Below are 57,671 nucleotides of genomic sequence, written 5' to 3'. Positions count from 1 at the left end.
TAGCTCTGTGCTAAGAGGACTACCTTGTCCCCTGCTTCATTCTGAGCCATATCTACTACGATAATGGCATGGCCTATAGGATTGCCTGACTGGACTAAGATATCTCCTATCTGTACATCCTCTTTAGAGATAGATTGGAGTTGTTGTTTTAGTGAAGCCGTGTTGGCATAGTTAAAAATGTGTTCAAGGTATTCCCAATATTTTTTAGGGGAATAGTCACCCTTAATATACTCTATGTAATATCTGGGTTTACCATCAGAAACGAAGTTAAAGGCTATTTCGTCATATCGCTTTTGGCTGTAGAGATAATCAGCTCTTAGACGCATAGTCGCATCAGCACATTGGTGTAAGTCTTTCTTCCCTATGGGTAAGTCAATGACAGAGGAATAGACATAAGTGGCATATTTCTCTTTGCCGTTATAGTATTTTACAGTTTCTCCAAAGGGTTTTAGTGGTAAGTGTTGTAAGTGGTATCCAAAGTCAGAGGTGGTGTAAGTAAGACGTGTATATCCCTTAGGTGTGTTGTACCTCTCTCCTATGCTCATACCTGTAGCGTTGATGTAGTTGATCTTTTCTTGTGCTGTTGTAAATTCAACAGATGCGTTAGCCTTGTTGTTTTGACAAGAGATGCACAATATACAAGAGATAAAAGCAAGGAGGTGTTTCATACAGACTTTTAGATTATAACGATATTAAGTAAGTAGATAGTATCCTATGAAACCTAAAAAAGGTTGATTGTGTAAAATCAAGTATGAGCAAAAGGTCAATTGATTAAAAGGTTAAAGTCTATTGGAATGTCATACTAATATGTTTCGATGTATATTTATAGTTCGGTTATTTAATCGTGTTTTTAAAACACTTTAAAGTATTAAATCAATGGAAAGTAAAGAGAGAATATAATTATTAAGACTTATGACTGTGGTTATAGGTCTTTTTTTATTGATATTATCGTTTAAAGAGAATAAAGAATACTGCTACTTGTATGGCTAAGATGGCATAGAATTTAACTTTAAAAGCGTCTTTAGAGATTTTGTGTCTAAGTTTCTTCATCGCAATCCATGCTCCCAATGTTCCTCCAAAAAAACAGAGTGTCAGAAGATTTTTTTCTGCAACTCTTCGCCTGTTCTTTAAGGCCTGTTCTTTGTCATAAGCGAACATTGAAAAGGCTAAGTAATTTATGATAAACAGGTATAAGAATAAAAACTTCATAGGGTTTAATTATTGATACAAAGGTAGTATTTTAGCTATTCTTAAAATAATTAATTATGACGTTGATTGAGTTTATTCAACAAGCTGTAAATGCAAGTGCGAGGAGTATTGAGAACACGTTATCTCTTTTTGGAGAAGGATGTACAATACCTTTTATAGCCAGATATAGAAAAGATAGAACGGGAAACCTCGATGAGGTAGTGATAGAGAAGATTGCTCGCTATAGTGAGTTATATGAAGGGATAGTCAAGAGAAAGGAATCTATATTAGGTGCAATAGAGGAGCAGGGTAAACTGACAGATGAATTAAAGAGTAAGATTACAAATAGCTTTGATTTGACGGAGATTGAAGATCTCTATTTACCTTATAAAAAGACTCGTAAGACCAAAGCTGATACAGCAAGAGAAAATGGTTTAGAGCCATTGGCTAAAGTGATTATGGCTCAGAATGCTCATGATGTAGAGTCTATTGCTGCGAAGTATCTTAATGATAAGGTAGGAAGTGAAGAAGAGGCTATACAAGGAGCCTCTGATATCATCGCAGAGTGGGTGAATGAGAATATGTATATACGAAAATTACTGAGAAGAAAGTTTCAACGCAATGGAGTTATTTCGACAAAGGTTGTGAAGGCTAAGAAAGACGATGAAGCGGCTCAAAAGTTTGATCAATACTTTGATTGGACAGAACCTGTTTATAAAATACCAGCCCATCGCTTACTGGCTATTTTAAGAGCCGAGAAAGAGGGTTTCATTAAGTTTAGTATAGCTATAGATAAAGAGGAAGCGCTGCGTTTTATTGGTGACAATGTAGTTAAAAGCGAGAACGAATGTGGTAGAATAGTAGAAAAGGCTGTAGCAGATAGCTATAAGCGTCTATTAGAACCGGCATTGTCTAATGAAGCATTGGCAGAGGCAAAAGAGAAGGCAGACTTGAATTCAATACAAGTATTTGCTGATAATCTTACTCAATTGTTACTGGGATCTCCTTTGGGAGAGAAGCGCATTTTAGCTATTGATCCTGGTTATAAGACAGGGTGTAAGGTGGTGTGTTTAGATGAACAGGGAGATTTGTTGTACAATGAGACAATATATCCACATGCACCACAGAAAGATACGACTATGGCAATGAAGAAGATTCGCTCTATGGTGAATGCTTACAATATAGAAGCTATTGCGATAGGCAATGGTACAGCCTCAAGAGAGACGGAGTTCTTTATCAAGAAAATTGCTTTTGATAAACCCGTTCAAGTGTTTGTAGTTAGTGAAGCAGGAGCATCAGTTTATTCGGCATCAAAGATTGCCAGAGAGGAGTTTCCTTCGTACGATGTAACAGTTAGGGGAGCAGTCTCCATAGGAAGACGTCTATCAGACCCTTTAGCTGAATTGGTAAAGATAGACCCTAAGTCAATTGGCGTGGGACAGTATCAACATGATGTAGATCAAACCCTATTGAAGAAAGAACTGGATAGTGTGGTAATAAAGTGCGTGAATACAGTAGGGGTGAATTTGAATACTGCAAGTAAATCGCTATTGAGTTATGTATCTGGTATAGGTGAGAAGATGGCTGAGAATATTGTACAATACCGAACAGAGAATGGCCCTTTTGAGAGTAGAACAGCGTTAAAGAAAGTACCTCGTTTAGGTGAAAAGGCATTTCAACAAGCGGCAGCATTTGTTAGAATTAAGAATGCCAAGAATCCATTAGACGATTCTGCTGTACACCCAGAGGCTTATGGTGTAGTAGAGAAAATTGCAAAAGATATGAAAGTATCTATAGGGGATATGATCTCTAATAAAGAGCTAATCGCTAAAGTAGATGCTAACAAATATACTACTGGTGAGGTAGGCGTATTAGCCCTTCAAGATATTTTAAAAGAGTTAGAGAAACCTGGATTAGATCCTCGTAAAGCGGCGAAAGTATTTGAGTTTGATCCCAATGTAAAGCATATGAGTGATTTGAAGATAGGGATGGTGTTGCCAGGAATAGTGAATAATATTACCAATTTTGGATGTTTTGTTGACATTGGTCTAAAGGAAAGTGGTTTGGTTCACATTTCTCAACTTAAAGAAGGATTTGTATCTGATGTGAATGAAGTTGTCAAGCTACATCAGCATGTGGAAGTGAAAGTAACAGATGTGGATGAGGCTAAGAAAAGAATACAATTAAGTATGATTTTATAAAAAAAGCTTTGCAAACATAATTTTGGCACGATACTTGTTTTTATTACTTACAACTGAATTTCAATAGGTTTTGTTTAGATAAACAAACAAATTAAGTTAAGTAGTGTTTTTATTATGTTTTATAAGTGAAGAGCCTTTCTTTTTAGTGTTTAGAAAGGCTCTTTTTTTTATATAAAGTAGTCGTAAACAAAAAAAGCACTATCAACCGGAGTTTATAGTGCGTATAATATTACAATTAAATAGTGTTAACTATTCAGTTTTGCTTTCGTCTTTAGTATCTTTTTTAGTTACTTGTTGAGCATTGTCTTCTTTAGTAGCATCTTTAAATTCTTTGATACCACTTCCTAATCCTCTCATTAATTCAGGTATTTTTTTACCTCCGAATAACAATAGGATTATCGCAACAATAATAATCACTTGCCACGGTCCAACCATTCCTAAAAAAAAGTGTAATGCGTTCATATTAATTTGTTTGAAACATTAAGTTCTCGCAAATATAGGAAGAAAATTATAAAACCACTGAATCTGAATAATTTTATTATATTTTTAAGAGTGTTTTCGATATTAAAAATTACTTTTAAGGGGAATTAAATAAGGAGATAGTAGATTCATAAGTACTATAATTGTTATATTTGTTTATTAAAAGCGCAACTTATGTCAACAAAAGACAAGAAATCAAAGAGATGGAAGAGTAAACTTTTAAATAAGTACCGTGTTGTTATCGTTAATGATAGAACTTTTGAAGATGTAAGGTCTTTTAAATTAAATCTTTTGAATGTCGTTGGTGCAATGACGGCATGGATTTTTCTATTGATTTTATCTACCGTTATTTTAGTTGTATTAACTCCAGTTAAGGAGTATATTCCCGGATATTCTTCTGCCGATTTGAAGCAAAGAGCGATTGAGCTAACCTTAAAAGTTGATTCATTGGAGGTCGAATCTGTAAAGAATAAAGCCTATTTGTTAGCCGTCAAGAAGATCTTACTCGGCGAGGTGGAGTCAACACACAGCAACTTGGATTCTCTTAAAAAATCAGAAGTACCTGTTGATCAAATCGTGCACAAGGAACCAAGTGAAAAGGATTTAAAGCTTAGAGAAATGGTGCGATTAGAAGATAAGTATAACTTGTTTCCTGAGGCTACGCCTAAAGTAAATCAAATTCTTTTTTCGCCTATTGATGGAGAAATCGTCAAGAGGTTTGATCCAAGTATATCTCATTTTGGTTTGGATTTTATGGCTGCTAAAGGAACTCCAGTCAAGGCTATATCAAAGGGTATTGTACTTTTTGTCGATTGGACCTTGAGAGATGGATATACTGCGATAGTGCTACACGAGGATGGAATAATTTCCGTGTATAAGCATCTGAATACAATGGTAAAAGAGGAATATGACAAAGTTAGTTCGGGTGAAGTATTAGGCTTATTTGATGGTAATTTTGAAGATGAGTTAAATAAAAGTAATAAGAAGTATTTTCATTTTGAATTGTGGAAGGATACATATCCTTTAGATGCTTCGGTATTTATAGATATTGAATAATAGAATATGTCATTAAAATCTTTTGGTGCAAAAGTATTTGCATCTATTATACATAAAAAGAATCAGAAATGGATTAATAATCCAGTAGAAACACAACATAAAGTGCTCTTATCTTTGCTCAAAACAGCTGGGCAAACCAGTTTTGGAAAAGATCATCACTTCTCAGAAATAAAAACGCATAGCGATTTTGTAAATCGCGTACCTATTCGAGATTACGAAGGGCTGCGTCCCTATATCGACAGAGTAGTTGAGGGAGAAGCTAATGTACTGTGGAAAGGCAAGCCTCTTTATTTTGCCAAGACTTCAGGAACTACTTCAGGAGCTAAATATATACCATTGACAAAGGAGTCAATGCCTTATCATATCAGTGCTGCAAGAAACGCTATTTTGGCGTATGTGCACGAAACAGGTATTGCGGATTTTGTAGATAGAAAAATGATTTTCTTGCAAGGGAGTCCAATTTTAGAAGAAAAGAATGGAATAAAACTCGGCAGGTTATCTGGTATTGTAGCTCACTTTGTCCCTGCTTATTTGCAGAAGAATAGACTTCCAAGTTTAAAGACAAATTGCATTGAAGATTGGGAAACGAAAGTTGATGCTATAGTCGAAGAAACTGTACATCAGGATATGAGTATTATTTCGGGTATTCCAAGTTGGGTGCAAATGTACTTTGAGCGTTTGGTTGTCCGAGAAGGTAAGTCAGTAGGTGATATTTTCAAGAACTTTAATTTATTCATCTACGGAGGAGTAAATTACGAACCTTATCGCGCTAAATTTGAACAACTAATAGGAAGAAGGGTTCCGTCAATAGAGTTGTTTCCTGCCTCAGAAGGCTTTTTTGCCTATCAGGATTCTCAGAAAGAGAAAGGACTATTGCTCTTGTTAGATGCAGGTATCTTCTATGAGTTTGTGAAAGCAGAGGATTTCTTTAATGAGAATGCCAAAAGATATACCATTGGCGAGGTAGAACTGGGCGTGAATTATGTTTTGATTATTTCTACAAATGCTGGTTTATGGGGATATAATATTGGAGATACAGTTCAGTTTGTCAACTTGAAACCTTACCGTATCGTTGTGTCTGGACGTATTAAGCATTTTATCTCTGCTTTTGGTGAACACGTCATCGGCAAGGAAGTAGAAACGGCTATAGAAGAAGCTATGAGAGGAACGACTATTCAAGTGAACGAGTTCACAGTGGCTCCGCAAATAACACCAAGTGAGGGGTTGCCTTATCACGAGTGGTTTATCGAATTTGGCAGTGAGCCAGAGCACTTGGAAAGTTTTGCTTTGAAAATCGAGCAATCCCTTCGAAAACAAAATAGTTATTATGATGATTTAATTGTCGGAAAGGTTTTGCAAACTTTGAAAATTAGAAAAGTGACTAAAGGAGGATTCCAAAACTACATGAAGAGTATTGGAAAACTGGGTGGGCAAAATAAATTGCCAAGATTGAGCAATGATAGAAACATTGCAAGTGAATTAGAAATTATAAATTAAATATTGACGTAATATGAAAGGTATGAAAGAGATTAAAAATATATCAAGAACGAGAGCACAGGTATCGTCAGCAGCAGTGGAACGCATGTATATTACTATGCGTCACCTGTTTAATAGAGGGTTTTATAAGCCCATGGGAGTGTCAGGAGATACCTTAAGAGAAGCCTTATTGGAGTTGCGTCCAGAAATATATGGTACAATTGCAGAAGAAAAAGTAGAGTTGAATGGGTTGTTATACGTGATTGAGCGTCTTCCTATCGGAATAGAAGAGTGTCGCTATATTAACTTGACTTCGGATGAAGGATATACTTTTTCGCATTTTACTGCTATCGTGCCACCAAAGAGAAGAAGAAATTGTTACCGCATAGATGAAGAACAAATGAATATCGAGATTACCAGAGGTAGATCTGATATCTATGATGTTTTGACTCACTTGACTTTTATTTTTATTGAATCGCATAAAATTAAAGATCGCGTTTTAATTGGTGAAGATGGTAAAGTGACCAGAGATTGGCGAAAAATAGAGACGGCAGCCAAGAAAGAAGAACCTTTAGAGTTAGAGGAGAAAGAGGTAATTATGTCGCACTTATCTAATGTTTTGGGACGTTCTTTCGCTGAGGTATTAGATGTCTATGAGAAATTTGCAATAGAAGAAAACCCAGATCGATTTTTAGATGTTATCTATTGGTTGGGTAAATTAGCGATAGAAGAGGATGTATTTAACGACAAGAGAACGATTACTTTTAGTCCATTGTTAAGAGAGCGTTTAGGACATCATATTTATGGAGAAATTTGGTCTGATCGCATCAAGGAGGTTTTGACTAAGAAAGGTTTGTTAGAGCGTCCTATTCATATCATCAGTGCAAATATGCATAGTGTGATGAACTCAATTTTTGCTCCATCTGTTGTTAAACAAGAGTTAGAAGTTACTTCTGAATTGGGAATCTATGAGGAGTTGAGTAAACCTGAGAACAAGCATCTAAGAGATCTTGTAAATGAAAGGGCAGAGAGAGAAGGAATGGTGTTTCTTAAAGATGAGTCAGGTACAAATATTGATGTTCAAATTTTTGATACTGCTAAGATTAACTTTGCCAATACTAATTTTAAAGGACAGCAAATTGAGGGGGAATACCCTGTAATTATCGTTATGGATTACGCTTTTGGAGAGCAGGCTTATGAGACGATTGACGAGCTTTTGAAACCGTATAAAAAGACAACGATGATTGATGTAGAATCAGTGTCTATTATGGGGAAAGCTGGTATTTTAGTTGGAGGTAAAGGGGATATTATGATCCCATTTGCTCATATTAACGAGGGTACTGGAGATAATTATCCATTTGACAATGAGTTGACAGTCGAGATGTTTAAGAATGATGATATCCCAGTTTTTGGTGGTACTATGGTAACTGTATTGGGAACGTCGCTTCAGAACAAGGATCTATTAAAATTTTTCCACGATTCTACATGGGGAGTAATTGGATTAGAAATGGAAGGAGCACATTACCAAAAAGCAATTCAAAGTGCTTCTAAGATTAGAAAGAGTATTAATCCAGATGTAAAAGTTAGATATGCTTACTACGCTTCTGATAATCCATTGGAAACAGGAAGTACACTTGCCTCTGGTGGTTTAGGAACTACAGGTGTGAAACCGACGTATTTAATTACGATTAAGATATTAGAGCAAATATTTAGTATTAAGTAGAGAATTTAATTATGGGAGATTCGAATAATCACAAGTCGCAGGACTTAGATGAAATAGACTTAAAGTATTTAAAAGAATCTGCAGTATCATTATTTGATACTGTAGGTTTTGGTATATTTAGACTAATAAGATTAGTGTTGAGCTATTGGTATCTTTTTACTCTGGCAATAATCATAGGTGTTGGTTTAGGGTATTACAAAGAGAGTAATATTCCTGAAAAGGCTCTTGAAGAGCAAGTTTCGAATGTACAAAAAGATATTCAAAAGTATAGTATTCTTATTTCTCCTAAAGTTGAAAGTGTTGATTACTTGAAGTATTTGGTTTCGAGTAATTTCAAGAATACTTTTAGCTCTCAAGAATTGTTATCATCTAGATTAATTGGAGTAGATGACATATATAATTGGTTGAGTAAAGATTCCAGTTATGTAAAAACATTAGCTTTGATCGGAACTAATTTGAATAGTCATGAAGACCTAATTCAAAATTATGCTACATCAAAGAATTATCATTATCAAGATTTGAGAATAGAAGTAAATTCAGATTTTGAGATTAATAGATTTGTAGAAGAACTTCAGAATTATTTTGATAGTTTACCGTTGTTTAAGAAAAAGTTAGAGCTTGCTAAGCAAGGACTACTTTTAAAACAAATAGAGTACTGTAAAGACTTGGAAAGAATTAATCATGCTCTTGATATTGTTAAGAACGGGAATAAACTATCTTTAGATAGTGAATCGAGAATATTGAGTTTAGTTAAGTTTAAGCACGAGTTACTTGAGTTGATACAGGATAATGAATTTGAATTGTTGGAGAGTGATCATGTTGTTTATTTGCTTGGAGTAGTAAAAGATGAACGAGAACTCGATAAACACTATGTAGGAAATGTTGTAAAAGAAGCGTCAAAGAATAAGATGATCATGTATTCATTGTTTTTGATTCTGTTAGTTTTTATCGGATTAGGTGTTTATAAATTATATACTCACTACAGTAATCGAAAATGATGGCATAATGAAGATTAAAGCAACAAATATAGAAGGCTGTTTTGAATTGTACCCTACTGTTTTTAATGATGAGAGAGGATATTTTTTTGAGAGCTACAATAAGGTGACCTTTGAGAATTTATCGGGACTTAAGGTTGATTTTGTACAAGACAATCAATCTTTTTCAAAAAGAGGAGTTCTAAGAGGATTGCATTTTCAGAGAGGAATATACCAACAGGCGAAGCTTGTACGTGTAATTAAAGGTGAAATAGAAGACGTTGTAGTAGATATTCGCAAAGATTCTCCAACATTTGGTCAGTACTTTAAAACAGTACTTTCTGCTGAAAATAATAAGCAAATTTTTGTACCAAAAGGATGTGCACATGGTTTCTTAGTATTGAGTGAGGAGGCTTTTTTTAATTATAAATGCGATAATTATTATAATAAAGAGTCAGAGGGGGGAATTTTATATAATGACGTAGATCTTAATATTCCATGGAGTATTAGTGATAGTGAATTGATTATTTCAGATAAAGATCAAGTGTTACCAAGATTTAAAGATATTAGTGCATTATGAAAAAAGTACTTGTAACAGGCTCAAAAGGACAGATGGGGCAAGCATTAAAATCAATCTCAGGAAATTATCCTAAGGTTGATTTTGTTTTTATGGATAGAGATAGCTTAGACATTACGTGTCAATCTGTTGTAGATGAAGTATTCGATAAGATTCTTCCAGATTATTGTTTTAATTTTGCTGCTTATACAGCCGTCGATAAAGCAGAAGAAGATGTAGAATCGGCCTTTAAGATTAATGGAGAAGGAGTATTTAATTTGGCAAAAGCCTGTGTAAAACACAATACTATATTGATTCACCTTTCCACTGATTTTATTTTTGATGGTACAAAATCTAGTCCCTATTTTAAAGATGATATTCCCAATCCGATAAATGTATATGGTGTTTCTAAGTTGAAAGGAGAGGAGTATGTAAAAGAGATTCTTCAAAGTTATTATATAGTTCGTACTTCGTGGTTATATTCTGACTTTGGACATAACTTTAAACAGACAATGTTAAGGTTGTCGAATGCGAACGACGAGATAAATGTGGTAGATGATCAGGTAGGAGCTCCTACTAATGCGTTAGAGTTATGCTGTTTTTTAATGAATTTAATGCAAGAAAAACGAGAGTATGGAGTTTATCATTATAGAGGAGAGAAAGTGTGCTCTTGGTATGAATTTGCAGTATCTATTTTTAGAGAAAATAATATAAATATAAAAGTTAACCCAATAACTACAGAGGAGTATCCTACTAAAGCAAGGAGACCTAAGTATAGTGTGTTGGATCTTGGTTAGTTCTTAGTTATTTTAAAAGATAGAGTTAATATATTATAGAATAATGACAGTTTATTTTTACATTCCTAATAAAGCTATAAATGAGGCGACAATTTATTATACAAAGATTGTTGAGCAAGCCTTTTTGGAAAACAATGTTTCAGTTATTAGGAAAGAAAGCTTAGATTTCTCTTTAAAAAAAGAAGATTTAATTTTTACAATACGTATAATAGATTTTATTAAAGCGCGTGTAAAGTTAAGAACAAAGCGAATTGCTATTTGGTTCCAGGGGATTTTAGGAGAAGAGTATTTGTTGCTTAATAACAATTCTTTGAAAGCCAAAGTTGTAAAAAAAATAGTAGATATCTGTGAAAAGTATACCTTGAAGAATTCGTTTTTCTCTTTTTTTGTATCTGACGCAATGAGAAGGTATTTTGAAAAGAAACACAATTTACTTTTAGATGAGGATTATGCTTTAGTACCTTGTTATAACAAAAAGCTGAATAAAGCTTACTTTGACACTGGTAAAGAAAATTACACTTTCGTTTACGCAGGAACACTTTTTTCATGGCAGTGTTTTGAAACCACAGTGAAACTTTTTAAGGAGATAGAGAAGCTAAATGAGAAAGCAAAGTTTATTGTTCTTACTAAAGAGAAAAATGAAGCAAAGGATATTTTGAATAAATATGATGTGAGAAATTATGAAATTTCCTTTGTAAGTTTAGATCAATTGGATTTAGAATTAAGTAAGTATAAATATGGGTTTTTGTTGAGAGAAGACGATGTAATTAACAATGTTGCAACTCCAACTAAGATGAACTCCTATCTATCTGTTGGTTTAATACCAATCTATACCAATGTTGTTTATGATTTTGAGGAGAAGCTTGATTTAGGCTCTTACTCTATTAAAATTGATATTAATGCTGATTTGAGTTTAAGTGCAGAGCAAATCTTTTTAAAAGATCAAGTTACTGTTGACTACAGTGAATATTATGGTATTTGTGAAAAGAACTTTACTCACTATTACGATGATAGTTATAATGTAGATTTAATTAAAAATACACTAGTAAGAAAAGCTTTAGTATGACTATGAAAGGTTCATTAAATAGAAAAGTTTTTTTGCTTATTTCTTTCATTTCTATTTTAATAGGAATGTTAGGATATTACTTTTTGCCTGAAAAGTTTTTTTATGATTCAATTAATATTGTAAATGATCCACTGAATGAAATTGGTTGGTTTGGAGGTAGTTATCCATTTACTATAAGTATATATCACTACAGTGGATTAGCTTTTTTACCCAATTTTTTAATTGGTTTTATTCAATTGAGTATTGTTTTTATAATACTAAATAAGTTAGGTATACCTAAGGATTTTGGTAAAGTAAGTTATAAGAATTTATTCTTGTACTTTTCTTTTCTATTTGCAGGGGTATTTCTGGGACAGCCTACAAAAGAGTTTATTGCTTTTATCATTATGTTGGTTCTTTTAAAGTTAATATTAGATAATAGATATACTCTTTTTAGTAAAAGCATGATGTGTGTTTTTATATTATTCTTGTTTGGTATCTTGTTTAGGCCATACTATCTTTTGATTCCCTTCATAGTGTTTGGGATGTATATTGTAGTTTATCTGCCTATTCGGAACAAATTATTTTGGGTGATTGTTGCTGGAATATTTGTAGTTTTTAGCATATCTATTGCTGTGTATTTTTTGAAAGGCGATTTTTTAACAGAGTTATATAGGGAGCAAATAAATGACCCTAGAGTTGGTGAAGATTTTGCAAGTTCAATGATTAGTTCACCTGTGAGGCCTACCACTTGGTACAATGAGTTTGTGAGTATTATATATGGTTTTTTTGCTGTTAATATTCCAGTAGATGCAATAAGATTACTTCTAAAGCCTCAAGTTTTAGTTTTCATTTGTTGGCAAATTGTTTTTGTAATTATTTTTTACAAGAAGTTTCGACTTCATATTTTAAACCGATTCACCCACCAAAAGGAGATTCTAGTTTATTTATTTGTGTTAGCAATGTTTATTATACAAGGATGTTTTGAGCCTGATTACGGATCTGTGTTAAGACATAGAATTGGATTTTTCCCTTTTATTTATTTTATAATTATAGATGGAGTTAACAAAAAAGAATAGAATAGATTATATATTTAATTTATTAATTTTAGGAATAGGATGTACTTTTTTTATGCGTAAGATTAGTACAATTCTAATTATACTATTTGTAGTATTTTGTGTAGTGTTTAAGCGAAAACTTGTTATTAATAAGACAAGTTTTCTTATAAGTTTAGTTATTGCTTCTTTGTTTTTAGTAGAGTTGCTTTTTATTTGGAACAGTTCCGATGTAAGTGTCGCCTTGAAAAGTTTGGAGAAGTATTTAAGTCTACTTTTGTTTCCTATTTTTATTATTGGTAATTACAGAGATATTAGATTTAAGTTTATTTTATTAAATTATGCAAGGATTACGCTTGGATTGACTATTTTCTTTTTTATTAGATTTATAATTTTATATCCTGAGAATGTAGACTTATACTTACAAGGAGTTCACCTTTGGGAAGCAGGTTACGTTTTTGTTGATAGTTTTGGTAATCACGCACCGAATGTTAACTTACATTTAGCCTTTGTGACTTCTATCATCTTTTATTATTTTTTGCAGGATTATTATAGAAGTAGTGTGCTTAAAAGAGTTACTAACTTAGTTTGTATCATAGCTTTGATAGTATTAATCTTTGTTATTAATACAAGAGTAGCGTTGTTTTTAGTTTTTATAGATTGTTTTTTAATTGTTTTTTACTTTTTGAAGAAATCAACAAGTTTTAAGTTTGGTTTAAAACAAAGAATATTATTGATATCATTTGTTGTTCTTTCTCTAACAGGAAGTATATACACCATTGCAAAAGTACCTTATTACAAGGATAAGTTTTCTACATTTACTTTTGGTTATATGGATAAAGTAGGGAAGTTGGATGAAATTCAAAATCCTGAATCAAAAGTTTATAATTCACTAGCTTTAAGACTAAGTGTTTGGAAGTCAGTATGGGCAATTTATCAAGAAAGTAATCCCTTGATTGGTATTGGTGTTTCGGATTTTGATCAGGCATTGTATCATCATTATGAAGAAACGGAGCAGTCTTTTCTAAGAAAACATGAATTAGGCCCACATAATCAATATATAGAAAGTTTAGCTAAATTTGGTATTTTAGGTTTACTTTCTACACTTTGTTTTCTCATTTTACCTTTTACGTTAGGTTATAGAATGAAGTTTGTATTAATGATGCTCTTCTCTTTTAATATGTTGTTTGCAAATTTATTTGATGGCTATTTGTACTTATTTATGGGCATTGTTTATAGTGGATGGATGATTAGCTTATTTGGAGCTTATTACCTACAATTTAAAAGTAAGTTAGAGTCTATTTAAGGATTCTGTATAAATTGTCGAGAGGATTGTAAAATTAGTTTCTTTGTTATATTTATTAGTACAATCAATGTATGCATTGGTTCCTAATTTAGCTCTTAGACTCGAATTTTCTAATTCATGTACAAGTGGTACTAGATCTTCAACCTTTTCAAATAGGTATCCATTGATACTATCTTGTACAATATCTTTATTGCCAATTACATTTGTTGCTACGATTGGTTTGTGGAAAGCCATTGCTTCTAAAACAGCAATTGGTAAACCTTCCCAAAGAGAAGTTTGTATGTATACGTCTAAGCTATTCAATGAATCATATAGATCTGTTTGATTGTGAATCCAACCAGTAACAATAATATTGCTAGCCGTTAGTAGTTCTTTTTGATCTCCATCCCCTATCCATATGAATCTATATTTTGGAAAAGTTTCAGCTATTTGATTAAATAGTTGAGGGTTTTTTTGTGGCATGATTCTACCAATTGTTCCAATTGTAATAGTATTAGTATTATTTATTTTGGGTATATAGTACTTTGAAAGTTTGTCAAGGTTAATTCCATTTCTTACTAGCATTGATTTACCTATTTTACGGGCAATATTGTACTCTGTATCCCCACATGCAATTGTAGTTCCTCCAAATAATAGTTGTGTGAATTTCTCTATATTATAGAATATCTTTCTTTTTAGAGGTGAGATGTCAAGTCTTAGAAAAGAATATCCGTGCGGTGTGTAATAAATTGCTTTTCTCTTTACCATAAACGTTGTAGCCCAACGGCCGATGACCCCTGCTTTAGAAGAGTGAAGATGCACTACGTCAGGTTTGATGCTTTTTAAGAGATTGCGCAGTTTTAAAGTAGCTTTTATATCCTTTATAGGTTTTAATTCACGTTGCATTTCAACACAAATCATTGTAATGTTTTTTGGAAAATCATTTTTGATTTGCTCTTCACTGACTTCTTTTCTATTATTACTATAAATAATAATAGTTTCAATATCGTCTACTTTTGAAAAGAAATGAGCTAAGTCTTTGAAATAAGAATAAACACCACCACCGAAAGATTCTACTATATGAACTACTCGCATACTTTTTTATTGACAAAAATAGTATAAATATTGTTACTTAAGTATTGTTATTCTTGAAGGTTAAAAAAACTGAAAAGTTCATTAACTTAGCAATTTAAAACGAATGTTAAATGAAGCGAATACTAATCACTGGTGCTGCTGGTTTTTTGGGATCACATTTGTGTGATCGATTTATTGCTGAGGGATATCATGTAATAGGTATGGATAATCTCATCACAGGCGATTTGAAGAATATTGAACATCTCTTTAAACTAGACCGATTTGAGTTTTACCACCATGACGTAACTAAGTTTGTTCATGTACCTGGTGAATTAGACTATATACTTCATTTCGCATCACCAGCAAGTCCGATAGACTATTTAAAGATACCTATTCAAACATTGAAAGTAGGGTCTTTAGGAACGCATAATCTATTAGGTTTAGCACGTGTTAAAGGTGCGCGAATCTTAATCGCTTCTACTTCTGAGATATATGGTGATCCCCTTGTACATCCACAAACGGAGGAGTATTATGGGAATGTGAATACTATTGGACCGCGTGGGGTGTATGACGAAGCTAAGCGATTCCAAGAATCCATTACCATGGCTTATCATACTTTCCATAATGTTGAAACAAGAATTGTTCGTATCTTTAATACATATGGTCCTCGTATGAGGTTAAATGATGGAAGAGTTATACCAGCTTTTATCGGTCAAGCATTGAGAGGAGAAGATTTAACAGTTTTTGGAGACGGAAGTCAAACAAGATCTTTTTGTTATGTTGATGATCAAGTAGAAGGAATTTATAGATTGTTATTGTCTGATTATCATTTACCTATTAATATTGGTAATCCCGATGAAATTAGCATTCTTGATTTTGCAAGAGAAATAATAAAACTTACTAAAAGTGATCAAGAGATAATATTTAAGGACTTGCCTATAAATGACCCTTTACAACGTTGCCCAGATATTACTAAAGCGCAGACAATATTGGGATGGCAACCAAAAGTTGGTAGGAGTGAAGGTATGATGAAAACTTTTGAATATTTTCAAAAGTTCTCAGATACAGAATTGTTAAAAGAAGAACATAAAGATTTTTCTAAATTTATTTACTAGTGGCTAAAAATTCTGGAAGATATTCTTATTTAATTAGGCCATTAACTATATCATTAGATTTGATATTGATTAATGTGCTCGCTACGCTAACATTTGATATACCAAATGCTTGGCTTTTTCACGTATTCTTGTCAGTTGGTTGGATAATTAGTGCTTGGATTAGTAATTTCTACGATGTATATAGACATACAAGAGTTGTTAGAATATTAGAAAAGGTAGTAAAACAATTCGCACTTCAGTTTGTTGTTGTTACTTCTTTTAATGGTTTTTTTGAGCGTTTTGCCGAACCAATGACTCTAATTACATATGGTGTATTGATTGTTATTACTGTAACTTTTTCAAAGTTCCTGATCTTCTTCTCATTGAAGTATTTTAGAAAAGTTTTAGGTGGTAACTCGAGAAATATCATTTTGATTGGAGAAGGAAAAGAAATAAGCCGTTTGGCAAAAGTATTCCATAAGCGAAAAGATTTAGGTTTTAGAATATTAGGGGTTTATTCTGACTACCTTTCAGATTCAAAATTAGACGAGATTAAAACGTTTATTTTAGCTCATGAGGTTGATGAGATTTACGTTCAATTTTCAATTGTACAAGACGAGGATTACCATGAACTACTTGAGTTTGCTGATAGCAATTTAATAAAGTTACAGTATGTTCCAACTCAAAAACAGGTTCTAACCCATAGTTTAAAGGTTATTTATTATGACATTGTACCTGTTTTGCCACGTCGTGTAATTCCTTTGGATAAACCTTATAACAAGTTGTTTAAACGCCTTTTCGATTTAGTTTTCTCATTAGGTGTTATAGTATTTATTCTTTCTTGGTTAGTTCCGATAATAGCTGTTTTAATAAAAAGAGAATCTAAAGGCCCCGTTTTCTTTAAACAGAAGAGGACAGGAATTAATGATGAAGAATTTTATTGTTATAAGTTTCGTTCAATGGCTGTCAACGATGATAGTGATAAGAAGCAAGCTACCAAGAATGACAGTAGAATAACTAAGATTGGTGCATTCCTAAGAAAATCAAGTTTAGATGAGTTTCCACAATTCCTAAATGTGTTCTTAGGCGACATGTCTATTGTAGGACCACGCCCCCATATGGTAGTTCACACTAAAGTTTACGCCAAACGAGTAAATAAGTTTATGTTGCGTCATTTGGTTAAACCTGGTATCACAGGAATGGCACAGACACATGGATATAGGGGAGAAATTGAGACTGATAGAGATATTATTAACCGCTTCAAGTACGATTTGTTTTACTTGGAGAATTGGTCGATATTCTTAGATCTTAAAATAATTTACCTAACAGTCTATAATGTTTTTAAAGGTGAAGAGAAAGCATATTAAAGGTATTATTATAATACCTTTTTTTATTTATAAGCTCTTTTTATAGTAAGTAAAATAGGTTAATTTTGACCATGTAAATAACAAACAACACAATTAATGAAAATTTTATTATTAGGTTCAGGCGGACGTGAGCACGCACTTGCTTGGAAAATCTTACAGAGTACTCGTTGTGATCAGTTGTATATTGCACCTGGAAATGCTGGTACTTCGCAAATAGCTACAAATTTAGATCTAAGTCCTTTAGATTTTGAGAGTGTAAAACAGAAAGTATTAGAGTTAGGTATTGATATGGTTATTGTCGGACCAGAAGACCCTCTTGTAAAGGGGATTGTGGATTTCTTTAAAAACGATGATGCGATTAAGCATATTGCTGTTATAGGACCATCTCAAAAGGGTGCAGCTTTAGAAGGGAGCAAAGACTTCGCTAAAGAGTTTTTGTTGAAACACAATATTCCAACTGCCGCATACCAGACTTTTACAAAGGATAAAATTAACGAAGGCAAAGCATTTTTGGAAACTTTACAAGCTCCTTATGTTTTAAAGGCTGATGGTTTAGCGGCTGGAAAAGGAGTTGTTATCCTAAACGATATCGCTGAAGCTAAGGTAGAGTTAGAGAATATGTTAGTAGACGCTAAGTTTGGTGATGCAAGCTCTAAAGTAGTTATTGAAGAGTTTTTGTCGGGTATAGAGTTAAGCTGTTTTGTCTTAACTGATGGGAAGTCGTATAAGATTTTGCCTACAGCAAAAGATTATAAGCGTATTGGAGAAGGAGATAAAGGCTTGAATACAGGAGGAATGGGGGCTATTTCGCCAGTTCCTTTTGCGACTGATGAGTTCATGGCTAAAGTTGAAGAACGCGTTGTGAAACCTACAATTAAGGGTATTATCGAAGATAAACTAGACTTCAAGGGGTTTGTGTTTATTGGACTGATTAAAGTAGGAGAGGATCCTTACGTGATTGAGTACAACGTACGTATGGGAGATCCCGAAACAGAAGTGGTAATGCCAAGAATAGAATCTGATATTGTTGATTTATTTGAAGGAGTTGCGAATGGAACTTTAGCCGAGAAAACATTGGTAATTGATCAGCGAAGTGCTACAACCGTTATGTTGGTTTCAGGTGGCTATCCAGAAGCTTATGAAAAAGGATTGGAAATTACAGGTTTAGATCTTGTTTCTGACTCTATCGTATTTCACGCTGGAACTGTTTTAAAAGACGATAAAGTGGTTACAAATGGAGGACGTGTTTTGGCTGTAACTTCTTATGGAAATACTTTCGAAGAAGCATTAAAAAAATCTTATCAAAATATAGATAAACTAAATTTTGATAAGATCTATTATCGTAAAGACATTGGATTTGATCTTTAAGATTATATTATTTTAAAAATGAGTGGGCTGTTGTATCTTGTTCATCTTCATTGTTAGCTTTGAATAATTTTAGTTGTTTTAACCAATAAGCAAAGAAATAACAAGTAATAAGGATGAATACCCAAGTAATAATATTAGCAGTCCACCAGTTTTTAAGTTCTAATTTTGCAAAGAAATCCATTGGCAAGAAAAGAAGCTTTTCGAAAAGGAATCCAATTCCGTTAAAAAATGAAGTCATGGTACTTTATTTTTAAATTAAATTAATTATTTATAATCCGTTTTTATATAAGTTAGTAAAACTAAAAGAGTTCAATTAACCTATAATAGGTACAAAAATATAAAATATATAAATGTTAGCAAGTATTTTTAGTAAAACAAAGCCGATTAATTATATCATACTGACTATATTAGTTGTTGTATGCTATTCTTTATTTATCGGATTTAGTGATGATACTACCGGATTTACACTGTTTGAGGTAGGTAAGAAAACTGTTGTTTTAGGATTGTTATTACTCATGTTCTTCTTATCTCAGTTTATTGTAACAAAGAATAGACTCGTTAACGATAATGCCTATGTTCCGTTATTGTTTGTGTCTTTTTTATTGTTCTTTCCAACTGTATTTGAACACACAAGAGTAGTTATCTCTAACTATTTTATCATGCTGGCATTAAGGCGTATTTTTTCCTTGCATTCAACACAACAATCTAAGGAAAAGATATTTGACGCATCATTGTGGATTCTGGTCGCTTCTCTATTTCACTTTTGGAGTATCTTGTTTTTAGTGCTTTTGTTCTTTGCAATTATCTTTTTTGTGACGAAAGATTATAGAAATTGGGTGATACCTATTTTAGCTTTTTTCACTGTATTCATCGGTTTGTCTATTTATCTTTTAGTAACAGATAATACTTATGTCGATTGGTTGGAAACGAAGTTACAGATAAGCTTTAACTTTATGTATTTTGAGAATACATATCAGAATATTGCCCTTGCAACCTTTGCTTCAATATCTATTTTGTTTTTTGTGGCCGAATTATTTGATCTTAGAAATAAAGCATATAATATGCAGAGCACCTATAAGAAAATGCTACTAAGCTTTCTTATAGGAGTTGCAATTTATGTTATCTCTCCAGACAAGAATAATGGAGTTTTGATTTTCTCATTCTTTCCATTGGCTGTATTAGGAGCTAAATACATCGAGTCAGTTACACAACGCTGGAGAAAAGAAGCAGTTGTCTCTACTGTATTCTTGCTGGGAATCTTTTTTTATATAATGCAATTGGTCTTATAACTTATGGCCATAAGCTAAATCACCTGCATCACCTAACCCTGGCACAATATAATTGTGGTCATCTAACTTTTGATCAAGTGTTGCTACCCATAGATGTATGTGATCTGGCAAGTGTTTCTCCAAGAACTCAATTCCCTCAGGAGCTGCGATTACCACTGCTATATGCATTTCTTTTGGCGTCTCCTCAGCCATCAATTTATTAATCACAGCAACTAAAGATTGTCCTGTAGCAAGCATTGGATCTATTAAGATCATGATTTTGTCTTGAAATGAAGGTGCAGCTTGATATTCAACCAATATCTCACTTGCTTCACCGTGTTTTCCATGACGGCGGTATGCTGATACGAAGCCGTTTTCAGCATTGTCAAAGAAATTCATAAAACCTGTATGTAAGGCTAACCCAGCACGTAGGATTGAACATAAAACAACTGGGTCTTTAATACATGTTGTTTCTTTTATTCCAAGGGGCGTCTGAACAGAAATATCTTTGTATTCTAATGTTTTACTTAACTCATAAGACATGATTTCGCCGATTCTTTCGATGTTTTTTCGAAATCTCATGCTGTCTTTTTGAATATTTACATCACGTAATTGAGCCAAGAAGTGATTTAAAATACTGTTTTCTGCAGAAATATAATGAATTTTCATAGGAGTATAATTAGTACCATAAAAGTATAAAAACTATATTTGTAAATAAAATTATTATTATGTTTTCAGAATTAGCATTTCCAATATTCGAAGAGAGTATTCGTGATTATCATAAATACGACAATGTAGACCAGCCAATTAGCAACCCTTATCCCAAAGATGATATTAAACATTTATTGTATCTAAAAAATTGGATTGATACCGTTCAATGGCATTTTGAAGATATTATTAGAGATCCACAGATTGATCCTATTGCAGCTTTAGCTTTAAAACGTCGTATTGATGCTTCAAATCAAGAGAGAACTGATATGGTTGAATACATTGATAGCTATTTCTTACAGAAGTACAAAGATGTGCAAGTAAAAGACAATGCTAAGATTAATTCTGAAAGTCCTGCTTGGGCAATAGATAGGTTTTCTATTTTAGCCTTAAAGATTTATCACATGAGAGAAGAGGCGACGAGACCTGAAGCAACTCAAGATCACAGAGATAAATGTCAAGCTAAATTAGATGTTTTATTAGAACAGAAGAAAGATTTATCTACGGCAATTGATGATTTATTGCAAGATATTTCTACTGGAGATAAATACATGAAAGTGTATAAACAAATGAAAATGTATAATGATGAGGAGCTTAATCCTGTGTTATATCAAAACAAAAAGTAAATTGTATTATTGAATCTATCATATACAAAAAGCGTGAAATACTACATTCACGCTTTTCTTGTTTGTTAACTAAAACTTGATTCTCGTGGCAAATTTAAAACATATTGTGGTTTTTCGACTTTCTGCAATGGGAGATGTCGCAATGATTGTCCCTGTACTTAAAGCGCTAATAAGCCAACATAAAGATGTAAGAGTAACTGTTGTTTCCAGACCCTTTTTTAAGCCTTTCTTTAAGGGCATAGATAGAGTAGACTTCTTTTCTATTGATGTTAAGAAAAGACATAAAGGTTTCTTGGGCTTGATTCGCTTGTTCAAAGATTTAAAAAAAATGAAAGTGGACTATTTTGCTGACTTTCACAACGTGTTGAGATCTCGTATAGTCAGTTCGCTTTTTAAATTAAGTGGCACCCGTGTTGCTACTTTAGATAAGGGAAGGCAAGCAAAAAAAGAACTAACCAGAAGCGAGAATAAGGTATTTAAGCAGCTTCCGACCATGTTCGAAAATCACTGTATTACTCTTGAAAAATTAGGTTTTAAAGTGGATTTAGCTCATCCGGAGTTTCCTGAAGTACCTGCATTAGCTCCTGAGCTTTTACAATATACAGAAGAAAAGAATGCACCCTGGATTGGGATTGCCCCTTTTGCGCAATATGATTCGAAAGTTTACCCTTTAGATCTTATGCAAAAGGTTGTCGATACTTTAGCGGAACGTGAAAAAGCAGTTATATTTCTATTTGGAGGAGGCGAAAAGGAAATTGCCTTATTGAACCAATTAAAGAGAGATAATTATAACGTTATCGTTATGGCAGGTAAAGTGAAGTTAGATGTTGAAATGAATTTAATTCAACATTTAGATGTAATGCTTTCTATGGACTCAGGTAATGCTCACATTGCAGCAATGTTAGGTAAAAAAGTAGTAACTTTATGGGGAGGCACACACCCTTATACTGGATTTGCTCCTTTTAACCAACCCATGGAGTATTGTATTACGGCTGATAGAGAAAAGTACCCTTTACTTCCTACATCTGTTTTTGGCAATAAAATTGTAGAAGGGTATGAAGATGCAATGCGTACGATTACTCCAGAGAGTGTTTGCAATAAGATTATTGAGATTTTACAAAAAGAGAATTAATAGATTTAATTGAATATAAAATGGCTTTTAATATTAAAGATTATATTAGAGATGTTCAAGACTTTCCGAAGGAGGGTGTTGGTTTTAAAGATATTACACCACTGTTGAACAATCACGATGCGATGATGTCAACTGTAAAGGAGTTAATTACACTTCTGGGAGATAAAAAAGTAGATAGAGTAGTTGGAATGGAAAGTAGAGGCTTTTTCTTCGGTACTCTCTTAGCTGCCGAATTAGGTGTTGGTTTTGTACCTGTTCGCAAGCCTGGTAAACTGCCTTTTGACAAGATCTCTCAAGAGTATGCGTTAGAGTATGGTACAGATATGTTAGAAATGCATGCAGATGCTATTAAACCAGGAGAGTTAGTTCTAATTCACGATGATGTTTTAGCAACTGGAGGGACTGCAGAAGCAGTTTGTAAACTTGTTGAACGCCTTGGTGGTAAAATTGTACAATTGAACTTCCTGATGGAGTTGTCTTTCCTTCATGGACGAGAGAAATTAAAAGGTTATGATGTACAAAGTATCGTAAGCTACTAAATTCACGATATATTTATGATTTAACCCTATACAGGATTCTATAAGTAGAATCTTGTATAGGGTTTTTTGCTTTAATACACATTGATTGATAGTGTTTTTAAGCTGAAGTAGATTACGCTCTTGTTCAATGTTGAACGGGAATAGAGAACAACAATAGCTTTCCCCAATCTTTTACCACCCTGATAGGCGAACGCAATAGAAATGAAAAGCATTTAGTTCAACAGCTTTTTATAAATGTAGAGTGGTACAATAAGCGAATAGTAGGTTGACTAAGAAAACTATTATTTAGGCGGTTTTATCAATAAAAACAGTGAATCGGCTTGAACGAGGAGGGGCGGTTGTGTCCGGAATTATCTAATCAACTATGAGGTTAAGTGATTTAAAAACAACTGATACCAAGTAGCTAATAAGACCCTATAAGACTTTAAAGCATAGGATAGTTTCGTTAAGAGATAATCTCCAGTACTACTGTTGTTATCTTGATATTTGCCCTTTCGAAAAAAAAATATGTGACCAAATGTGAAACATGTTGTCTAAAGTACGAATACGAAAGGGAGAAATTGCTATGAAAACCTTTTCGAATTTCACATAAAGTGTTTTTTAAGGTGTATTAAGTTGGTAAAGAATTTGGTAAGTTGAGTTTGATTTAGGGGTAAAGCAAATAATCAACTTACATAATGTTACCATGAGTGTCAAAGTTGTTTAGTGACACATTAAGTTATGATTGTTTTGGTTTGCATTAAACAATTACTTCGGTAGGTTTAATGTAAAAGATCAAAAAGGCTATCTATTTATAGATGGCCTTTTTTGATTTTGGGATTTTGCTGTAGATAATCGTTTATTCAAAGTAGAGTTTGGTGTAAGTCTCCTTTTGATTAATAATAATTATTCGAATACTCGTTTATTTACTAAAATTACACCATTTGTTTGTTTTTGATTTTCAGCAGCGCCGTTATCTCTTAAAAGAGGGTAACTCTTAGATGTAATTTCCACTAAAGTTGCACACTTTCATATTTACCTCAAATGGGTTAATGATTCTTGGGTGTTTTGCGTGAAACGTTGGGAAGAATATGGTAAATAGTAATTTACTACATTATTAAGTGGTTAAATTGAGTTTTTTAGTACCTTTGTGCCTATTATTTTTTAGTATATGATACATTCGATGACAGGGTTTGGTAAAGCTTGTATGCAGTTACCTCACAAGAAAATCACAGTTGAAGTTAAATCTTTGAATAGTAAGAATTTAGATTTAAATGTTCGCTTACCATTAACTTATAGAGAAAAGGAATTACCCCTGCGCAATGTAATTGCTCAAGAACTTGAAAGAGGTAAAGTTGACTTTTCATTGTACTGTGAGATTACAGCAGAAGAAACATCTAATAAAATTAATGGACCTATCGTTGTAGCATATATAAATCAAATGAAGGAGATCATTCCTCAGGCAGATGAGACTGAATTGATGAAGATGGCAGTTCGTATGCCAGACGCTTTGAAAGTTGAGCGTTTGGAATTAGATGAGAGCGAATGGTTAGAGATTGAAAAGGTAATAGCAGAAGCAATCAAGAATATCAACGAGTTTAGACGAAGTGAAGGAAGTACACTTGAGAAAGATTTTCGCCTGAGAGTAGCTAATATCCGCTTCTATATGGATGAAATAACTAAACTGGATGCTGAACGTATTTTGACTGTAAAAGAAAGACTTAGAAATAACCTTGATGAACTTCAAGTTACTGTTGATGAAAATCGATTTGAACAAGAGGTTATTTACTATTTAGAGAAACTTGATATCAATGAAGAGAAAGTAAGATTAGCACAACACTTAGATTACTTTATTGAAACATTGGAAGGCAAAGAAGCTAATGGACGTAAATTAGGTTTTATTGCTCAAGAGATGGGAAGAGAGATAAATACAATGGGATCTAAATCTAACCATGCTGATATGCAGAAGTATGTTGTGAAGATGAAAGACGAATTAGAAAAAATAAAAGAACAAGTTTTAAACGTTCTATAATCCAAATATATACAGCAGCAGTTTTATTATGAAGAAAGGTAAACTGATTGTTTTTTCGGCCCCTTCTGGATCTGGAAAAACAACAATTGTAAAGCATTTACTTGAACAAAAAGAATTGAATTTAGAGTTTTCTATTTCTTGTACCTCTCGAGCGCCGAGAGGTGAGGAAGTAAATGGAAAAGACTACTACTTTATCTCCTTAGAAGATTTTAAAAAGCATATAAAGGCGGAAGACTTTTTAGAATGGGAAGAAGTTTATAGAGATAATTTCTATGGAACTCTAAAATCTGAAGTGGAGCGTATTTGGGCAGAAGGGAAGAATGTGATTTTTGACATAGATGTTGCCGGAGGATTGAGAATTAAGAAGAAGTTTCCAGAAGAGACATTGGCAGTTTTTGTGAAGCCACCAAGTATTGATGAGCTTAAGATTCGCTTGAAAAAGCGCTCTACTGAAAGTGAAGATAAAATCAATATGCGCATTGCTAAAGCTTCAGTTGAGTTAGCTACAGCTCCGCAGTTTGACATGATTATTAAGAATTACGATTTAGATACAGCAAAAGAAGAAGCATCTAATTTAGTTAGAGAATTTATTAAATAAGAGGTAGTTAAAATGAAGGTTGGATTGTATTTTGGAACATTTAATCCTATTCACATAGGTCATTTAGTTATTGCCAATCACTTAGTGCAATTTACAGATATAGATGAAGTTTGGATGGTGGTTACTCCTCACAGCCCTTTGAAGAAGAAAAAAGGTCTTTTAGAGGATTTTCACAGAATACACATGGTGAATTTAGCAACTGCAGATTATGATCATATAAAGCCTTCCGATATTGAGTTTAATCTTCCGCAACCGAATTATACTGTGAATACTATGGCTCATCTGCATGAGCGATACCCTAAGTATGAATTCGCTTTGATAATGGGACAGGATAATCTGGATAGTTTTACGAAATGGAAAAACTATGAGGTGTTGTTAGCAGAGTATTCTATTTACGTTTACCCTCGTATTTTTTCTGGTAAACAAGATGATAATCCTCTCTTAGCGCATGCCAATGTACACTTGGTTGAGAATGCCCCTATTATGGAGATTTCAGCTACATTTATTAGAGATGCGATCAAAGAAGGGAAGAATATTAAACCCTTGTTAGATAAAGAAGTGTGGAAGTATATCGATCACAATCTGTTTTTTAAGAAGTAGAATAATTGTAATATATACATATAAAGAGGAGTGCTACGGCATTCCTTTTTTTAATTTTAGAAGTGAAATAAATAAACAAAAGATGTTATGTTGAATTTTGAATTATATAATCCCACAAGATTGCTATATGGAAAAGGTCAAATAGCTTCCATTGGTCAATTGATCTTACCCAACAGTAAAATTCTACTGGCTTATGGAGGAGGTAGTATCTTTAAAAATGGGGTATACAACCAGGTTACGGAAGCTCTGAAGGACTTCGAAGTAATCGAGTTTGGCGGAATAGAACCTAACCCACATTATGAAACTTTGGTGAAGGCCGTTGAATTAATCAAGAAGAATAAGATTGACTTTATCCTTGGTGTAGGTGGAGGTAGTGTTATTGATGGAGTGAAGTTTATCTCCGCTGCTGTTCATTATGAAGGGGATAGCAAGGAGATTATATTAAATAAAATGAATGTAAATTGGCAAACAGTACCCTACGGAGCAGTCTTGACTCTACCCGCAACGGGAAGTGAAATGAATAACGGAGCAGTCGTGACAATTGCAGAGTCAAACGACAAGTTATCGTTTTCTGGTGAGCCTCTATATCCATTGTTTTCTATCTGTGATCCTACTGTTGTAAGCTCACTACCGCAAAGGCAGATTGCCAACGGTTTGGCTGATTCTTTTGTACACGTATTAGAACAATATATTACTTACCCTCAGAATGCTCCCTTACAAGATCGCTTTGCAGAATCTATACTCTCAGTTATTCTTGAAGTCGCTCCCGCTATCTTATCGGACCCTGCGGATTACGATGCTGCGACTACTTATATGTGGGCATGTACTATGGCTCTAAATGGATTGATAGCTATGGGTGTCAAAGAAGATTGGGTAACCCATGCGATTGGCCATGAACTAACTGCTCTTTATGGTATTGATCACGGGCGTACATTAGCGATAATAGGACCTAATTTGTATCAGGTTATGTTTGATACCAAGAAAGAGAAATTAGCGCAATTAGGGAGACGTGTGTTTTCTATTTCTGAAGGTTCTGAGGAAGAAATTGCCAAGAAAGCTATAGAGGCGTTAGTAGCATTCTTTCATTCTTTAGAGATTAAGACGAAGCTTTCTGACTATACAGCCGATTACCTTCAAACAAGCGATATTATTGTCAATCGATTTCGCTCCAGAGGATGGTTAGCGATGGGAGAACAAAAAAATATAACACTGGATAAAATAAAAGAGATAGTAGAGTTAAGCTATTAAATTAATAACTAACTTTTTTAGCAATTTTGGTTAGGTATCTTTATAAGATACGATGTAAATATTCTCTTATCTATCATTTGTGAATTAATTAGGTATAAATATGTTAACCTTTATTTTGTTTTATATTAATCGTATCACTCCAATTAATCGTTTTTTTATGATTATGGTTTACAATTAATGATTAATATAGTCTTATTGGTATTTTTTCTGTGAAATATCTTAGTGCTGTTAAAAAGAATGGAGTTATTACTATCATTGTTTGCAATAAGTTTTTTATTTACTTTTGGCATAGATATAATCTAAAATTATGAGTGATTATCCAAAGTTTGCGGTAATTGGTGGTGGAAGTTGGGCAACCGCTATTGTAAAAATGCTAAGTGAGAATCTTCCGAAGATTGCTTGGTATATGAGAAATGATACGGCCTTAGAAGAAATCAAGGTTAATTTTCATAATCCAAATTACCTAAGTTCTGTAGAGTTTGACGTCGATCAGCTTTATTTAACTAATGATATTAACAAAGCAATCTCTTATGCTGATTATGTGATTTTTGCTATTCCGTCTGCTTTTTTGAGTAAGGAAATGGAGAAGTTGTATGTCAGCTTGGAGGGGAAAGTTATTATTTCGGCTATTAAAGGTATTATACCTGAAACAAGCCTTATCGTAGGAGAGCATTTTCACACTGTTTATGGGATTCCTTATGATAATATTGCCGTGATTACGGGACCTTGTCATGCGGAAGAAGTTGCCTTAGAGCGTCTTTCTTATTTAACTTTAGCTTGTCGCAATGAGGAGCATGCAAAGACGGTCGCTGATTGCTTGAGTAGTCACTATATTAAAGTAAAAGAGACTGATGATATTGTAGGGACTGAGTATGCAGCTGTATTAAAGAATATTTATGCCATTGCTTGTGGTATGGCTCATGGTCTTGGTTATGGTGATAACTTCCAAGCCTTGTTGATGAGTAATGCTATTCGCGAAATGAAGAAGTTCATTAAGAAGGTGCATCGAATGAAGAGAAATATCAATAACTCTGCCTATCTGGGAGATTTATTAGTGACAGGGTATTCCTTATTCTCCCGAAACCGAATGTTCGGTAATATGATAGGAAAAGGATATACGGTAAAATCAGCGCAAATGGAGATGAGTATGATTGCGGAAGGGTATTATGCCGCTAAAAGTGCTTATGAGTTAAACCAAAAGTACGGTGCCAAAACGCCAATTATCAATGCTGTATACGATATTCTATACAATGGTAAGGATCCGAAGAAGACGTTTAGAAAGCTTACCGAAAAATTAGATTAATTTTTTCTGTTTATTTACGTTATTTGATAAATAGATTCAAAATAAGGTATAACCCTCTGTATTACAGGGGGTTATTTTTATTTTATTTGTTTTCGTATATTTGCTATTTAGAATGTATTGTGTTGTATTTCAGTTGATTACTTTAGTTTCTCTTGGGGGAAATTTTTATATTTAGTTTTGACCCTGTAAAAAAAAATAGAATGGATCATTTAATTAATCACCCTGGTTTACTTGCAGGGTTTGGAATTGTTGTTTTAGTAATGCTGTTGTTGGACTTAGGTGTTTTCAACCGTCATAGCCATACTGTTTCTACGAAAGAGGCCTTGATATGGACTGTGGTTTGGATTGGTCTGGCGATGTGTTTTAGTGGGGTTATATACTATTACATGGATTTCGAGAACTTTGCGCGTTTCCAATCAGCTTATTGGATTGAGAAGGCGTTGTCAGTCGATAACCTCTTTGTTTTTATTCTTGTGTTTACCTTCTTTAAGGTACCCAAGGAACTACATCACCGCGTATTGTTTTGGGGAATAATTGGTGCATTAGTATTTAGAGCTATATTTATTTTTGCAGGGGTTGAGATCATTAACCATACCTATTTACCGGAAATGGAGCTATTTGGTAGAAATGTTGAGATCAATATTGTTTTGACAATTTTTGGTATCTTCTTATTGATTTCAGGTATAAAATCTTGGTTTGCTAAGGATGATCACAGTGATGAACAAGACCTTTCAAAAAACTTTGCAGTGCGTATGGTACACAAGTTTTTTAAAGTGAGTAATGAGTATGACGGAGAGAAATTTTTTACGGTTAAGAACGGGGTTAAAATGGTTACTCCTCTATTCGTAGCATTAATGGTGATTGAGTTTACAGATGTGATTTTTGCAGTAGACAGTATTCCAGCTATTTTTGCTATTGCTCCAGATGACCCTTTCATCTTATATACTTCTAATATTTTTGCTATTCTTGGTTTGAGATCGCTGTATTTCTTACTTGCTAATTTCATGGACAGATTCTCTAAACTGAAATATGGTTTAGCTATTATATTGTCTTTTATTGGTATAAAAATGATTATCTCTCCTTTCTATCACGTTGATTCTATGATTTCATTATCAGTGATTGGTGGAGTTTTAATATTATCAGTAGTAGCTTCTTTTTTATTTCCTCCAAAAAAAGACGCACTATAAGTTATAGTTTATAAAGTTCAAAAGGCTGTCGTTGAAAAACGACAGCCTTTTTGTTATAGGTCAAGTTGGTATATGTTGAACTTTGATATATCTACAGAGCCTTCCTCGACCGATAAGGTCAATTGGTTGTAGGGCTCTGTTGGGAATATTAGATTGGTCATCGTCACTTTTCCTTTGTTTATAAATAGTTCAGTGGAACACTTGTCTACGATTAATCTTGTCTTGTATTTTTTGATTTCGTATAAAGGGCCTTTTATTTTCTTTGAAGTAAATTTTGAGTCAAAGTCAATTTGTCCACTTCGATTTCTATTCATATAGATTTTATCTTTCTTAAAGTGATAGGTATAGGAAATTTCTTCGTTTTCACTATTCGATAAGGTTAAGGTAAAAGATTTCGTACTGACGTCAATGATGTCAAAATCGAGTACAATTTCGAAGGCGCCATTGTTGTTTTCTAACATGGATTTGATTGTTGTTGTCTTGTCGAGTAATCTTGACGGATAACTTTGTTTTTCTACTCTGTGTTGCTTTGTCTCTTTAATTGGAAAACTCGCGACAATAAATTGCTTTTGCACTTTTGTCAATTCTAAAATGCGCGGTAATGTCATCGCATTCTGAAAAGTTGTTGTAGGTGTTTTGTGTGCGTATTGAAGGTTGTTCATCCAGGCTATCCATAGCGTTTTTCCTTTTGGGTGGTTACTGTTAGTCGTTCCCGCATAACAATCGCGGCCAAAGTCGAGTATTTTGACTTCATTGTCTTCATCTGCTTTGAATACGCTACCATCGAAGTCCCCAACTTGATATAGCGTAAAGGCTTTAAATTTCGATTTTTGTGCATTTGTACTATGCATTAGAATCCATTTGGTTTGACTTCCATATTGTAGAGGGAATAAGTCTGGACTGTGCCAGTGATCACTTGGGATGGTATAGGGATATTTGAATACACTTGTTTCTTGCCATTCGAGTAAATTTGCTGAATTGTATATGGCGATTGAATGTCCCATAGTTATTAGCATTACCCAATTTTGAGTTTGCACGTGATAGAAAACTTTAGGAGAACTGAGCTCCTGGCCATTTTTACTTGTTACGATGGGATTGTTATCAAATTGTGTGAAGTTTCCATCAGTATCTAATTTATAGGCTAAGTAAAGCTTGTGGTTTTTATGGGGATACTTATAGAAAGCAAAAGTGGTCTGTTTTCCAAGATTGGAGGTATTAAGTTTGTCAATGACTATGTAGTCTACATTTTTGTTGTGTAGATGATGATATTCGCTGTTGTTGGTTGCCATTTGCCATTGCATTAGATTTTTGGATAGGACTGTCGTCCAATGTGCATGCTGTTGGTCTGTATGGTGTAAGTTGTTGAGAAAGTGAAGTTGATAATGCTGATTGCTATAGCTAAAGGCAAAGGGAAAATCCATCCAACCCCAGGGAGCAGTTAAGTGAAGTAAAGGCCTGTGTTTTTCGAATATTTGTAAGGGAAGATCCTCTTGTTGTGCAATATGGAGCTCGCTAAGTTTTATTTTATTTTCTGAACCAATTTTTAGTTTCAAGGTTTGCCCCTTGAATTGGCTTACTTGTATAGGGTGATAGTATTGTGCCTTGCCTGAGGTAATCTTTGCTGTAAAGCTTAAAGAAGTAGCTTTATTAGGACTGATAAACTCAACTTTGGATTCAGGTTCTCCATTGCAAAAAGGAAGTAAAATAAAATTTGAAGTGATGTCAATAAGCGACTTTTGATTGTACTTCATAAGTTATAGTGATTTAAGGTTTTACTTTTTGTATTCTATCTATTGTTGTGTAAAGTAAAATTACCTTTAAATTGAAAAACTCAATATTATTATAGTATTAAATATTCGTTTGAAATTCAATGATTTATATAGTGAAGAAATCAAATATTCACATTTTAGTTTGTATAGAATTAAGCGGGGGATACATACTTGTATCCCCCGTTTTAAATTCTATTATTTCTTTAGATCTTTTGATGGTTGTGGTGATCCTCTATGGCACATCGCACAACTAACAACATCTATTTTTTCTGGCTCTGCAGCATTTTGCCAATTGAAATTTTCCGCATTAATCTTGCGAGTCATTACAATCATATGACGTGTAAATTCTTTCTCTTTTTTGCTGTCATCAGCAAAGTCTAATTTGTCGCTACCTTCAATTTGAGCGTGACAATAACTACACTTTACACCTAAAGCTTCGTTATAGCCTTTCATCAAGCCTTTCAAACTATCATTAGAAATATCCGCTGGCAATACTTTTAAGTTTTTCCATTCAGATTGTTCTTTTGTTGATTCTGTAATCGTTGTTTTATTATTAAATGCTAATAATATTGTCGCTCCAACGATAACCAATCCTAATCCAAGTAAGTTTTTAATTTTCATAAGTGATTCTTTTTTGAGTAAAAGCAAGTTAATCAAAGAATCATTTGGATTGAATATAAATAATGTGCTTGTATGTGGTTGAAAATTAGTTTATTGCGATTTTATAAGAAAACCCCATTTTTGTTGTCAAATGGCAATTTTTTTAATTCTATTCCTTCGATTGTATTTGCCTGTAGGGTATAATTTTTATCATAAAGCTTGCCACCTTGAAAGAATGTCAACATAAATGTATTGTCTAATTGAAAGATGTTCTCATCAAGTAGTTCAACTTTTAGCGCTTGTTTTGGACCTAATTTTTGAAAGGCATGTCTAAATAGACTGGATGCTCTCTTCTCTCCATTGAGTTCTCCTTGCGCTTGTGAGACAATCATGATTGCTTCAATATCTTCTGCTGTATTGTTATATAAGTAGACGTACCAGCAGTCAGCAAGAAAATTGTCATTGTACTCTTTTACAATTGCTATCTCTACATTTTTTACTTCTGGAATTTCAATGTCTTTTTTCATTGTCAACAAATTTAGGTTGCAAAGATAAAAACTTATTGATGTTTCATTTATAAAATATTTGCGACCCATAGGGGCAACTGTGATTTCTGTATTTGTTTTCGCGGTTGGTATTTTTGTTGTGTTCGTTTGATTTTATCGCTGGCTTGTTCGTGGAGTGCTAATAATAGGTAGCAGTCATTTTGTCTATTAGTCTACTTACTTATCTTGAATTGTTTGATGCTCTTGCTCATTTAATCCTGTTTTGCTATTTGGCATATTACCACCGCAGAACTATACAGTTGCTTTTTGCTTTTATTGATTTCTTCTTTGCCACCTTCCACTTATGATTGTTGAGAGTTAAGTATCGTTTATGACACAGTGAGGTGTTTGCTACTTCGCGTTTTCTTTTGCTTTAGAGGATATTGGGTGGAAGTAATCAGTAGGTGATAGTAAGGTGATTGCATAGTGGTCGCATGAATTTGCCTATAAAGTATGCGATCACTATGCGATCACATGCCGACCACCCTCTCTAAATTTTGTCTCGTCCTAATATAGCTGTACAGTTATTGTTTATAATTCTGCTTTTAACTGTACTCTTGTTTTTACATTCTGATATTGTTTTAGCGGTAAGCCTGAATTGATGTGTTTGGATGAGTCATTTGCTGATCCCAGCCCTACTACTTAAATTCGCTTAAGTGAGTTAATCAAAAGCAAGGTGATAGACAAGGAGATGGCTCTTGCCGTGTCAAGTCACGATTTACAGTATATTGTGGATATCTCCAATTGCGGAGAGTAGAATGGATGGAGAAAGGCAAAGTAATTGAGAATGCAACAAGTGGGAACCACGTTTTTTGCGTGTTATTGATGTACTTTAATAAATGCGTTGAATCCTTTATTTTACACTTAATAATTGGAACAATGTAGACCAATTCGTTCTTGAATTGTCTTTTTGGGCATTTTGGGTTACACAGTGGTGACTATATTTTTTTGAAGTAATTAAATACGCGTTATTTTAATCAAGGAAAAAATAGTTACTTTGTTAGAAGTTTAAAATTTTAATAAAAAAGAAGTAATCATTATTTTTGTGAGTAAGGATACTAAAAGTATATTAAAATAGTTTAGATGATAAATGAGTTAAGGTGAAAAGTTTAGGAAGTTACAGTTTATTATTAATCTTCAGTGTTTTGTTCATTGTCAGTTGTTCTGTGAAGCAGGATCGACTGATTAATCGCGGATATCACGCGATGACTACGCGTTATAATATTCTGTATAATGGTGATATGGCTTACGATGAGGCGTTGATCGCTCTCAAAGAGGGCTATTATGACAACTTCTGGGAGATTCTTCCTGTTGAGCGCATCGAGATAAAAGTTGACCCAGAAAAGGAGTTTAAGATTAGTGAACCGATAAAAAGTAAACCAGGGTCAATATTAGATAACCTTTCCATTGAAGGAGAGAACAAGGAAGGTGGGTTAGATGGAGGTACTGGATTTGAACGAGCAGAGAATAAAGCTACAAAAGCTATTCAAAAGCACTCAATGTACATTCAAGGTAGAGAGCGAAACTGGCAGATGGATGAGGCTTATTTACTCTTGGGAAAGGCGCGTTATTACGACGGGAGATTCATACCTGCCTTAGAGTCGTTTAACTATATTTTGTACAAATACCCTGATAGCGATAAGATTGACGAAGCAAAGGTATGGCGTGAAAAGTCAAATCTTAGACTTTCTTATGATGATATAGCGATAAAGAACTTGAAAGAGTTTATACACATCCGAAAAGGAAAAATGAAGAAGCAAACGGAGGCTGACGCCAACGCTATTCTTGCACAAGGGTATATCAATATCGAAAAATTTGAGGAGGCAATCGCTCCGATGAAGAATGCTTTGGAGTTAACGCAATCTAAAGAAGAAAGAGCAAGGTATTCTTTTATCTTAGGACAATTGAATGCAAGAGTAGGAAAAAAAGCGGAAGCATTTCACTACTTCGAATCTGTCGTGAAGATGAAGCGCAAAGGACCGAAATCGTATTATATTCACTCGTATAGTCAAATGGCTGAATTAGGTGTGCGCAAAGCTTCTGATTCTACTGCTTTCCTAAAATTGTACAGAAAGTTGTTGAAGGATAGAGAGAACCGCCCGTATTACGATGTACTAAATCGTCAAGTAGGTTTGTTTTACAATGGGGTTGGCAAAACGGATTTGGCTTTGAACTACTTGAAAAAGGCAGTAAAAGAAAGCAAAGGAGATGAGCAATTAAAGGCGTACAACTATTTGAGTATTGCCGATATCTATTTCAATAGTGCTGGATATGCGGAAGCGGGATCATATTATGATAGTGCACTTAGTATCTTGCCTGAGAAGTTTAAAGAACGATATCGCTTAACGAAAAGACGCGATGCACTGAAAGAGGTTGTGAAATACGAGCAAATTGCACATAAGAACGATAGTATTCTCAACCTTGTGGCGATGACTGCTGATCAACAGATTGCTTATTTTACCAAATATGTAGAGGACTTGAGAAGAGAAGATTTTAGAAAGTTGCAAGCCAACCTAAAAGGTAAAAATAGAGATTCAAATGTAGATTATTTTAATATGGCCAATTTTGGAGAGGCTGTAGGTTCCTTTATGGAATCAAATAGTCTACCACAGGGAATGGGCAATTCTACTTTCTACTTTTATTCTCAACAGGCTTCAGCTTATGGTAAACAGGATTTTAAGCGAAAATGGGGAAATCGTCCATTAGTTGATAATTGGAGATGGTCTTCAGCATTGAATAATAGCCATAGGGAAGTAGGACAAACAGAGAACTCTGAGGGGAAATCAAAAGGAAATACCGTTGGTTCTCCTCCCGACAACAGGTATAATGTGGATCATTACATCGGACAGATTCCAAAAGATTCTTTAGAGATTGGCAAGCTTCGCGTTGATCGTGATTTTGCTTATTTTCAGTTAGGGTCAATGTACAGCGAACAGTTTAAGAAATACAAGTTAGCTGCTGAGCGATTTGAAAAATTATTAGCTTTTGTACCTGCGCCTGCAAATCGACTTATTTTGCCAAGTATGTATAAGTTGTATAAGATATACTTAGAGATTGACAATGATAAGGCGATGGCTATGAAAGCGTATATCATCCGTAATTATCCAAACTCGCGTTATGCAAAATTACTGCAGAATGTCAAAATGAGCGAGATCGATGACTTATCACCCGAACAGTTGTTTACGAAAGTGTATCGTGTCTACGCAAGTGGAGATATTGAAAAAGCATACAAGGAAGTAGATTTTGTATTAGAGAATTACGATAATGACTATATTAGTAAATTCGAATTGTTAAAAGCGAGAATCATTGCTCGAAAAGAGGGAATTAATGCTTATAAAGAGGCGCTCAATTTCATTGCTATGACCTATAGCTCTACAAAAGAAGGTAAAGAAGCTGAGGAAATACTAAACAATGAGGTAGTCAGCTTGGAAGCACGAGAGTTTACAAATAACAATAGTGCTGATAGTTGGAAGGTAGCCGTGTGGGTCTCTGATAGGGATGCGGGACAAGTGGGAGATTTACGTAGAAAAATGGCTGATTTCGGTGCAATTAATGAGCAAATCGGAATTAAGTTTTCGGAAGATTACTATTTGACAAGCGAAAAAATATTAGTTTTACATGGGTTTAGAAGTAAAGAAGATGCTGAAAAAGTGATAGATAGGTTGGGAATACTTGCTTATCCTGTGGAAACGAATGACTATGTTATTATTCAGATTAAAAAGAATTGGAAAGAGTTTATTGATAAGTTCTTTCCTCCACAATAGTTAAGTAAAAAAAGGTTGAAAAAAAATAGATTATGTTTAAAAATTCAAAAAAAGAGTCTTCTGTAGATTTGTTAGGAAAAACGAATAGAATAGTTGAAGCAACTATTATTAGAGGAGATATTGAAGCAGTCTCTGATCTTCGCATCGATGGAGAATTGAAGGGAAATTTACTTGTAAAAGGAAGAGTTGTTGTAGGACCACAGGCTAAGGTGGTTGGAAACATCGACTGTGAGAATGCCGATATTGAAGGAACTGTTGAAGGTATTATTCGCGTGAACGATCTGCTTACAGTGAAAACAAATGCGAATATCAAAGGAGAATTAATAGTGGGGAGATTATCTGTTGAACCTGGAGGAAATATAGAGGTTACTTGCCAAATGCTTGGGCAGTCAGGTAAGGATTCTAAATCCAATGGCAAACAAGAGAAAGCTGAAAAAACGGAGAAATTAGAAGCTGTTGAAAAGAAGGGATAATAGTAAGAAATTGATATTTTGAATAAACAAAAGCCAAATGATAAGGGACCTAATAAGTGGCTAACTTTAATTACGATGCCGTTTCAAATGGGGATTACTATTTATTTGGCTCATTTGTTAGGAGATTGGTTAGATGGTAAATACGATTTTAACAATGGTATTGCAAATAAAACTTGTACATTATTGGGAGTAGGATTAGCTTTGTACCAAGTTATTAGACAAGTACATCAAATTAATCAAAAGTAAAGATGGATAGACAGACACTTGGTGTTGGATTGAAAGCGCTCGGATTTTTAGCAATCTGCTTTTTAGCGCATTATGCGATTATTTCTTTTACGGATTTGGGAAATTCACTTCCTGTATTAGGATATAGTTTATTTGGATTTTATGGATTAGGATTGATTTTTACGATTGTTATATTTGCAGCAATGGTAGGGATTAAAAATAGCCTGCCAAATAACTTGGGCTTTGTCTTTTTGGGCTTCATAACGCTTAGGCTTGTCGTTAGTTATCTTTTTGCTAAGGCAGGTTTAGACAGTGAAAATGTCGATCTGGGATTCAAAGTAAATTTTCTTGTATCTGTTCTGGTTTTTCTTGGGGTAGATGCATATTTGAGCTATTTCGTTTTGAATAAGAATAGTAGCGCAGAAAAAAGTTAACAAAAAAAGTTTCGCATAAAGGTATGATTATATAAGATTTATTGTACTTTTGCACAAAATTTTAAGAACCATAAATATTCAAGAAGTTAAGGTATGGTGACTCTGAAGAAATCACTGAATTTATTAGCAGCTGTAATTTTTACAGCATCGTCTGTATTTTCGTATGCACAAACTAATGCTCAAAGTAATGAAGGAAACCTTTCAAAAGCTGAGCAGTCAATTGAGGAAACACTTGAAGCTGTAGAGGATACAGAGCATGTTGTGGCTGAAAAAACTCAAAAGGAGAAAGTTCAAGACCACATCACGCATCACTTAGCAGATGATTATTCATTTGTGTTTTTCTCAGATGAGGCGACTGGTAAAAATTACGGATTTCCGTTACCAGTAATTTTAATAGACAACGGCCTTAAAGTATTTATGTCTTCTGAATTCGACTACGGTAAGAAATTAGTTGAAAAAGATGGACAAACGTATAAATTGTACCACAGCAAAATCTATAAGACTGACGCTGAGGGAACAATTAACTATGATGACAAGCATTTTGTAACTAATGAAAAACCTTTGGATTTTTCAATTACAAAAAATGTTGCGTCATTGATGTTTACTACTATTTTAATCATCATCATGTTTACAGGTTTGGCTAAAACGTATAAAAACGGGCCAAATAACTTGCCAAAAGGCTTTTCGAGAGCTTTAGAGCCAATGGTGCTTTATGTGCGTGATGAAATGGCAATTCCAAACATTGGAAAAGATAAGTATAAGAAGTTTATGCCTTATCTGTTGTCAGTTTTCTTTTTGATTTTCTTATTAAACGTATTGGGGTTAACTCCACTTGGATTTAACGTAACAGGAAGCATATCGGTAACTGCTTGTTTAGCATTGTTTACTTTTTTCTTTGTTCACTTTTCTGCAAACAAAGATTATTGGAAACACATGTTGTGGATGCCTGGTGTTCCAGTACCAATGAAAATAATGTTAGCGCCAATTGAGATTTTAGGAGCTTTAATTAAGCCTTTCTCATTGATGGTTCGTCTTTTTGCTAATATTACAGCAGGTCACTCTGTAGTATTTGGGTTAATTGCTATCATCTTCGTAATGCAACAAGAGTTGACTACAGGTGGAGCTACAGCAGTAGGGTTTTTACTTTCTACTTTCTTAGTATTCTTAGAGATATTAGTTGCTTTCTTACAAGCGTTCATCTTTACGATGTTATCTTCTCTATTTATCGGAATGGCTGTTGCTGAGCACGATCACGAAGAAGCTCATCATTAATAGTATTAAATCAAGAATCAATTTAAAATTTGTTTAATTAATATAAATCAATCACTATGGAATTACCAAACATTATTGGTGCAGGTTTAATCGTAATCGGAGCTGGTTACGGTTTAGGAAAAATCGGATCTTCTGCAATGGACGCTATTGCTCGTCAACCAGAAGCTGCTGGAAAAATCCAAACTGCGATGATTATTATTGGTGCATTATTGGAAGGTTTAGCATTCGGTGCTTTAATCTTAGGTAAATAATCCAAGAAAACAAAAAGAGGTTTATCTGTGACGGTTGGTCATAGGTAAACCTCTTAATTAAACAAAATAGGCATTAAAAAGTATAATTTTAGATAATGGAGAAGTTAATTAACGATTTCAGTTTTGGATTATTTTTCTGGCAATTTATCATCTTATTAGTGGTGGTATTTGTTTTAGGGAAATTTGCATGGAAGCCAATTGTAAATGCTTTAGAAGCTCGTGAGGCGGGTATTACTGACGCATTAGCAGCAGCTGAGAATGCAAAAAGAGAAATGGCTAATTTAAAAGCTGATAATGAGAAATTATTAGCTGAGGCTCGTGCTGAGCGCGATGCTTTACTTAAAGAAGCTAGAGAAATTAAAGAGCAAATGATTGCTGATGCAAAAGTTGAGGCAGAAGCTCATGGAGAGAAATTAATTGCACAAGCGAAAGCTGTTATCGAAAGCGAAAAAGCGGCTGCAGTAATCGATCTTAAAAATCAAGTATCTTCAATTTCAATTGAAATCGCTGAAAGATTATTAAAAGATCAATTGGCTAACAAAGAGGCTCAATCTAAATTGGTTGAGAAGATGTTAGACGAAGTAAAATTAAATTAATAAAGTCATTATGATAAGCACTAGAGCAGCTGCAAGATATGCTAAAGCAATGCTTGAGATTTCCATTGAAAAAGGAAATACTGATGCTGTTAATAATGATATGATCTTTATTTCTCAATCAGTATCTCAAAGCAGTGAATTGAAAACGTTTCTTTTAAATCCTATCGTTAAGGATGATATTAAACTTAACGCGTTAGTAGAAGTTTTTGCTTCTGTTAGTGAGGGAACGAAAGAGTTGTTTAAATTGTTAAGTACAAACAGTAGATTTGAGATTCTTGAGGGTATTGCTTCTGAGTTTCAAAAGCAATATGAGATTTTCAAGGGAATCGAGAGAGTAATTGTTACTACTGCAATTCCTATGGACGCAACGTTAGAAGCTAAGGTGATTGACAAAGTCAAAACTCTTGCTCCTAATAAAGAAATTATTATTTCTAATATTGTTAACCCTGATATCTTAGGTGGTTTTATCCTTAGAATGGGAGATAGACAATTCAATGCGTCTTTAGCTAATCAATTACAAGTTTTAAAAAGAGAATTAACTAATTAAAAAATCACCGCACGAATTTTCGTGTATAAACATAGACAAAAATGGCGGAAATTAAACCAGCTGAAATATCAGCGATTTTAAAGAAACAGTTATCTGGATTTAGCTCTGAAGCTTCATTAGAAGAAGTGGGAACTATACTAGAAGTAGGAGATGGTGTTGCTCGTGTGTACGGGTTGACAAATGCTGAATATGGAGAGTTAGTTGTTTTAGACAACGGATTAGAGGCAATGGTACAAAACCTTGAAGAAGACAATGTAGGTATTGTATTATTAGGTTCAGCTGTTGGAGTTAAAGAAGGAGCTACAGTGAAGAGAACTGGGCGTATTGCTTCTTTAAAAGTTGGAGAAAAAATGGTAGGACGTGTTGTAAATACATTAGGTCTGCCAATCGATGGAAAAGGTCCTATTGAAGGTGATTTATTTGAAATGCCATTAGAGCGTAAAGCTCCTGGTGTTATCTACCGTCAGCCAGTTACTGAGCCATTGCAAACAGGTATTAAATCAGTAGATGCGATGATTCCTATCGGACGTGGACAACGTGAGTTAGTTATCGGTGACCGTCAAACTGGAAAAACTACGGTTTGTATTGATACGATTTTGAATCAAAAAGAGTTTTACGATGCTGGGCAACCAGTTTACTGTATCTACGTTGCAATTGGACAAAAAGCTTCAACTGTAGCAGGTATCGCTAAAACTTTACAAGATAAAGGAGCTATGGATTATTCTATTATCGTAGCTGCTAACGCTTCTGACCCAGCTCCAATGCAAGTTTATGCTGCTATGGCTGGTGCTGCAATCGGAGAGTACTTCCGTGATACAGGACGTCCTGCTTTGATTATCTATGATGACTTGTCTAAACAAGCTGTTGCTTACCGTGAGATGTCATTAATTTTACGTCGTCCACCAGGACGTGAGGCGTACCCTGGAGACGTTTTCTATTTACACTCAAGATTATTAGAACGTGCTGCTCGTGTTATTGGTGATGATGATATCGCTAAAAACATGAACGACTTACCTGAGTCTTTGAGACCATTCGTAAAAGGTGGTGGTTCTTTAACTGCTTTACCTATTATTGAAACTCAAGCGGGTGACGTTTCTGCATATATTCCAACTAACGTAATTTCGATTACTGATGGACAGATTTTCTTAGAGTCTGATTTGTTTAACTCGGGTGTACGTCCTGCTATTAACGTGGGTATTTCTGTATCTCGTGTTGGGGGATCTGCTCAGATTAAATCAATGAAGAAAGTGGCTGGTACTTTAAAACTTGACCAAGCGCAATTCCGCGAATTAGAGGCTTTTGCTAAGTTTGGTTCTGATTTAGATGCTGCGACTATGAACGTTATTTCTAAAGGTCAACGCAACGTTGAAATTTTGAAACAAGCTGTTAACGATCCATATAAAGTTGAAGATCAAGTTGCAATTATCTACGCTGGATCTAAAAACTTATTGAGAAACGTACCTGTGGAGAAAGTGAAAGAATTCGAAAGAGAATATCTTGATGCTCTTAACTCTCGTCACAAGGATACATTGAATCAATTAAAAGCAGGTAAATTCACTGATGAGTTAACTGCTGTATTAGAGAAAGTAGCGAAAGAAGTAGCTGCAAAATATTAAGAATTAGATTTAGGTTGGAAAGGTGCTTTTGGCTCCTTTCCATTCTAAGGTAATATATATAACAAAATGGCAAACCTTAAAGAAATACGTAATAGGATTTCATCAATCGGTTCAACTATGCAGATTACTTCTGCAATGAAGATGGTTTCTGCAGCTAAGCTTAAAAAAGCAACAGATACTATTATGGCGATGCGTCCATATTCAGAAAAGTTGACTGAATTGATACAAAATATTAGCGCTACCTTAGAAGGAGATAACGCTGGAATATATTCTCAAACAAGAGAGGTTAAGAATGTATTATTTGTAGTGGTTACTTCTAATAGAGGTTTATGTGGTGGGTTTAATGCTAATATTATTAAACAAATTAATCACTTAAGCCAAAATGAATTTAAGGGAACTAATATTGATCTTTTAACAATTGGTAAGAAAGGGTTTGATGTATTGCGCAAGCAATTTAACGTGACAGAAAATCGCAGTAATTTATACGATGATTTAAGTTTCGATAATTCTGCTGTAATTGCTCAACAGTTAATGGATGCTTTTGTAGAAGAGAAATATGATTCTATTCAAATCGTATATAATCAATTTAAAAATGCTGCAACGCAAATAGTTGTTACTGAGCAATTCTTGCCATTATTGCCAATTGAAACTGATAGCAATGCTTCATCTGATTATATCTATGAGCCTTCTAAACCTGAGATTATTGAGACATTGATTCCTTTGTCATTGAAAACTCAATTGTTTAAGGCTGTAGCTGATTCAGTAGCATCAGAACACGGTGCGCGTATGACGGCTATGCACAAAGCAACTGACAATGCGAAAGATCTTAGAGATCAGTTAACGCTTAGCTATAATAAAGCTCGTCAGGCTGCTATTACAAATGAAATTTTAGAGATTGTTGGTGGTGCGGAAGCATTGAACAAATAATCGAAATAAATTAATTATACTTTTTATATAAAAGAGCTATCTGTTTACAGATAGCTCTTTTGTTTTTTAGTACCCTATAGTATTTTGTTACTTTTGTAACTTTGAACGTAATTAAATTGTAAAGCATGAATGCATCTAATGTAATTGGTATTCTTGGAGCTATCCCTCAAGAGATTAACGGTATTATTAATTCTTTGACTTCCGTGAAGGAGACTGTTATCAGTAATCGCAGTTATTATGAAGGTTTTCTCGGGGAGCAAAAGGTTGTTGTGGTCTATTCGCGTATCGGTAAGGTTGCAGCTGCCGCTACCGTGGCTACTTTGTTGCTCAAGTTTGACGTTTGTAAAGTTGTGTTTATTGGTGTTGCTGGAGGTATTGGTACAGATGTCTGTGTTGGAGATGTGGTAGTGGCAAAAGATTTGATTCAATACGATATGGATGCTTCTCCTTTGCGACCAAAATTTGAAGTTCCTTTGATCGGTAAAAGCTATTTTAATTCAGATCAAGAATTATCAATAGCTATTATGGATCGAATTAAAGCTATTTTAAGCCCTGATAATCTAAATGAGTTAATCGATAGTGATGATTTAAAAAAGTTTAAAATAAAAGCTCCTAAAGTTCTTTTTGGTACTATTGCAAGTGGTGATCAGTTTGTTTCTACTAACGAACAACGCAGTAGACTGCTTGCTGAGTTGCCAAATGCTTTATGTGTGGAAATGGAAGGGGCTGCAGTTGCTCAAGTATGCTTTGAGTTTGGTATTCCTTGTGTGGTAATTCGAACAATATCTGATAATGCTAACCACGAGGCAAGTTTTAGTTTTCAATCTTTTGTGGAAGAGGTTTCGATCGTGTATGGTCGAGAGATCTTAAAAACAATTATTGAATTAATGTAAAGCCAATGTTAATTATTGTTTTCACTGCAAAAACAAACCCCCATAGCTCTAAAAGTGCTATGGGGGTTTGTTATATCATTGAGTTAATCTAACGATTATTTAACTTCTCTAATTAAGTATACATAAACTGGAAAGTGGTCACTAAATCCTGGGATTCCATTTGTGTTTCTAAGTGGATAACCTTTGTATTGACCAGTGCTTTGAATCATAAAAGGTTTTTTAAAGATTTTAGCTTTCCAAAAACGCCAAGAATCATATTCTTCTCTTACATATGGTTCAGTCAATACCATTTGATCAAATACGTCCCACGCATCTCTATATGCTAATGTTCCTAATCCATCTTTAGCCATCTTTTCCATTGGATTATATACTCCACCAGCTTTTACATTAGATTTTTTAGCTTCAGTTTTTAATACTTTTTTCATACTGTTGTTGTATGGTCCGTCGTTCATATCACCCATAGTGATGATTTTAGCGTCCGGATTGATAGCTCTCAGTGAGTCCATGATCTTCACGTTTAAAGCAGCAGCAGCCTCTCTTAATGGGCTACTTCTCTTTTCACCACCTACTCTTGAAGGCCAGTGGTTAACGATAAAGTGAACTTCTTCACCATCTAATAAACCAGTTACCAATAATTGGTCACGTGTATACACACGTACACCTTTTTCTCCTGTGTATTTGTCTACTTTGGTCATGTCGTAGATCATCGTAGGGATAGCTTTAGAGCTTGTAGGAGTGAAGTGATTTTTTTGGTAAAGTAAACCAACGTCTATACCGCGTTTGTCAGGAGAATCATAATGAACAATTCCATAATTACCTGGTAGTAGTTGTGGTTCTTTTACAAGGTCTTCCAGTACAGCTCTGTTCTCAACCTCTGCAACACCAATAACAGCTGGCATTTTTGGGTTTTCGTCTGTACCGATGATAGACATAACTCTTGCTAAGTTGTGTAGTTTTTGCTTGTACTTAGCTGAAGTCCAAGATTGAGCACCTGTAGGCGTCCATTCTTCATCATAGATTTTCGGATCACGAATCGTGTCGAATAAGTTTTCACAATTGTAAAAAGCAATTGTTTGAATTTCGTATTTCTTTTCTTGAGCTTGTACACCAAAAGAGATGAAAAGCACGAAAAAAAATAGATTTCGGATGCTTAGTTTTGTAGCCATATTAAATTTTAGTAAAGTTTGACTTAATTCCTACAACAAAAGTAGTTAATATTATTTTAATAGCATACCTTTGTAAGAGAAATAAGCGTAAAGCTTTTTTTTAACATAGCACTTTAATCATTTTTAATTTATGAAGAAACTTTTATTTAGTTTGTTCCTTGTTTTGCAGGTAGTTGTGAGCTACGCACAAGGAGTTCAAGAAATTAAAGGGAAAGTTGTAGATGCTAAATCTTTAACACCAATTAACGCGGTGTTGACGAGAATTGACGCTACAAATATTTCCACTTTGACAGACAATGAAGGAGTCTTTTTCTTAGGTGATGTAAAGGCTGGAGATTATCAAATTATTGTATCTTATGTAGGGTATGGTACAAAGAGATTTCCAGTAACAATCGACAATCAAGATGTCGATTTAGGTACCATCTACCTTGAAGAAGATTTAGCTTCATCACAACAAATGGGTTTAATCACTCTTACAGAAAACGACTTAGGAGATGATGACTCAGGTTCAGAAACTTCCTCAAGTTTATTGCAAGCCACAAAAGATCCTTTCCAACAAGCAGCAGCTTTTAACTGGGGATCTGCGTTTTACCGCATTCGTGGTTTAGACAATGAATATGGGAAAACATTGTTGAACGGTATCGTAATGAACAAAATCTACGACGGTCGTCCTCAATGGGGTAACTGGGGTGGTCTTAATGATGCGACTAGAAACCAAGAATACTCTTCTGGTACTACACCATCTGACTACACTTTCGGCGGAGTTTTAGGAACTCAAGCCATTTCTACAAGAGCTTCACACATTCGTAAAGGAGCTAAAGTTGGTATTTCTGGTTCAGATACAAACTACAACTGGAGACCTTATGCAATTTATTCTTCTGGTATGAATAGTGAAGGTTGGGCTTATGTGATCTCTATGTCTTATCGTGGAGCTAACGAAGGACGTTGGGAAGGTACGAACTACCATGCACCATCTTTCTTTGCTGCAGTTGAGAAAAAATTCAACGACAACCACAGCTTAAACTTCACAGCAATTTATGCTAAAAACAAAAGAGCGAAAAACTCTCCTGTAACTGATGAGCAAGTTGCTCTTAAAGGTTATAAATACAACTCTTACTGGGGTTACCAAGGTGGAGACAAGAGAAACTCTCGATATAAAGATGTATCAGAGCCTATCTTTATGTTAACACACTATTGGAAAATGAGTGAGAAAAGTAATTTGACTACTACTTTAGGTTACCAATTCGGACATATTGCTAATAGCCGTTTCGGATATCAAGATAACTTAAACCCAGATCCAACTTACTACCGTAACATGCCAAGTTATGCTCTAAACAACAGTAATAGAGATACGATGGAATGGTTGCCGTTGACTGACTTAGCAAACGAAAAAGCAGATGCTTTTAGAAATGACGGTCAAGTTGATTGGAAAGAAATTTATACCATTAACTCTTTAGGAGTGAATGGGCAAAGTAAAATTATCCTTTACGAGGATAGACAAGAGGATCAAACATTCCACTTTAATACTAGCTTTAAAACACAAGTAACTGATAATATTACTTTTGACGCTGGTTTAAACTATAGAAGATTAGTTTCTAAAAACTTTAAAAAGTTAACTGACTTATTAGGTGGAACTTTCTATAATGATATTGATACTTATCAAAAAGGTTTAGCTCGCTATAATGACCTAAACAAAATTGAAAGAAACGATAAAGGACAAATAGTTTTAGATGAGCAAGGAAATATTCCTGCAGGTCGTCACTATGTTGGAGAGAAAGACAAATTCGGTTATAACTATAAAATGTTTGCTGATGTTGTTGACGTATTCTCTCAATTCGCTTTCGACTATGATAAGTTTGACATCTATGTAGGACAAAAAATTAGCTATACAAGATACCAAAGAGAAGGACTTTTCAGAAATGGTGTTTATGCTAATGACTCTTACGGAAAAAGTGGTGCAATAGACTTCAATAACTTTGGATTCAAAGGAGGGGCTACTTACCACATTACAGGTCGTCATGCCTTAAATATGAATGTTGCTTACTACAACCAAGCACCTTCAATTAGAAATACATTTGCTAACGTACGTGTGAATAACTTAATCACTAAAGATATTACAAATGAGGATATCTTCAGTATTGATGGTAGTTATATCGTTAGAACTCCAAAATTCAAAGGTAGAATCTCTGGGTACTTAAGTGAAATCAAAAACAGTACGCAAATGAATTTCTACTACGCTGATGGTACTGGTATCGTTGGTTCGGATGGAGAATTATTAAATAGTACTACTGGTGGTGCTTTCGTTTCTGAAACTTTAACAGGAGTGAATAAACGTAACATAGGACTTGAATTGGGAGCTGAGTACCAATTAACTCAAACTGTTAAAGCTACTGCAGCTGTTGCTCTTGGTCAGTCTTTCTACACAAACAATCCAAATATTAGACTTAACTCTGATAATGCAGGTAGATCTTTTGACTATGGTCAAGCATACTTGAAAAACATCAGAAACGGTAACGGTCCACAAACTGCTTTATCTTTAGGATTAGAGTATAGAGATCCAAGTTATTGGTGGGTTGGTGCAAACGTGAACTATATGGATAATGCATATACAAATGTATCTGCTATTAGAAGAACGGATAACTTCGTTAAAGACCCTCTTAACCCAGGTCAATTGTTGCCAGGTGTTAATGAGCAAGATGTTCGTAGAGCATTGAAACAAGAAAAATTAAATGATTTTACTTTAGTTAATATTACTGGAGGTAAATCATGGAGATTACCTAATAGAAATATTATCGGATTCTTCGCAAGTATTAATAACGTTTTTAATAAAACTTATAAAACTGGTGGATTCGAACAAGCTAGAAATGGTAACTACAAACAAGAAGTGTTAAATAACCAAAGTGGTGTTAACACATTTGCAAACAAATATTGGTATGGTTACGGACGTAACTTCTTTGTAAATGTTTATTACAACTTCTAAAAAGATTAAATTCATTATGAAAACAATTTTTAAATCACTATTATATTTTTCGTTCGCAGGTCTTTTAGTAACTGGATGTGCTAAGAACGATGACTTTTCTACACCTGATATGACTTGTGTGGAGCCTGCAATTAAGGAGCAAGTGAATCTTACTATTGCACAGCTTAAGAATGAAGTAACAGCAACAATGACAACATATGAAAAAGATGCTGTTGTTGAAGGTTATGTTGTTTCAAGTGATCAAGGTGGTAACTTTTATCGCGAGATTTATATCGTTGATGAAGATAACGTGAACTCATTGCTTGTTAAAGCTGAAGTAAAAGCTTCATTCGCTAAATACCAATTTGGTAAAAAGGTATATGTTTCTTTAAAAGGTACTCAAGTACAAATGACTAATGGTATTATTACTGTTGGTGATAAAGATAAAGACCCTAAGAGATCATTTATTTCTTATATTTCTGATCCAACGTATAAAAAACACGTATTTGCTGGATGTGATGCTATAGCTGAAAAAGACTTAATTAAAGAGGTTTCTTTAATGGATGCTGTTAAAGATGAGAATATTGGTAAACTTGTTAAAATTACTGATGTTCAATTCAAAAAAGATATTCACGGAAAACCATTTTGGGATAAAAACAGACCTGCTCCAGGTAATGCTACTTATAATGATATTGTTTCTTCAAAAGAGAATCCTTCAAGTCAAGTGACTTACCGTGCTGTTGAACAATCTACAGATTTCGCTACTAAAAATGTTCCTGCAAAAAGCGGTAGCTTAGTTGGGGTAATGACAAAATTCGTTAGTGGAAGTAATACAACTTTCCAGTTCGTTCCAAGATATTGGTCTGATATCCAATTAGACAAAGATCCATTCGATGGTAGTGGTGAAGGTGACGGAGACGGAGATGGTGACGGAGACGGAGACGGAGACGGAGGAGAAATCGTTGTTGAACCTGGTAAATATTTAGCTTTCCCTGGATCTGATTTTGAGAACTGGGATGAGTTTAATGCAAGTATTAATCAAGAGTATAAATTGAAGTTTGCAACTGAAGGTGCTGGATTAGGTTGGAATGGTTCAAGAGGTCTTTTGTTTAAAGGGACTCCTGAGAAAACTGATTACACATTTAGTGTTGTTAATGTTAAAGTGCCAACTGGTGCTACAGAGCTTTCTTTCTTAATGAAAGGTACTGCTGATGCACGCTCATTATCTATTAATTTGTATCAAGCAGATGGTACATACGTTGCATATAACGTTGGAGATGTGAAAGGTAGTAAACGTGTTGAGAAATCAAAAACAAATAAGGAAGAGCAATTTATTAATAACTATGAAGGAGTTATTGATACTAAAGGAGAATGGGTTAAAATTGTCCTTAACTTAAAAGGTTTTGATTATAATACTACAGGTACTGGTAATTTTATTGGATTCAAACACGGAGGTCCAACAAAAACAATTAGCAGTAATTACGATTTAGTAATCGATGAGATTAAGTTTGAAGATGGTACTCCAGTAGAAGGTGGAGAGAATCCAGGAGAAGGTGGAGAGAACCCAGGAGAAGGTGGTGAAAACCCAGGGGGTGATGTTTCTTTACCAACTGACAAAGGTTTGTATATTTCTGATTTTTCAGATTGGAATGCGTTCGTAAGTAATGTTTCTAAAGAGGGGATGAAAGCTTATGCTGTAGAAGCAAAAGGTAAAGGTCCTAATGGTACTACTGCAATGGAAATTAAAGGACCTATCAGTGGAAATGACTATGTATTTACTTCTTTAGCGAAAAATGCACCAGCTGGAAAAACTAAGGTTTCATTTTATATTAAAGGAACTGCTGATTCAAAATCTATTTCGTTGAATGTTTATAAAAACAGTAAAGATGAAAAGTATAATGCATTTAATCCTGGAACAATTGAGGATACTGATTTAGTTGTCCAAAAAGCAGCTAATAACCAATATGTTGGAAGTATTGATACTAAAGGCAAATGGGTTAAAATCACTTTAGATTTAACTTCTGTATCTAACGATTATCAGACTACTAACGGAGAGAAATTGTTCTCTCTAAAGGTTGGAAAAGATGCTAATTTTGATATTCTAGTTAGTAGCATTTTCTTCGAATAACATTAAATTTTCAAATTTAAGATAGTATAAAAAGCTCGGCATATGCCGAGCTTTTTTTTTGAGGTCTTTAGTACCTGTTCTTTGCATCAAGAAAATAATGATGAGTTTGTATCGTTTATGTTATATACCTTACTTTAGTTAGTTCAAGGTGGGGTAACCTTATTTAGGTTTGGGTATATAATGAGTCTCTGTTAAAAAAAAAGTCAATGTCAGCACTAAAAATAGTATCTTTACAACAAATTTTCTCAAAAAATACCTTATAATAAGGTTTAAATTAATAAACATAAATTGAATGGCTTGTACAAATTGTTCGACAGATAAAGGAAGTAATGGGCAACCAAGAGGGTGTCAGAATAATGGAACGTGTGGTACAGACAGTTGTAATAAATTAGCAGTTTTTGACTGGTTGTCTAATATGGTTTATCCATCAGGCAGCGAAGTTTTTGATATAGTAGAAGTACGATTTAAAAACGGTAGGAAGGATTTTTATCGCTATCCTAAAGAGCTAACGATCTCTATGGGAGATATTGTTGCAACTGAAACGTCACCGGGACACGATATAGGTGTGGTTTCATTAACAGGTGAACTTGTGAAAGTTCAAATGAAGAAAAAAGGTGCTGATCCAGAGGGAGATGTACTCAAAATTTATAGAAAGGCTACGCAAAAAGATATTGATATCTGGCAGGAGGTTCGCGAAAAAGAGGAACCTGTACGTATGCGTGCACGGGAACTGGCTATTGAGCTTAACTTGGAAATGAAGATTTCTGATGTAGAATTTCAAGGGGATGGTTCTAAAGCTACTTTTTATTATACGGCAAGTGAGCGAGTGGACTTTAGACAATTGATTAAGGACTTTGCAAGAGAGTTCTCTATCCGTATCGAAATGAAACAAGTTGGTTTTCGTCAAGAAGCTGCACGCCTTGGAGGTGTGGGTTCTTGTGGTAGAGAATTGTGTTGTTCTACGTGGTTAACTGACTTCAGAAGTGTGAATACTGCTGCTGCGCGTTACCAACAACTATCTTTAAACCCTCAAAAACTCGCTGGTCAATGTGGGAAACTTAAATGTTGTTTGAACTTTGAGTTAGATACATATTTAGAGGCATTAAAGGATATGCCAGAGTCAGATACGAAATTAATGACTACTAAGGGAATCGCTTTTTGCCAGAAAATAGATATTTTTAAAGGTCAGATGTGGTTTGCTTATGCAAATAACTCTGCGAACTGGTATGTACTATCTACGGAGCAAGTGAAGGAAATCGTGGATCTGAATAACCGCGACATCAAGGGGGATGAGTTGGAAAGCTATGCTTTGGAGCGCGAGGATTTACCTGAACAAAACGCTGTAGAGGAAGATAGCGTTACTCGCTTTGATCAACCAAAGCGCAAGAAGAAACCTGCACGTAAAAGAAAGGAAAAGTCTAATGATGGAGCTACTGCTAAAGAAGCAAATGCTACAGCAGACAACAGTGGTAATCGAACTGAAAGACGCCCTCGTAATCAAAAGGTACGAAAGGAAGGAGAGGTTAAGAATGTTAAGAACGAAGGAGGAGAAAATGTAGCGAGAACGGAGAAGAAAGAGGGGCAACCTCGCGTGAAGAACAACAAACCTAAAGGTCCACGTACAAGTGAAGATAAGAAACCGAATTTAGGTAAAGAGAAGTCACAGGATACTACACGTAGTGAGAAGGCTAGTGATCAGAAGAAAGGACCTGCTAAACAAAATGATGCTGGAGAGGGAAATGTAAAGAAAGCAAATCCTCGTAATAAGAATCGCAACAATAATAATAGAAAGCCGAAAAACTCTAATAATCAAAATAATAGTTCAAATGCTACTGAATAGTAAAGTTTTAATAGCGCTGATTAGTTTTATCATATTGTCTTTTGCATCTTGTCAGAATTACGATAATGTAGTTTTTGACCAGTTTATTGAAACGAAAGGTCAATGGGAGAAGAAAGATGTAAAAACCTTTGTTTATAAGGTAACGGATACTATTTCTCCTTATAATTTGTATATGAATGTTCGTGCGAACAAAGATTACCCATATAGCAATATGTATGTGATCTTTAAAGTATACCAGCCAAACTTGAGTATTCATGTGGACACCTTACAGTATCAAATGGCAGGTGCTGATGGTACTTTGTTAGGAAATGGTTTTTCTGATATAAAGGAGAGTAAACTAGAGTTAAAAGAAGGTTTTGTATTCCCTCAATCAGGGACATACAAAATGACTTTAGAACACGCAGTAAGAGCCTTAGGCGAAGTCGAAGGTGTAGTTACCTTGCCAGGTATTTCGGAAGTTGGGTTAAAAATTGAGAAAAAAGAATAATATAACAACGAACTTTAAATTCTATGAGTTCTAAACAAAACAATAAAGTAAAAAAAGAGCAAGGTGGTTTTAGAAAGTACCTTCTTGCTTTTTGGTTAATCTTTTTAGGAGGATGTGCTGCAGTAATATTTTTCTTTCTTTGCGCATCTTGGGGTGTTTTTGGGCCTATGCCTACCTTTGATGAGCTTGAGAATCCTGCAAGTAATGTCGCTACGGAAATTATTTCATCGGATGGAAAAACGATTGGTAAATTCTATTTAGAGAATAGAGTACCTGTTTCCTATGATGATTTGCCAGATCATTTAGTAAAGGCTTTAATTGCTACAGAAGATGAACGTTTTATGAACCACTCTGGTATTGATGCAAGAGGGACATTAAGAGCTGTTACTTCTGTTGGTAGTAGTGGTGGAGCAAGTACAATTACGCAGCAGTTGGCTAAGTTGCTTTTTCACGGAGAAGGAGCGAAGAATTTACCAAAGCGTATTGCACAGAAAGCTAAAGAATGGGTTATCGCTGTTAAATTAGAACGTCAATATACCAAAGAAGAAATACTTACAATGTATTTAAACAAGGCTGACTTCGTTAATAATGCTGTAGGTATTCGAACTGCTTCTCGCGTTTATTTAGGTAAAGAGCCTAAAGACCTTACAATCGATGAAGCGGCAATGTTTGTTGGAATGTTGCAGAACCCTGCTTATTTCAATCCTGTAAGACGTCCTGAACTTGTTCAAAAAAGGAGAAATGTCGTGCTACATCAAATGGCGCGTAATGAATATATTACTAAAGAGCAAAGTGTTGAATTGCAGGAGTTACCTTTAAAGTTAAACTATACTCCTGAAAGTCACAGAGATGGTATTGCTACTTATTTTAGGGAATATTTACGTGAATTTATGCGTAGATGGGTAAAAGAAAACCCTAAAAAAGATGGAACAACTTATGACATTTACAGAGATGGTTTAAAGATATATGTTACACTTGATTCTAGACTACAACAGTATGCTGAGGAAGCTGTAACTGCTCATATTTCAAATTTACAAGAGGAGTTCTTTATTGATCAGAAAAGCAATAAAATGGCACCATTTTATAAGATTAATGAAGCAGATAGAGAGGGAATTATTTCTCGTGCAATGAAGAGTTCTGATAGATGGAGACAAATGAAATCTCAAGGTAAGTCTGAAAAAGAGATTGTAGACTCTTTCAAAGTAGAGACGAAAATGCGTATTTTCTCTTGGAAAGGCGAAATAGATACGGTAATGACTCCAAGAGATTCTATTCTTTATTACAAGCATTTTTTACAAGCAGGGATGATGTCTATGGAACCACAAACTGGGCATATCAAAGCTTGGGTAGGTGGAATTAATTATAAGCATTTCCAATATGATCACGTAGGACAAGGGGCAAGACAGGTAGGTTCGACTTTTAAACCATTTGTTTATGCTACTGCTATCGAAAGATTGCATTATTCGCCTTGTGATTCTATTATAGATTCTCCTTTTACAATGCCAAAAGGAAGACATGGGATAAGTAAAGATTGGTCACCTCAAAACGCCAATCGTAGCCATAAAGGTATTATGACTCTAAAACAAGCATTAGCAGGGTCTGTTAACACAGTTACTGCTAAATTAATGGATAGAGTAGGACCAGCTGCAGTAATTGATCTGATGCGAGATTTAGGTGTTACCTCTGAGATACCAGAAAGCCCTGCCATTGCATTAGGAGCAGTGGATATTACCGTAAGCGATATGGTTGCTGCTTTTAGTACATTCGCAAACCAAGGGATCTATGTGAAACCTGTATTCATTAGTAAAATTCAAGACAAGAATGGTGTAGTGCTTTATAATGCTGTACCAGAAACTAAAGATGTAATGAGTAAAGACGTTGCTTTTGCTATAGTAAAACTACTTGAAGGTGTAACAGAGTCTGGTTCAGGTGTTCGATTACGCACTACTTGGCAAGGGAGTGGCTATAAGAGAGTAACAGGTCACCCATATAAGTTTACTAATCCTATTGCTGGAAAAACGGGTACAACGCAAAATCAGAGTGATGGATGGTTTATTGGTATGGTCCCTAATTTAGCAACAGGTGTTTGGGTTGGGAATGACGATCGTGCTGCCCACTTCAAAACGATGTTGTATGGACAAGGAGCTACTATGGCCTTGCCTATCTGGGGAGTTTATATGAATAAAGCTTATGCAGATAAAACATTAGATATCTCTAAAGGGAATTTTGAAGTACCTGCTAACTTATCTATTCGCGTAGATTGTAGCAAAGTCACGGAGGACACCAAGTCTGAAGATGAGTCAGAGTTAACAACAGATGAATTTGATTTTTAATAAATAGAACGCCTTTTTTTAAAGGCGTTTTTTTTTATATATTAGGACAATTAATTAAACCAAAAAGTCCTATGATAAATAAAAAAGTAGCTAATGTTCAGGTAGCTTTATCTGACATTGCAGATAATATGACGATTATGCTTGGTGGTTTTGGGTTATGTGGAATACCTGAAAACTCTATTGCAGAATTGGTTCGCAAGAATGTGAAGGGATTAACTTGCATATCTAATAATGCAGGGGTTGATGATTTTGGATTAGGTTTGTTACTTCAAAAGAGACAGATTAACAAAATGATATCTTCTTATGTTGGTGAGAATGCTGAATTTGAAAGGCAAATGCTTAGTGGAGAATTAGACGTAGAACTTACTCCTCAAGGTACATTGGCAGAGAAATGTCGTGCGGCTCAGATGGGAATACCTGCATTTTACACTCCTGCAGGTTATGGTACCGAAGTAGCTGAAGGTAAAGAAGTTCGCGTGTTTAAAGGGAAGCCACATATCTTAGAGCATGCTTTTGATGCGGATTTTGCTATTGTGAAAGCTTGGAAAGGGGACGAGGCAGGAAATCTAATCTTTAAGGGAACAGCTCGTAATTTTAATGCTTGTATGGCTGGTGCCGCAAAGATTACTATTGCGGAAGTGGAGGAATTGGTCCCAGCGGGTGAGTTAGACCCGAATGAGATCCATGTTCCTGGCATTTTTGTCAAGCGTATATTTCAAGGAGAGAAATACGAGAAGCGCATTGAGCAACGTACAGTGCGTACGAAGTAATCATTCATCAACCATTAAAAGTACATTATGTTAGATAAAATAGGTATTGCAAAGAGAATAGCAAAAGAGCTACAGGATGGGTTCTATGTAAATTTAGGGATAGGAATCCCTACTTTAGTTGCTAATTACGTTCCACAAGGTATGAATGTAGAGTTTCAAAGTGAGAATGGTGTGTTGGGAATGGGACCTTTTCCCTTTGAAGGAGAAGAAGATGCTGATTTAATAAACGCTGGTAAACAAACGATAACAACTTTGAAAGGAGCTTCTTTTTTTGATTCAGCGACCAGTTTCGGAATGATTAGAGGAAAGCATGTGGACTTGACCATCCTTGGTGCAATGGAAGTCTCTGAAAGCGGAGATATTGCCAATTGGAAGATTCCAGGTAAAATGGTTAAGGGAATGGGAGGAGCTATGGATTTAGTAGCATCTGCTGAAAATATTATTGTTGCTATGATGCACGTTAATAAGATTGGAGAATCGAAGATATTAAAAGAATGTTCGCTTCCTTTGACTGGTGTAAAGTGTGTCAAGAAGATTGTTACAGAACTTGCTGTAATGGAAGTAACTGATAAGGGAATTAAACTATTAGAACGCGCCCCTGGCGTATCTGTAGAAGATATTATTAAGGCTACGGAAGTGACGTTGCTAATTGAAGGAGATATTCCTGAAATGATATTAGACTAATTATCAGGAATTATAAAAGAGAAACGGGCTGTATTTTTTCAAAAAATACAGCCCGTTTTTATTGCGTTATTTCTTTCTTGTTTTGTAAACAAAGAATGGCGTTTTTAAATGCTTGGCCAAATGTTGGGTAGTACTCTTTTGCAGAATACTTTCAAAGAATGATTTATTTCTTTGGATTGTAGCAACCATATCCACAGGTTGTTCGCTTTGTATAAACTCCAATATTGCCTTATCTGTATTATCTGAGGTGAAAATATGGAAACTGATAGGTCTATTTTCATAGCGTTTTTTCCATTTCTCATACACTTCATCGCAAGAAGTACAATTTTTTTGTTTAATGTGAACACATTTTATCTTCGCACCAAGGTTCTCTGCAGCTTGTACTAGTTCATCTAATGTATCTTGTTCTTCTTCGTTGAATAATGAAGTAAAGATTATATTATTAAGCTGTTTAAAAGTAGCCTCTTTCGGAACACTCAATACAGGTACTGTAACTTTTGAGATTGTATTCAACGTATTTGTACCTAAGAGTTTCTTGTGAAAACTTGCATTTCTTCCGTCTGTTCCCATGACTACAAAATCAATTTCGTGCTCCTCTATGGCGTTTAATATCTCTGGGATAAGTAAACCTTCCTTAACTTTAAAAAAGACTTCTACGTGGTCTAAATTTAATTCAGAACGCAAATTAATTAATATTGGGCTATTAGCATGTAATTGCTCCAGTTTTTCGAACTCATTTTTTTTGATCACATTGTCAACTAAATGAGGGCTGATATGGCCTGATATTACTGGTGGGTCATAGACATGCAATACATATAGCTCAGCATCTTTTTGATCAGCAAGTTGTAAAGCATACTTAAATGCGTTATTTGCCGTCTCAGAATAATCAGTAGGGAATAATATTTTTTTCATTTTCTAACACTTTCATACTGTCTACAATATACAAATAATTAATATGTAATGCAGTTTTTTCTTTGAAAAGTACAATGATAATTATCTAAATTTAATAGGAATAATATTTTGTACAGAAGTAAAATAATATTAGTATCTATAAGGGATTTCGGTGACTTCACTAATTAAATTTCCAGTTATTTTTCGGTAAGAAGCCTTGTCATTTTCCCCTAAAGGAGGTAGTGTTAAGTTGTTCTCTTTGGCTTGTTGCGAATAGTAATCTAATCTACTTTTAAACGATGGAGACACAATGTTGTAAATTGTAGTTTGTGCAACTGGTTTAATGACCATGGCTACCGTATATGCAATTATATCTTCTAAGTGAATCATATTGATAGGCATATCAGGGTTGTCTAAGAAGGCTTTCTTGCAGATGTATTCGACAGGTTTTCTATTATGGCCATACAATCCTCCTAAGCGAAGTACACAAGTTTTAAAATGAGAGTTGCTCATCAGCACTTGTTCAGCTGCTAAAATTTGTT

The 57,671-nt window shown here is 34.5% G+C and carries 53 protein-coding genes (2 of these 53 running past the window's edge); 41 read left to right on the top strand and 12 right to left on the bottom strand.

Annotation, left to right across the window (positions count from 1 at the left end):
• Together NWE55_RS07205 and NWE55_RS07200 are read right to left on the bottom strand one after the other, a co-directional pair.
• Window positions 1-668 carry the 5' portion of a DUF4846 domain-containing protein gene (locus NWE55_RS07205; protein WP_155090616.1) on the bottom strand. Its footprint begins 133 nt before the window's first position, so the window shows 668 of its 801 coding nt (coding positions 1-668); it begins with the start codon at window positions 666-668; its stop codon lies off the left edge, out of view.
• 277 nt (window positions 669-945) lie between these two features.
• Entirely contained in the window at window positions 946-1,209 is a 264-nt protein-coding gene (locus tag NWE55_RS07200; protein WP_155090617.1) for a DUF1294 domain-containing protein, read from the bottom strand.
• Window positions 1,210-1,265: 56 nt separating this feature from the next.
• On the opposite strand from NWE55_RS07200, the gene NWE55_RS07195 reads away from it, so the two are divergent.
• Window positions 1,266-3,389 carry a Tex family protein gene (locus tag NWE55_RS07195; protein ID WP_155090618.1) on the top strand — a complete coding sequence of 708 codons (2,124 nt, stop codon included), beginning with the start codon at window positions 1,266-1,268 and terminating at the stop codon, window positions 3,387-3,389.
• 249 nt (window positions 3,390-3,638) lie between these two features.
• On the opposite strand, the gene NWE55_RS07190 is transcribed toward NWE55_RS07195, so the two are convergent.
• Window positions 3,639-3,851 carry a twin-arginine translocase TatA/TatE family subunit gene (locus tag NWE55_RS07190; protein ID WP_155090619.1) on the bottom strand — a complete coding sequence of 71 codons (213 nt, stop codon included), beginning with the start codon at window positions 3,849-3,851 and terminating at the stop codon, window positions 3,639-3,641.
• 192 nt (window positions 3,852-4,043) lie between these two features.
• Here NWE55_RS07190 and NWE55_RS07185 point away from each other — a divergent pair, with 192 nt between their 5' ends.
• The 9 genes from NWE55_RS07185 to NWE55_RS07145 are packed head-to-tail and all read left to right on the top strand — an operon-like array spanning window position 4,044 to window position 13,857.
• Entirely contained in the window at window positions 4,044-4,925 is an 882-nt protein-coding gene (locus NWE55_RS07185) for a murein hydrolase activator EnvC family protein (RefSeq protein ID WP_155090620.1), read from the top strand.
• Window positions 4,926-4,931: 6 nt separating this feature from the next.
• Window positions 4,932-6,422, top strand: a complete 1,491-nt coding sequence (locus NWE55_RS07180) for a GH3 auxin-responsive promoter family protein (protein ID WP_155090621.1) — start codon at window positions 4,932-4,934, stop codon at window positions 6,420-6,422.
• A 22-nt stretch (window positions 6,423-6,444) separates the two neighbouring features.
• Window positions 6,445-8,124 (top strand): DUF6909 family protein, encoded by a 1,680-nt coding sequence (locus tag NWE55_RS07175; protein ID WP_155090622.1) that lies wholly within the window; start codon window positions 6,445-6,447, stop codon window positions 8,122-8,124.
• An 11-nt stretch (window positions 8,125-8,135) separates the two neighbouring features.
• Window positions 8,136-9,122, top strand: coding sequence for a hypothetical protein (locus NWE55_RS07170; protein ID WP_155090623.1), 987 nt, complete (start codon window positions 8,136-8,138; stop codon window positions 9,120-9,122).
• A gap of 7 nt (window positions 9,123-9,129) precedes the next feature.
• Window positions 9,130-9,678 carry a dTDP-4-dehydrorhamnose 3,5-epimerase gene (rfbC, locus tag NWE55_RS07165; protein WP_155090624.1) on the top strand — a complete coding sequence of 183 codons (549 nt, stop codon included), beginning with the start codon at window positions 9,130-9,132 and terminating at the stop codon, window positions 9,676-9,678.
• Window positions 9,675-10,451 carry a dTDP-4-dehydrorhamnose reductase gene (rfbD, locus tag NWE55_RS07160; RefSeq protein ID WP_258204680.1) on the top strand — a complete coding sequence of 259 codons (777 nt, stop codon included), beginning with the start codon at window positions 9,675-9,677 and terminating at the stop codon, window positions 10,449-10,451. Before rfbC ends, rfbD begins: the two co-directional genes overlap by 4 nt.
• Before the next feature lie 43 nt (window positions 10,452-10,494).
• The gene (locus NWE55_RS07155; RefSeq protein WP_155090626.1) at window positions 10,495-11,517 is read left to right on the top strand and encodes a glycosyltransferase family protein; all 1,023 of its coding nucleotides are present in this window, start codon (window positions 10,495-10,497) and stop codon (window positions 11,515-11,517) included.
• Between the two features lie 2 nt (window positions 11,518-11,519).
• Entirely contained in the window at window positions 11,520-12,575 is a 1,056-nt protein-coding gene (locus NWE55_RS07150) for a hypothetical protein (protein WP_155090627.1), read from the top strand.
• The gene (locus NWE55_RS07145) at window positions 12,553-13,857 is read left to right on the top strand and encodes an O-antigen ligase family protein (RefSeq protein ID WP_155090628.1); all 1,305 of its coding nucleotides are present in this window, start codon (window positions 12,553-12,555) and stop codon (window positions 13,855-13,857) included. Before NWE55_RS07150 ends, NWE55_RS07145 begins: the two co-directional genes overlap by 23 nt.
• On the opposite strand, the gene NWE55_RS07140 is transcribed toward NWE55_RS07145, so the two are convergent.
• Window positions 13,843-14,931 carry a glycosyltransferase gene (locus NWE55_RS07140; RefSeq protein WP_155090629.1) on the bottom strand — a complete coding sequence of 363 codons (1,089 nt, stop codon included), beginning with the start codon at window positions 14,929-14,931 and terminating at the stop codon, window positions 13,843-13,845. The genes NWE55_RS07145 and NWE55_RS07140 overlap by 15 nt on opposite strands.
• Window positions 14,932-15,041: 110 nt before the next feature.
• On the opposite strand from NWE55_RS07140, the gene NWE55_RS07135 reads away from it, so the two are divergent.
• The 3 genes from NWE55_RS07135 (at window position 15,042) to purD (ending at window position 18,739) form a co-directional block, all read left to right on the top strand.
• Window positions 15,042-16,025, top strand: coding sequence for a UDP-glucuronic acid decarboxylase family protein (locus NWE55_RS07135; RefSeq protein WP_155090630.1), 984 nt, complete (start codon window positions 15,042-15,044; stop codon window positions 16,023-16,025).
• Window positions 16,025-17,371: an exopolysaccharide biosynthesis polyprenyl glycosylphosphotransferase gene (locus tag NWE55_RS07130; RefSeq protein WP_160338989.1), complete on the top strand. Its 1,347-nt coding sequence runs from the start codon at window positions 16,025-16,027 to the stop codon at window positions 17,369-17,371. Before NWE55_RS07135 ends, NWE55_RS07130 begins: the two co-directional genes overlap by 1 nt.
• 96 nt (window positions 17,372-17,467) lie before the next feature.
• The gene (gene purD / locus NWE55_RS07125) at window positions 17,468-18,739 is read left to right on the top strand and encodes a phosphoribosylamine--glycine ligase (protein WP_155090631.1); all 1,272 of its coding nucleotides are present in this window, start codon (window positions 17,468-17,470) and stop codon (window positions 18,737-18,739) included.
• Window positions 18,740-18,746: 7 nt separating this feature from the next.
• On the opposite strand, the gene NWE55_RS07120 is transcribed toward purD, so the two are convergent.
• Entirely contained in the window at window positions 18,747-18,977 is a 231-nt protein-coding gene (locus tag NWE55_RS07120) for a DUF6341 family protein (RefSeq protein WP_155090632.1), read from the bottom strand.
• Window positions 18,978-19,089: 112 nt separating this feature from the next.
• Here NWE55_RS07120 and NWE55_RS07115 point away from each other — a divergent pair, with 112 nt between their 5' ends.
• Entirely contained in the window at window positions 19,090-20,028 is a 939-nt protein-coding gene (locus tag NWE55_RS07115; RefSeq protein WP_155090633.1) for a DUF6427 family protein, read from the top strand.
• Here NWE55_RS07115 and upp read toward each other — a convergent pair.
• On the bottom strand, window positions 20,023-20,676 hold the full coding sequence (gene upp / locus NWE55_RS07110; protein ID WP_155090634.1) for a uracil phosphoribosyltransferase: 654 nt from the start codon (window positions 20,674-20,676) through the stop codon (window positions 20,023-20,025). The two genes, NWE55_RS07115 and upp, sit on opposite strands and share 6 nt — an antisense overlap.
• Before the next feature lie 59 nt (window positions 20,677-20,735).
• Here upp and NWE55_RS07105 point away from each other — a divergent pair, with 59 nt between their 5' ends.
• The 9 genes from NWE55_RS07105 (at window position 20,736) to NWE55_RS07065 (ending at window position 29,959) form a co-directional block, all read left to right on the top strand.
• Window positions 20,736-21,341, top strand: coding sequence for a DUF4254 domain-containing protein (locus tag NWE55_RS07105; RefSeq protein ID WP_155090635.1), 606 nt, complete (start codon window positions 20,736-20,738; stop codon window positions 21,339-21,341).
• Window positions 21,342-21,426: 85 nt separating this feature from the next.
• Window positions 21,427-22,473: a glycosyltransferase family 9 protein gene (locus NWE55_RS07100; RefSeq protein WP_160338990.1), complete on the top strand. Its 1,047-nt coding sequence runs from the start codon at window positions 21,427-21,429 to the stop codon at window positions 22,471-22,473.
• 20 nt (window positions 22,474-22,493) lie between these two features.
• A complete protein-coding gene (locus NWE55_RS07095; RefSeq protein WP_155090636.1) occupies window positions 22,494-23,012 on the top strand; it encodes an adenine phosphoribosyltransferase in 519 nt (172 codons plus the stop codon).
• A 1,162-nt stretch (window positions 23,013-24,174) separates the two neighbouring features.
• Window positions 24,175-25,023: a YicC/YloC family endoribonuclease gene (locus tag NWE55_RS07090; protein ID WP_155090846.1), complete on the top strand. Its 849-nt coding sequence runs from the start codon at window positions 24,175-24,177 to the stop codon at window positions 25,021-25,023.
• A 28-nt stretch (window positions 25,024-25,051) separates the two neighbouring features.
• Window positions 25,052-25,621, top strand: coding sequence for a guanylate kinase (gene gmk, locus NWE55_RS07085; protein ID WP_155090637.1), 570 nt, complete (start codon window positions 25,052-25,054; stop codon window positions 25,619-25,621).
• A gap of 12 nt (window positions 25,622-25,633) precedes the next feature.
• The gene (nadD, locus tag NWE55_RS07080) at window positions 25,634-26,221 is read left to right on the top strand and encodes a nicotinate (nicotinamide) nucleotide adenylyltransferase (RefSeq protein ID WP_155090638.1); all 588 of its coding nucleotides are present in this window, start codon (window positions 25,634-25,636) and stop codon (window positions 26,219-26,221) included.
• An 87-nt stretch (window positions 26,222-26,308) separates the two neighbouring features.
• Window positions 26,309-27,469 (top strand): iron-containing alcohol dehydrogenase, encoded by a 1,161-nt coding sequence (locus tag NWE55_RS07075; protein ID WP_155090639.1) that lies wholly within the window; start codon window positions 26,309-26,311, stop codon window positions 27,467-27,469.
• 307 nt (window positions 27,470-27,776) lie between these two features.
• Window positions 27,777-28,772, top strand: a complete 996-nt coding sequence (locus NWE55_RS07070) for an NAD(P)H-dependent glycerol-3-phosphate dehydrogenase (RefSeq protein ID WP_155090640.1) — start codon at window positions 27,777-27,779, stop codon at window positions 28,770-28,772.
• A 200-nt stretch (window positions 28,773-28,972) separates the two neighbouring features.
• A complete protein-coding gene (locus NWE55_RS07065; RefSeq protein WP_155090641.1) occupies window positions 28,973-29,959 on the top strand; it encodes a TerC/Alx family metal homeostasis membrane protein in 987 nt (328 codons plus the stop codon).
• A 53-nt stretch (window positions 29,960-30,012) separates the two neighbouring features.
• Here NWE55_RS07065 and NWE55_RS07060 read toward each other — a convergent pair whose 3' ends face one another.
• The 3 genes from NWE55_RS07060 to NWE55_RS07050 all read right to left on the bottom strand — a co-directional run bounded on the left by NWE55_RS07060 (window position 30,013) and on the right by NWE55_RS07050 (window position 32,855).
• Window positions 30,013-31,710 carry a glycoside hydrolase family 32 protein gene (locus NWE55_RS07060; protein ID WP_155090642.1) on the bottom strand — a complete coding sequence of 566 codons (1,698 nt, stop codon included), beginning with the start codon at window positions 31,708-31,710 and terminating at the stop codon, window positions 30,013-30,015.
• 213 nt (window positions 31,711-31,923) lie between these two features.
• A complete protein-coding gene (locus tag NWE55_RS07055) occupies window positions 31,924-32,349 on the bottom strand; it encodes a c-type cytochrome (protein WP_155090643.1) in 426 nt (141 codons plus the stop codon).
• Between the two features lie 101 nt (window positions 32,350-32,450).
• Window positions 32,451-32,855 carry a hypothetical protein gene (locus tag NWE55_RS07050; protein WP_155090644.1) on the bottom strand — a complete coding sequence of 135 codons (405 nt, stop codon included), beginning with the start codon at window positions 32,853-32,855 and terminating at the stop codon, window positions 32,451-32,453.
• Between the two features lie 1,118 nt (window positions 32,856-33,973).
• Here NWE55_RS07050 and porW point away from each other — a divergent pair.
• From porW to NWE55_RS06995, 11 genes are all read left to right on the top strand, one after another.
• Window positions 33,974-36,637, top strand: a complete 2,664-nt coding sequence (porW, locus tag NWE55_RS07045) for a type IX secretion system periplasmic lipoprotein PorW/SprE (protein WP_160338991.1) — start codon at window positions 33,974-33,976, stop codon at window positions 36,635-36,637.
• A 32-nt stretch (window positions 36,638-36,669) separates the two neighbouring features.
• Window positions 36,670-37,110: a bactofilin family protein gene (locus NWE55_RS07040; RefSeq protein WP_155090645.1), complete on the top strand. Its 441-nt coding sequence runs from the start codon at window positions 36,670-36,672 to the stop codon at window positions 37,108-37,110.
• 18 nt (window positions 37,111-37,128) lie between these two features.
• The gene (locus tag NWE55_RS07035) at window positions 37,129-37,356 is read left to right on the top strand and encodes an AtpZ/AtpI family protein (protein ID WP_258204679.1); all 228 of its coding nucleotides are present in this window, start codon (window positions 37,129-37,131) and stop codon (window positions 37,354-37,356) included.
• Between the two features lie 2 nt (window positions 37,357-37,358).
• On the top strand, window positions 37,359-37,769 hold the full coding sequence (locus tag NWE55_RS07030; protein WP_155090646.1) for a hypothetical protein: 411 nt from the start codon (window positions 37,359-37,361) through the stop codon (window positions 37,767-37,769).
• Window positions 37,770-37,862: 93 nt separating this feature from the next.
• On the top strand, window positions 37,863-39,041 hold the full coding sequence (gene atpB / locus NWE55_RS07025) for a F0F1 ATP synthase subunit A (RefSeq protein ID WP_155090647.1): 1,179 nt from the start codon (window positions 37,863-37,865) through the stop codon (window positions 39,039-39,041).
• Between the two features lie 56 nt (window positions 39,042-39,097).
• The gene (atpE, locus tag NWE55_RS07020) at window positions 39,098-39,292 is read left to right on the top strand and encodes an ATP synthase F0 subunit C (RefSeq protein WP_155034838.1); all 195 of its coding nucleotides are present in this window, start codon (window positions 39,098-39,100) and stop codon (window positions 39,290-39,292) included.
• A gap of 95 nt (window positions 39,293-39,387) precedes the next feature.
• Window positions 39,388-39,888, top strand: coding sequence for a F0F1 ATP synthase subunit B (locus NWE55_RS07015; RefSeq protein WP_155090648.1), 501 nt, complete (start codon window positions 39,388-39,390; stop codon window positions 39,886-39,888).
• A gap of 10 nt (window positions 39,889-39,898) precedes the next feature.
• Window positions 39,899-40,435 (top strand): ATP synthase F1 subunit delta, encoded by a 537-nt coding sequence (atpH, locus tag NWE55_RS07010; protein WP_155090649.1) that lies wholly within the window; start codon window positions 39,899-39,901, stop codon window positions 40,433-40,435.
• 41 nt (window positions 40,436-40,476) lie between these two features.
• A complete protein-coding gene (atpA, locus tag NWE55_RS07005) occupies window positions 40,477-42,051 on the top strand; it encodes a F0F1 ATP synthase subunit alpha (protein WP_155090650.1) in 1,575 nt (524 codons plus the stop codon).
• A gap of 66 nt (window positions 42,052-42,117) precedes the next feature.
• Complete coding sequence (gene atpG / locus NWE55_RS07000) at window positions 42,118-42,978, top strand: ATP synthase F1 subunit gamma (RefSeq protein ID WP_155090651.1); 861 nt, start codon at window positions 42,118-42,120, stop codon at window positions 42,976-42,978.
• A 125-nt stretch (window positions 42,979-43,103) separates the two neighbouring features.
• A complete protein-coding gene (locus NWE55_RS06995; RefSeq protein ID WP_155090652.1) occupies window positions 43,104-43,871 on the top strand; it encodes a 5'-methylthioadenosine/adenosylhomocysteine nucleosidase in 768 nt (255 codons plus the stop codon).
• A 95-nt stretch (window positions 43,872-43,966) separates the two neighbouring features.
• Here NWE55_RS06995 and NWE55_RS06990 read toward each other — a convergent pair whose 3' ends face one another.
• Window positions 43,967-45,037, bottom strand: a complete 1,071-nt coding sequence (locus NWE55_RS06990; RefSeq protein WP_155090653.1) for an endonuclease/exonuclease/phosphatase family protein — start codon at window positions 45,035-45,037, stop codon at window positions 43,967-43,969.
• Window positions 45,038-45,167: 130 nt separating this feature from the next.
• Between NWE55_RS06990 and NWE55_RS06985 the strand changes: the two genes are divergently transcribed.
• The 7 genes from NWE55_RS06985 to NWE55_RS06955 all read left to right on the top strand — a co-directional run bounded on the left by NWE55_RS06985 (window position 45,168) and on the right by NWE55_RS06955 (window position 56,238).
• Window positions 45,168-48,017 (top strand): carboxypeptidase-like regulatory domain-containing protein, encoded by a 2,850-nt coding sequence (locus NWE55_RS06985; protein ID WP_155090654.1) that lies wholly within the window; start codon window positions 45,168-45,170, stop codon window positions 48,015-48,017.
• 16 nt (window positions 48,018-48,033) lie between these two features.
• Window positions 48,034-50,124, top strand: coding sequence for a DUF5689 domain-containing protein (locus NWE55_RS06980; RefSeq protein ID WP_160338993.1), 2,091 nt, complete (start codon window positions 48,034-48,036; stop codon window positions 50,122-50,124).
• A gap of 292 nt (window positions 50,125-50,416) precedes the next feature.
• Window positions 50,417-51,964, top strand: coding sequence for a PSP1 domain-containing protein (locus tag NWE55_RS06975; protein ID WP_155090656.1), 1,548 nt, complete (start codon window positions 50,417-50,419; stop codon window positions 51,962-51,964).
• A complete protein-coding gene (locus tag NWE55_RS06970) occupies window positions 51,951-52,451 on the top strand; it encodes a gliding motility lipoprotein GldH (RefSeq protein WP_155090657.1) in 501 nt (166 codons plus the stop codon). Before NWE55_RS06975 ends, NWE55_RS06970 begins: the two co-directional genes overlap by 14 nt.
• Before the next feature lie 23 nt (window positions 52,452-52,474).
• On the top strand, window positions 52,475-54,784 hold the full coding sequence (locus NWE55_RS06965; protein ID WP_155090658.1) for a penicillin-binding protein 1A: 2,310 nt from the start codon (window positions 52,475-52,477) through the stop codon (window positions 54,782-54,784).
• A 71-nt stretch (window positions 54,785-54,855) separates the two neighbouring features.
• Window positions 54,856-55,554: a CoA transferase subunit A gene (locus tag NWE55_RS06960; protein ID WP_155090659.1), complete on the top strand. Its 699-nt coding sequence runs from the start codon at window positions 54,856-54,858 to the stop codon at window positions 55,552-55,554.
• A 27-nt stretch (window positions 55,555-55,581) separates the two neighbouring features.
• Window positions 55,582-56,238 (top strand): CoA transferase subunit B, encoded by a 657-nt coding sequence (locus tag NWE55_RS06955; protein ID WP_155090660.1) that lies wholly within the window; start codon window positions 55,582-55,584, stop codon window positions 56,236-56,238.
• A gap of 66 nt (window positions 56,239-56,304) precedes the next feature.
• Here the strand turns inward: NWE55_RS06955 and NWE55_RS06950 are convergent, their stop codons facing one another.
• Entirely contained in the window at window positions 56,305-57,150 is an 846-nt protein-coding gene (locus NWE55_RS06950; protein ID WP_155090661.1) for a universal stress protein, read from the bottom strand.
• Window positions 57,151-57,279: 129 nt separating this feature from the next.
• A protein-coding gene (locus NWE55_RS06945) for an NAD(P)H-binding protein (RefSeq protein WP_155090662.1) crosses the window boundary here: on the bottom strand, window positions 57,280-57,671 show its 3' portion. Its footprint extends 403 nt past the window's final position; only the last 392 of its 795 coding nucleotides appear in the window; its start codon lies beyond the right edge, outside the window — the gene reads right to left on this strand; its stop codon occupies window positions 57,280-57,282.

Source organism: Myroides albus (assembly GCF_024722315.1).
GTDB classification, from domain to species: Bacteria; Bacteroidota; Bacteroidia; order Flavobacteriales; family Flavobacteriaceae; genus Flavobacterium; species Flavobacterium album_A.
Note: the sequence above shows the minus strand (reverse complement) of the source record. Positions and strands in the feature narration are given on the sequence as shown.

What these genes read in the sequence shown, in the direction of transcription:
- NWE55_RS07200 (WP_155090617.1), bottom strand. Translation starts at nt 1,209, where the DNA reads ATGAAGTTTTTATTCTTATACCTGTTTATCATAAATTACTTAGCCTTT.
- NWE55_RS07195 (WP_155090618.1), top strand. Translation starts at nt 1,266, where the DNA reads ATGACGTTGATTGAGTTTATTCAACAAGCTGTAAATGCAAGTGCGAGG.
- NWE55_RS07190 (WP_155090619.1), bottom strand. Translation starts at nt 3,851, where the DNA reads ATGAACGCATTACACTTTTTTTTAGGAATGGTTGGACCGTGGCAAGTG.
- NWE55_RS07185 (WP_155090620.1), top strand. Translation starts at nt 4,044, where the DNA reads ATGTCAACAAAAGACAAGAAATCAAAGAGATGGAAGAGTAAACTTTTA.
- NWE55_RS07180 (WP_155090621.1), top strand. Translation starts at nt 4,932, where the DNA reads ATGTCATTAAAATCTTTTGGTGCAAAAGTATTTGCATCTATTATACAT.
- NWE55_RS07175 (WP_155090622.1), top strand. Translation starts at nt 6,445, where the DNA reads ATGAAAGAGATTAAAAATATATCAAGAACGAGAGCACAGGTATCGTCA.
- NWE55_RS07170 (WP_155090623.1), top strand. Translation starts at nt 8,136, where the DNA reads ATGGGAGATTCGAATAATCACAAGTCGCAGGACTTAGATGAAATAGAC.
- rfbC (WP_155090624.1), top strand. Translation starts at nt 9,130, where the DNA reads ATGAAGATTAAAGCAACAAATATAGAAGGCTGTTTTGAATTGTACCCT.
- rfbD (WP_258204680.1), top strand. Translation starts at nt 9,675, where the DNA reads ATGAAAAAAGTACTTGTAACAGGCTCAAAAGGACAGATGGGGCAAGCA.
- NWE55_RS07155 (WP_155090626.1), top strand. Translation starts at nt 10,495, where the DNA reads ATGACAGTTTATTTTTACATTCCTAATAAAGCTATAAATGAGGCGACA.
- NWE55_RS07150 (WP_155090627.1), top strand. Translation starts at nt 11,520, where the DNA reads ATGAAAGGTTCATTAAATAGAAAAGTTTTTTTGCTTATTTCTTTCATT.
- NWE55_RS07145 (WP_155090628.1), top strand. Translation starts at nt 12,553, where the DNA reads ATGGAGTTAACAAAAAAGAATAGAATAGATTATATATTTAATTTATTA.
- NWE55_RS07140 (WP_155090629.1), bottom strand. Translation starts at nt 14,931, where the DNA reads ATGCGAGTAGTTCATATAGTAGAATCTTTCGGTGGTGGTGTTTATTCT.
- NWE55_RS07135 (WP_155090630.1), top strand. Translation starts at nt 15,042, where the DNA reads ATGAAGCGAATACTAATCACTGGTGCTGCTGGTTTTTTGGGATCACAT.
- purD (WP_155090631.1), top strand. Translation starts at nt 17,468, where the DNA reads ATGAAAATTTTATTATTAGGTTCAGGCGGACGTGAGCACGCACTTGCT.
- NWE55_RS07120 (WP_155090632.1), bottom strand. Translation starts at nt 18,977, where the DNA reads ATGACTTCATTTTTTAACGGAATTGGATTCCTTTTCGAAAAGCTTCTT.
- NWE55_RS07115 (WP_155090633.1), top strand. Translation starts at nt 19,090, where the DNA reads ATGTTAGCAAGTATTTTTAGTAAAACAAAGCCGATTAATTATATCATA.
- upp (WP_155090634.1), bottom strand. Translation starts at nt 20,676, where the DNA reads ATGAAAATTCATTATATTTCTGCAGAAAACAGTATTTTAAATCACTTC.
- NWE55_RS07105 (WP_155090635.1), top strand. Translation starts at nt 20,736, where the DNA reads ATGTTTTCAGAATTAGCATTTCCAATATTCGAAGAGAGTATTCGTGAT.
- NWE55_RS07095 (WP_155090636.1), top strand. Translation starts at nt 22,494, where the DNA reads ATGGCTTTTAATATTAAAGATTATATTAGAGATGTTCAAGACTTTCCG.
- NWE55_RS07090 (WP_155090846.1), top strand. Translation starts at nt 24,175, where the DNA reads ATGACAGGGTTTGGTAAAGCTTGTATGCAGTTACCTCACAAGAAAATC.
- gmk (WP_155090637.1), top strand. Translation starts at nt 25,052, where the DNA reads ATGAAGAAAGGTAAACTGATTGTTTTTTCGGCCCCTTCTGGATCTGGA.
- nadD (WP_155090638.1), top strand. Translation starts at nt 25,634, where the DNA reads ATGAAGGTTGGATTGTATTTTGGAACATTTAATCCTATTCACATAGGT.
- NWE55_RS07075 (WP_155090639.1), top strand. Translation starts at nt 26,309, where the DNA reads ATGTTGAATTTTGAATTATATAATCCCACAAGATTGCTATATGGAAAA.
- NWE55_RS07070 (WP_155090640.1), top strand. Translation starts at nt 27,777, where the DNA reads ATGAGTGATTATCCAAAGTTTGCGGTAATTGGTGGTGGAAGTTGGGCA.
- NWE55_RS07065 (WP_155090641.1), top strand. Translation starts at nt 28,973, where the DNA reads ATGGATCATTTAATTAATCACCCTGGTTTACTTGCAGGGTTTGGAATT.
- NWE55_RS07060 (WP_155090642.1), bottom strand. Translation starts at nt 31,710, where the DNA reads ATGAAGTACAATCAAAAGTCGCTTATTGACATCACTTCAAATTTTATT.
- NWE55_RS07055 (WP_155090643.1), bottom strand. Translation starts at nt 32,349, where the DNA reads ATGAAAATTAAAAACTTACTTGGATTAGGATTGGTTATCGTTGGAGCG.
- NWE55_RS07050 (WP_155090644.1), bottom strand. Translation starts at nt 32,855, where the DNA reads ATGAAAAAAGACATTGAAATTCCAGAAGTAAAAAATGTAGAGATAGCA.
- NWE55_RS07040 (WP_155090645.1), top strand. Translation starts at nt 36,670, where the DNA reads ATGTTTAAAAATTCAAAAAAAGAGTCTTCTGTAGATTTGTTAGGAAAA.
- NWE55_RS07030 (WP_155090646.1), top strand. Translation starts at nt 37,359, where the DNA reads ATGGATAGACAGACACTTGGTGTTGGATTGAAAGCGCTCGGATTTTTA.
- atpB (WP_155090647.1), top strand. Translation starts at nt 37,863, where the DNA reads ATGGTGACTCTGAAGAAATCACTGAATTTATTAGCAGCTGTAATTTTT.
- atpE (WP_155034838.1), top strand. Translation starts at nt 39,098, where the DNA reads ATGGAATTACCAAACATTATTGGTGCAGGTTTAATCGTAATCGGAGCT.
- NWE55_RS07015 (WP_155090648.1), top strand. Translation starts at nt 39,388, where the DNA reads ATGGAGAAGTTAATTAACGATTTCAGTTTTGGATTATTTTTCTGGCAA.
- atpH (WP_155090649.1), top strand. Translation starts at nt 39,899, where the DNA reads ATGATAAGCACTAGAGCAGCTGCAAGATATGCTAAAGCAATGCTTGAG.
- atpA (WP_155090650.1), top strand. Translation starts at nt 40,477, where the DNA reads ATGGCGGAAATTAAACCAGCTGAAATATCAGCGATTTTAAAGAAACAG.
- atpG (WP_155090651.1), top strand. Translation starts at nt 42,118, where the DNA reads ATGGCAAACCTTAAAGAAATACGTAATAGGATTTCATCAATCGGTTCA.
- NWE55_RS06995 (WP_155090652.1), top strand. Translation starts at nt 43,104, where the DNA reads ATGAATGCATCTAATGTAATTGGTATTCTTGGAGCTATCCCTCAAGAG.
- NWE55_RS06990 (WP_155090653.1), bottom strand. Translation starts at nt 45,037, where the DNA reads ATGGCTACAAAACTAAGCATCCGAAATCTATTTTTTTTCGTGCTTTTC.
- NWE55_RS06985 (WP_155090654.1), top strand. Translation starts at nt 45,168, where the DNA reads ATGAAGAAACTTTTATTTAGTTTGTTCCTTGTTTTGCAGGTAGTTGTG.
- NWE55_RS06980 (WP_160338993.1), top strand. Translation starts at nt 48,034, where the DNA reads ATGAAAACAATTTTTAAATCACTATTATATTTTTCGTTCGCAGGTCTT.
- NWE55_RS06975 (WP_155090656.1), top strand. Translation starts at nt 50,417, where the DNA reads ATGGCTTGTACAAATTGTTCGACAGATAAAGGAAGTAATGGGCAACCA.
- NWE55_RS06970 (WP_155090657.1), top strand. Translation starts at nt 51,951, where the DNA reads ATGCTACTGAATAGTAAAGTTTTAATAGCGCTGATTAGTTTTATCATA.
- NWE55_RS06965 (WP_155090658.1), top strand. Translation starts at nt 52,475, where the DNA reads ATGAGTTCTAAACAAAACAATAAAGTAAAAAAAGAGCAAGGTGGTTTT.
- NWE55_RS06960 (WP_155090659.1), top strand. Translation starts at nt 54,856, where the DNA reads ATGATAAATAAAAAAGTAGCTAATGTTCAGGTAGCTTTATCTGACATT.
- NWE55_RS06955 (WP_155090660.1), top strand. Translation starts at nt 55,582, where the DNA reads ATGTTAGATAAAATAGGTATTGCAAAGAGAATAGCAAAAGAGCTACAG.
- NWE55_RS06950 (WP_155090661.1), bottom strand. Translation starts at nt 57,150, where the DNA reads ATGAAAAAAATATTATTCCCTACTGATTATTCTGAGACGGCAAATAAC.